The organism is Streptomyces sp. NPDC054975 (assembly GCF_053609105.1).
Genome location: NZ_JBSGWV010000024.1, coordinates 1 through 55896, shown reverse-complemented (window position 1 = coordinate 55896; position 55896 = coordinate 1). Strand labels below are relative to the sequence as shown.

The following is a 55896-nucleotide window of genomic DNA, read 5'->3' as shown; positions in this document are numbered from 1 at the left end:
GACAGCCCGGAGGCGTTCTACAGCTGCTCGGACGTCACCTTCGGCGCGGCGCCGACAGCGGCCTCGGCTCCCAGCGAGGCGAAGATCGCGGCGGGCGCGGACCGCTCCACGGTGAGCCACGCGGGCCACGGCGGCGACGAACACGCCCCGGCCCTCTCCTCGGACGCGGCCCGGACCTCCCCGTCCCCGCTCCCCCTGGCCCTCGGCGGGGCGGCCGCCCTGACCGCGTTCGGCGCGGGCAGCCTGCTCCTGACCCGGCGCCGGAACGCGGCGTGACAAGGGCTCGGCGTCAGGCGCCGGTCCGGCCCGTGGTGGAGCCGAAGCCGAGCCAGGTGTGACGGTTGCCCCACCAGCACCAGCCGACCTTGGGCGCGTCGCGCCGCTCGCGGCCGTCGCGCCCGGTGCCGTTGCTGATCCAGATCGCCGGGGTACGGGCGTCCAGGGAGCCGTTGGCCTTGCGGAGCCGGGAGCCGATGGTCATGAAGCAGCGGTTGCGCTCCAGGGCCTCCGGCTGCTGGATCACCCAGTGGATGCCCTCGGTGAGCACCAGCGGCGTCCGCTCGTCCTTGGTGAGCGCGGGCAGCGCCTCCTCCGGGCTCCAGTTGGACATGTGGTCGCCGCGGTCGAGCCCGGCGACCAGGTAGAGGGGGGCGTCGGGCAGCTCGATGTCGTACGGGGCGAAGTCGTCGACGTCGGGCATGTCGACGACGACGAACCCGGGCTTGTCCGCGCGCCGGAGCAGGGGCGCGAGCGCGGAGGCGGGCGCGCGGTCCGGGTGGACGGCGAGCAGGACGTCCGTCCGTCCACCTCCCGCCTCGTCGGCGAAGGCACGCAGTTCGTCGGCGGACAGGCCAGCGAGTTCGTGCACCCCGAGCGTGACGAGGTGCTCCGCCTGGGCGGAGAGCGGCGGCAGAGAGGGCATGGAGGATTCTCCTCGGTTCGCGTTCCGGAGCGGTGAGGGGGCAGCCCCGGTCCCCCCGTTCGGCCCCCAACTCATGATCAGCATAAGGATGTACGACGAGGAGTGGGGCGCCCCCGTGAAGGGGCCGCCCCACTCCTCGTACCCAAGTACCGCCGTGGCGCCGCTTCTTACGCCGCCGCGCTCACCGCCACCTGCGCCGGGGCCAGGGCGATCTCCAGGACCTGGCGCACGTCCGTCACCGGGTGGACCTCCAGCTTCTGAAGGATCTCGGCCGGGACGTCGTCCAGGTCGGCCTCGTTCCGCTTCGGGATCACGACGGTCGTGATGCCCGCCCGGTGCGCCGCGAGCAGCTTCTGCTTCAGGCCGCCGATCGGCAGGACCCGCCCGGTGAGCGAGACCTCACCGGTCATCGCCACGTCCGTCCGGACCAGCCGGCCGGAGAGCAGCGAGGCGAGGGCCGTCGTCATCGTGATGCCCGCGCTCGGGCCGTCCTTCGGCACCGCGCCCGCCGGGAAGTGGATGTGCACGCCCCGGTCCTTCAGACCGGTCACCGGCAGCTCCAGCTCCGCGCCGTGCGACCGCAGGAAGGAGAGCGCGATCTGCGCGGACTCCTTCATCACGTCGCCCAGCTGACCCGTCAGGGTCAGCCCCGCCGCGCCCGTCTCCGGGTCGGCGAGCGACGCCTCCACGAAGAGGACGTCACCGCCCGCTCCCGTGACGGCGAGACCGGTCGCCACGCCCGGTACGGACGTACGGCGCTCGGCCGGGTCCTGCGCGGACTCCGGGATGTGGTGCGGCCGCCCGATCAGCCCGCGCAGATCGTCGACGCCGACCGTGAACGGCAGCTCACGGTCGCCCAGTTCGTGCTGTGCCGCGACCTTCCGCAGCAGCCGCGCGATGGACCGCTCCAGGTTCCGTACGCCCGCCTCTCGGGTGTACTCGCCCGCCAGCTTCCGCAGCGACCCGTCCTCGAGAACCACCTCGCCGGGCTCCAGGCCCGCGCGCTCCAGCTGCCGGGGCAGCAGGTGGTCACGGGCGATGACGACCTTCTCGTCCTCCGTGTACCCGTCGAGCCGGACCAGCTCCATCCGGTCGAGCAGCGCCTCCGGGATGGCCTCCAGGACGTTCGCCGTCGCGAGGAACACGACGTCGGAGAGGTCGAGTTCGACCTCCAGGTAGTGGTCGCGGAAGGTGTGGTTCTGCGCCGGGTCCAGGACCTCCAGGAGCGCGGCCGCCGGGTCGCCCCGGAAGTCCGAGCCGACCTTGTCGATCTCGTCGAGGAGCACCACCGGGTTCATCGACCCGGCCTCCTTGATCGCCCGTACGATCCGGCCCGGCAGCGCGCCGACGTACGTACGCCGGTGGCCGCGGATCTCCGCCTCGTCCCGTACGCCGCCGAGCGCGACCCGGACGAACTTGCGCCCCATGGCGTGCGCGACGGACTCGCCCAGCGACGTCTTGCCGACACCGGGCGGGCCGACCAGGGCCAGGACCGCGCCTCCGCGCCGGCCGCCGACCACGCCGAGACCGCGCTCGGCGCGCCGCTTGCGCACCGCCAGGTACTCGGTGATCCGTTCCTTCACGTCCTCCAGGCCCGCGTGCTCGGCGTCGAGGACGGACTTGGCGCCCTGGATGTCGTACTGGTCCTCGGTGCGTTCGTTCCACGGCAGTTCGAGGACGGTGTCGAGCCAGGTGCGGATCCAGGATCCCTCCGGGGACTGGTCGCTGGACCGCTCCAGCTTCTCGACCTCCTTGAGGGCGGCCTCCCGCACCTTCTCCGGCAGGTCGGCGGCCTCCACGCGCGCCCGGTAGTCGTCGGACTCGTCGCCTTCCGCCTCGCCGTTGAGGTCGCGCAGCTCCTTGCGTACGGCGTCCAGCTGGCGCCGCAGCAGGAACTCGCGCTGCTGCTTGTCGACGCCCTCCTGGACGTCCTTCGCGATGGACTCGGCCACGTCCTGCTCGGCCAGGTGCTCGCGCAGCTGGGCGGTGGCGAGCTTGAGGCGGGCGACCGGGTCGGCGGTCTCCAGGAGTTCGACCTTCTGCTCGACGGTGAGGAAGGGCGAGTAGCCGGAGTTGTCGGCGAGCGCGGCGACGCCGTCGATCTGCTGGACGCGGTCCACCACCTGCCAGGCGCCGCGCTTCTTCAGCCAGCTGGTGGCCAGCGCCTTGTACTCCTTGACCAGCTCGGTCACCGAGCCGGGCAGCGGGTCGGGCACGGTCTCCTCGACGACGCTGCCCTCGACCCACAGGGCGGCGCCGGGTCCGGTCGTGCCCGCGCCGATCTTGACGCGGCCGAGGCCGCGGATCAGGGCGCCGGGGTCGCCGTCGGACAGCCGGCCCACCTGTTCGACGGTGCCGAGGACACCGGTCCCGGCGTACGTGCCGTCGACGCGGGGCACGAGCAGCACCTTGGGCTTGCCCGTACCCGAGCGGGCCGCGGCCTGGGCGGCCTCGACCGCTGCGCGTACGTCGTTGTCGGACAGGTCGAGCGGCACCACCATTCCGGGCAGCACGACCTCGTCGTCGAGCGGCAGCACGGGCAGAGTGAGCGGTGAGGACGTCGCAGCCATGATCTCCCCTTCGGCAGTCAAGTTGAGCTATGTGGACTCAATGCACATGAGCCTCCGGATGTTCCCCGAGGGCCGTTCGCTCTGAGCGATCACTCTGGCGCGGGGCGTCGCGCAGGACCTGTAATACCTCCATGGATATTGCGTCTATTACCTCCGCGTGGGTGGCGGGCTGGACGGTCTCGCGCGGAACGTCGCCCGCCGTGGTCGAGCCCTGGGGCTGGCGGATCGACGTCGGCCTGCCCACGCACGTCTTCCGGCACGTCCTGCCGGCGCCGGACGCGGTGTCCGTCGGAAAGCTCTGCGAGGCCATCGACGTACCGGGCGCGTGGCTGAAGATCATGGCGGGGCCGGAGGAGGCGGCGGAGTGGATCACCCCGGGGTGGACCGTTCCGGACGACCCCGGCTACATGATGAGCAAGGCCTTGGACCCGGGGGCGCGCCCGCCGGCGCCGGAGGGGTACGCGCGGACGACGGAGACCCGGGACGGGGTGATCCGGGTCCGGATCGTGGCCCCGGACGGCACCCTCGCCGCGCGCGGGCAGATCGCCCCGACGGGGGTGACGGCGGTCGCCGACCAGATCGAGACCGATCCCGGCCACCGCCGCCGCGGCCTCGGCGCGAACGTGATGCGCACCCTGGAGGCGGCCGCCGCCCAGGCGGGCGCGACCACGGGCATCCTCTCGGCCACCCGTGACGGCCTGGCCCTCTACGACAGCCTGGACTGGCGCTACGAGTGCCCCCTGACGGGGATCGTCCGGGACGCCCCGTAGCCCGGGCGCACCGGGTGGCCGCACGGCCCCGCATCGACGCCCCGCACGGCCCTGGTCAACCGGATCGGGTGAGGGCATGCTCGGGGCCATGGTGCGCAGAAGAACGGCATGGGCGGCGTCGGCGGTACTGGTCCCGTTGCTGGCGGTGGCCGGGTGCGGCGACCAGGACACCTCGTCGGCGCCGGTGGTGACCCAGGAGGGGACCGCGAAGCCGGCCCCGACCGGCACGGTACCCACCGCCGGGACCGTCCCGGCGCCACCGGTCCCCACAGGGGCCGACGGGACGGTGAAGAACGACCACGAGCCCGGCCCCCGCGAGGTCCTCGTCGAGGTGAACGTCAACGGCGGCCTGGCCGGCGTCCGCAACCAGCTGATCGTCCACCACGACGGCAGCTACACCACCCGCTCCGGCACGCAACCGCCGCGCACCGGCCGGATGACCCCCTCCGAAGTGGCCGAACTGCGCGCGGCGTTGGAGGACCCGGCCTACGCGAAGGTGCCCACACGCCCGACGGGCCGACCGGTGCCCGACGGCTTCCAGTACGTCCTCACCCACCGGTACCGCGTCGTGGTCGCCGGCGAGGGCGAACGCCCGCCGGCCCTCCAGCGCGTCTTCGAGGCCCTGCCCAACGGCGGCCCGCCGACGGCCCCCTGACCGAAGCGATCGGATCCCATGTCCATGATCTTGGATCCATGATCCTGGACATTGGATCCAAGATCCGATCTGCCCTGGGATCTGTCGGATCCCAGCATCGGATCCGGCATCCCGTTTGTCCCGGCCCTCCCCGCCCCGCGAGGATGGCCGCGACAGCCGTCTGCCGAGACCGGGAGTGTGAACATGTCCAGCCCCGTCATCCTCGACCGCCGCGACAGCCCGTACGGAGAAGTCGTACTGCGGCGGCGCGACGAGCATTTCGAGATCATCGCCAACGGTACGTTCCTGATGGACACCTCCGACGGACGTTCGGAGCGGCGGCTGATCGACGCGGCGATGGACGCCCTCGGCGGGCGCACGGGTGCCTCCGTCCTCATCGGCGGCCTCGGCGTCGGCTTCTCCCTCGCGCACGCCGCAGCGGACCCCCGCTGGTCCCGCATCGCCGTGGTCGAGCGCGAGCAGGCGATCATCGACTGGCACCGCGAAGGACCGCTCGCCGCGATCTCCGGGACGGCTCTGGCCGATCCGCGCAACGTGATTCTGCACACGGACCTGGTGACGTACGTCCACGACTCCCCCGACACGTACGACGCACTGTGCCTGGACATCGACAACGGACCCGACTGGACGGTCACCGACGGCAACCAAAGCCTGTACTCCGCCGAGGGGTTGGCGGCCTGCGCCAGGCGTCTGCATCCGGGCGGAGTTCTCGCCGTCTGGTCGGCCCAGCCGTCCGCCGTTTTCGAAGAGTCCTTGCGGAATGCCGGATTCAGCGGGGTACGGACCGAAGAGATCCCCGTTGCCCGGGGCGTCCCTGACGTGGTGCACCTCGGCATCAGGCCTGCGTAGCCGGGATGCTGTCCGTGCCTCTAGGCTGCTGGCCGACACCAGCGATGCGAGGCGGGGCAATGGAGCAGACACACACCACTCACCACGGTGCGGCGGCCACTCCGGGTGCGCAGCGGCGGGTGCTGGTCGTCGAGGACGACACGACGATCGTGGATGCGATCTCCGCCCGGCTCCGGGCGGAAGGATTCCTCGTCCAGACGGCGACGGACGGTCCGGCGGCGGTCGACGCCGCCGAGGCCTGGCAGCCGGACCTGATGGTGCTCGACGTGATGCTGCCCGGTTTCGACGGCCTGGAGGTCTGCCGCCGCGTCCAGGCGCAGCGCCCGGTGCCGGTCCTGATGCTGACCGCGCGGGACGACGAGACGGACATGCTGGTCGGACTCGGCGTCGGCGCCGACGACTACATGACCAAGCCGTTCTCCATGCGTGAGCTGGCCGCCCGGGTGCACGTCCTGCTGCGCCGGGTGGAGCGCGCCGCGCTCGCGGCCGTCACCCCGCGGAGCGGGATCCTGCGCCTCGGCGAGCTGGAGATCGACCACGCGCAGCGCCGGGTCCGCGTCCGCAACGACGACGTGCACCTGACGCCGACCGAGTTCGACCTGCTGGTCTGCCTGGCGAACACCCCGCGCGCGGTCCTCTCCCGCGAGCAGCTGCTCGCGGAGGTCTGGGACTGGGCGGACGCCTCCGGCACGCGGACGGTCGACAGCCACATCAAGGCGCTGCGCCGGAAGATCGGGGCCGAGCGGATCCGCACGGTCCACGGAGTCGGCTACGCACTGGAGACGCCGGCGTCATGAGCCGCCGGGGGCAGCGCCCCGAGTCCCGGAGGAGGCGCCGGATCGTGATCTCGATCAAGACCAAGCTGGGCACGCTGGTCGTCGGGGCGGTCCTGCTGACCTCGGGGCTCGCGCTCGTGGCGATCCGGACCTCCACGGAGTTCCGGTACATCACGATCTTCGCGATGATCGCGACCCTGCTGATCACGCAGTTCGTGGCGCAGTCGCTGACGGCGCCGCTGGACGAGATGAACACGGTGGCGGGGTCGATCTCGCGCGGGGACTTCAGCCGGCGGGTGCGCGGCGCGGACCGCCGTGACGAGCTGGGCGACCTGGCCTCGACGATCAACCGCATGGCGGACGACCTGGAGTCCGTCGACCGGCACCGCAAGGAACTGGTCGCGAACGTCTCGCACGAGCTGCGCACCCCCATCGCCGCCCTCCGGGCCGTCCTGGAGAACGTCGTGGACGGGGTCTCGCAGGCCGATCCGGAGACGATGCGTACGGCCCTGAAGCAGACCGAGCGGCTCGGCAGACTGGTGGAGACGCTCCTCGACCTGTCACGGCTCGACAACGGTGTCGTCACGCTCAAGGCACGACGCTTCGAGGTCTGGCCGTATCTCTCCGGGGTGCTGCGCGAGGCCAATCTCGCCGCGTCCCAGCGCGGTCTGTCCTCCACGTCCGGCCTGCACAACCGTACGGACGTCCATCTGCACCTGGACGTCTCGCCGCCCGAGCTGACCGCCCACGCGGACGCGGAGCGGCTGCACCAGGTGATGGCGAACCTGATCGACAACGCGGTGAAGCACTCGCCGCCGCACGGCCGGGTGACCGTGCGGGCCCGGCGCGGGGCGTGGCCGGACTCGCTGGCCCTGGAGGTCGAGGACGAGGGCCCGGGCATCCCGGAGGCGCTGCGGCACACGGTCTTCGAGCGGTTCAACCGGGGCCAGGTGCCGGCGCAGTCCGGCAAGGGCAGCGACGGCGGTACGGGCCTGGGGCTCGCGATCGCCCGCTGGGCGGTGGATCTGCACGGCGGCGAGATCGGAGTGGCCGAATCGTCACGTGGCTGCCGAATCCAGGTCACTCTTCCGGGCAGCCTTCCGGCACGGGATTGACGTAGGGTCGAACCGGAAGCACATGTTCTGCGTGTACATGGACAGGACACGATCAGGACGTGGTCAGGGATGCGTACCTCAGGGGCCGCAACCCGGGTCTCTCGTACCCGCGAGAGGGCAGAACCACGCTTGTTTCCCGCCATTCCCTGCCCTGAAACGCCGCGTCAAGTGTGACTTGCGCGACGTTGGTAGTGCCCGGCCTGCACCTGTCGGTCAGGGAGGCGTAGCCTTTATTTCCGCTGTCCATCACCTTGTGAAGCGGAAGAGGGCGGTTACCGCCGTGTCGTCTCAGTCCCCCAGTTCCCCGAGTACCTCCACCGGCCAAGACGGGCAGGGTCAGAACCCTGCGACCGCCTTCGGCGCCAATGAGTGGCTCGTCGACGAGATCTACCAGCAGTACCTCCAGGACCCGAATTCGGTCGACCGTGCCTGGTGGGACTTCTTCGCCGACTACAAGCCCGGCGCCACGGAGACCCCGGCCGCCGCGCCGCAGGTGAGCCCCGCACAGGCCGCACCTGCCGCGCCCGCCGCTCCGGCGCCCGCCAAGGCCGTCCCGGCCCCGGCCGCCGCCGCCCCGGCCCAGGCCGCTCCGGCGAAGCCCGCCGCCCAGGCCGCTCCGGCCCAGGCCGCCCCGGCTCAGGCGAAGCCCGCCGCCGCCCCGGCCGCCGCGAAGCCCGCCGCCGCGAAGCCCGCCCCCGCCGCCCCGGCGGCCGAGGCGCCCGCCGGCCCCGAGCTGCTCACGCTGCGCGGCCCCGCCGCCGCCGTCGCGAAGAACATGAACGCCTCGCTGGAGGTGCCGACGGCCACGTCCGTCCGCGCCGTCCCGGTGAAGCTGCTCTTCGACAACCGGATCGTGATCAACAACCACCTGAAGCGCGCCCGGGGCGGGAAGATCTCCTTCACGCACCTCATCGGGTACGCGATGGTGCAGGCGATCAAGGCCATGCCGTCGATGAACTACTCCTTCGCGGAGAAGGACGGCAAGCCGACGCTGGTCAAGCCGGAGCACGTGAACTTCGGCCTGGCGATCGACCTGGTGAAGCCGAACGGTGACCGCCAGCTCGTCGTCGCCGGCATCAAGAAGGCCGAGACGCTGAACTTCTTCGAGTTCTGGCAGGCCTACGAGGACATCGTCAAGCGCGCCCGCGTCGGCAAGCTGACGATGGAGGACTTCTCCGGCGTCACGGTCTCCCTGACCAACCCCGGCGGCCTCGGCACCGTCCACTCCGTGCCGCGTCTGATGCCCGGACAGTCCGTGATCATGGGCGTCGGCTCGATGGACTACCCGGCCGAGTTCCAGGGCACCTCCCAGGACACCCTGAACAAGCTGGGCATCTCCAAGGTCATGACGCTGACCTCGACGTACGACCACCGCGTCATCCAGGGCGCCGCCTCCGGCGAGTTCCTGCGCGTCGTCGCGAACTACCTCCTCGGCGAGGAGGGCTTCTACGACGACATCTTCAAGGCCCTGCGCATCCCCTACGAGCCGGTCCGCTGGCTCAAGGACATCGACGCCTCGCACGACGACGACGTCACCAAGGCCGCGCGCGTCTTCGAGCTGATCCACTCCTACCGGGTCCGCGGCCACGTCATGGCCGACACCGACCCGCTGGAGTACCGCCAGCGCAAGCACCCCGACCTGGACATCACCGAGCACGGCCTCACCCTGTGGGACCTGGAGCGGGAGTTCGCGGTCGGCGGCTTCGCCGGCAAGTCGATGATGAAGCTCCGCGACATCCTCGGCGTGCTGCGGGACTCGTACTGCCGCACCACCGGCGTCGAGTTCATGCACATCCAGGACCCCAAGCAGCGCAAGTGGATCCAGGACCGCGTCGAGCGCTCGCACTCCAAGCCGGAGCGCGAGGAGCAGCTGCGGATCCTGCGCCGCCTGAACGCGGCGGAGGCCTTCGAGACCTTCCTGCAGACCAAGTACGTCGGTCAGAAGCGGTTCTCCCTGGAGGGCGGCGAGTCCGTCATCCCGCTGCTCGACGCGGTCATCGACTCCGCCGCCGAGTCCCGTCTGGACGAGGTCGTCATCGGCATGGCCCACCGCGGCCGCCTGAACGTCCTCGCCAACATCGTGGGCAAGTCGTACGCGCAGATCTTCCGCGAGTTCGAGGGCAACCTCGACCCGAAGTCGATGCACGGCTCCGGCGACGTGAAGTACCACCTGGGCGCCGAGGGCACCTTCACGGGCCTGGACGGCGAGCAGATCAAGGTCTCGCTCACCGCCAACCCCTCGCACCTGGAGGCGGTCGACCCGGTCCTCGAGGGTGTCGTCCGCGCCAAGCAGGACGTCATCAACAAGGGCGGCACGGACTTCACCGTCCTGCCCGTCGCCCTCCACGGCGACGCGGCCTTCGCGGGCCAGGGTGTCGTCGCCGAGACCCTGAACATGTCGCAGCTGCGCGGCTACCGCACCGGCGGCACGGTCCACATCGTCATCAACAACCAGGTCGGCTTCACGGCGGCTCCCGAGTCGTCCCGCTCCTCCATGTACGCCACCGACGTGGCCCGCATGATCGAGGCGCCGATCTTCCACGTGAACGGCGACGACCCGGAGGCCGTGGTCCGCGTCGCGCGGCTCGCCTTCGAGTTCCGCCAGACGTTCAACAAGGACGTCGTGATCGACCTCATCTGCTACCGCCGCCGCGGTCACAACGAGGGCGACAACCCGCAGTTCACCAACCCGCAGATGTACAACCTGATCGACAAGAAGCGTTCGGTGCGCAAGCTGTACACCGAGTCGCTGATCGGTCGCGGCGACATCACCCTCGAAGAGGCGGAGCAGGCGCTCCAGGACTTCCAGGGCCAGCTGGAGAAGGTCTTCGCGGAGGTCCGCGAGGCCACCTCCGCCCCGGCCCCGGCGCACGTCCCGGACCCCCAGCCGGAGTTCCCGGTGCACGTCACCACGGCGGTCTCCCAGGAGATCGTCAAGCGGATCGCCGAGTCGCAGGTCAACATCCCGGAGCGGATCACGGTCCACCCGCGTCTGATGCCGCAGATGCAGCGCCGCGCGGCCTCGATCGACGACGGCACGATCGACTGGGGCTTCGGCGAGACCCTCGCCATCGGCTCGCTGCTCATGGAGGGCACCCCGGTCCGGCTGTCCGGCCAGGACTCCCGCCGTGGCACCTTCGGCCAGCGGCACGCGGTCCTGGTGGACCAGGAGACCGGCGAGGACTACACCCCGCTGCTCTACCTGGCCGAGGACCAGGCCCACTACAACGTCTACGACTCGCTGCTCAGCGAGTACGCGGCGATGGGCTTCGAGTACGGCTACTCGCTGGCCCGCCCGGACTCCCTGGTCATCTGGGAGGCCCAGTTCGGTGACTTCGTCAACGGCGCGCAGACCGTCGTCGACGAGTTCATCTCCTCGGCCGAGCAGAAGTGGGGCCAGACCTCCGGCGTCACGCTGCTCCTGCCGCACGGCTACGAGGGCCAGGGCCCGGACCACTCGTCCGCGCGCCCGGAGCGCTTCCTCCAGATGTGCGCCCAGGACAACATGACGGTCGCGATGCCGACCCTGCCGTCGAACTACTTCCACCTGCTGCGCTGGCAGGTCCACAACCCGCACCACAAGCCGCTGATCGTCTTCACCCCGAAGTCGATGCTGCGTCTGAAGGCGGCGGCGTCGAAGGTGGAGGAGTTCACCACCGGCGGCTTCCGCCCGGTGATCGGCGACGACAGCGTGAACGCCGCCGACGTCCGCAAGGTCGTCTTCTGCGCCGGCAAGGTCTACTACGACCTGGAGGCCGAGCGTCAGAAGCGCGGCGTCAAGGACACGGCGATCATCCGTCTGGAGCGCCTGTACCCGCTGCCGGGTGCCGAGCTCCAGGCCGAGATCGCCAAGTACCCGAACGCCGAGAAGTACCTGTGGGCGCAGGAGGAGCCAGCGAACCAGGGAGCGTGGCCGTTCATCGCGCTGAACCTGATCGACCACCTGGACCTGGCGGTCGGCGCCGACATCCCGCACGGCGAGCGCCTGCGCCGGATCTCGCGTCCGCACTCCTCGTCCCCGGCGGTCGGTTCGGCCAAGCGTCACCAGGCCGAGCAGCAGCAGCTGGTCAACGAGGTCTTCGACGCCTGACCCCGTCCGACCCGCCGCCCTGGCGGTACGTGTACGTCGAGAGGCCCGGCACCCCGAGAGGGGCGCCGGGCCTCCGGCGTTCGCGGGTCAGCCGAGGTAGGCCTCGAAGTCCCAGTACGGCCGGTTGCGCTGCCGTGCGGAGAGGGTGTGCGGGTGCTGGGCGCCGAGCGTCCGGGTGAGCGTCAGCAGGGCGTCCTCCTCGACCTTCCCGGCCTCCTCCACCTCGCGCAGCCCCCGCAGGTCGGCCGCGAGGGCGATCTGGCAGGAGAGCGTGAGGGGGTGGTCGGTGCCGAGGACGGTCCGCGCCCGCCGGAGCGTCTCCCGGCTCAGCTCGGTGGCGTCGCCGACCCGCCCGTTGAAGTTCCGCGCGGCGGCGGCGTTGAGCGCGCAGCCGAGCACCCAGGGGTGGTCGGACCCGAGCGAGGCGGTGAGCCCGGCGAGCGCGGACTCCAGCATGGCCATGGCGTCGGCGCGTTCACCGGATGCCTGCATGACGAGGCCGGTGTTGGCGAGCAGGCCCGTCGCGACGGGGTGGGCCGGGCCGAGCAGCGAGCGGTAGCCGGCCTCCGCCTCCTGGGTGAGTTCTCTGGCCTGGTCGAGATCTCCGTGCTCGCGCAGGTAGTTGGCGTAGTTGTTGATGAAGGCGAGCGTGACGTGGTGTCCGCGGCCGTGGACCTGCTCGATCTGGTCGAGGAGGCTGGCCATCTGGGCGCCGATGTCCTGCTGGCTGCTGCCCTCGCGCCTGCGGCAGAGCGCGAGTTGCGAGCGGGCCGCGAGGGTCTGCGGATGCTGGGCCCCGAGGACCTGGGCGTGCAGGCGGACGTTGGCCTCCTGCCGTACGAGCGCGTCGCGGTAGCGGCCGAGCAGGCGCAGGTCGTGGGCGAGGGCGTTGGCGGAGTTCAGGGTGTTGGCGTGCCGGGTGCGCAGGACCGTCTCACGGCGTGCGAGGGTCTCGGCGTCGAGGTCGTAGGCCTCCTGGTACCGGCCGAGAAGGCGCAGGCTCACCCCGAGGTTGTGCCGGGCGAGGAGGGTCATGAACTCGTTCTCGCCGAGCAGGCCCTGGGTCTCCGCGAGCAGTTGGCGCTGGAGTTCCTCGGCCTCCGTGTACTGGCCGAGGTAGCGCAGGTCGCTGACGTACGCGCTGCGCGCGATCAGTTCGGCGAGTTCGTTGCGGGGTGAGGCGGCCCGCAGTCGTTCGAACACGGCCGAGTCGAGGGCGTGCGCCTCGCGGAAGCGGCCGCTGGAGCGCAGGATGCTGCCCTCCTGGGTGATCAGGTCGAGCATGGGCTGGGCGAGCGGGTCCACGAACTCGCTCCAGCTCGCGCGGATCTGCTCGGCGAGCCGGGTGCCCGCCTTGAACTCGCCGCTGCGGTAGCAGTAGCGCAGACAGTTCAAGACGGCGGTCTGGACGCGGGGGTTGCGGCTTTCGAGCGCGCCGGAGGGCTCCAGGTGCGGGAGCAGTTCGGCGTACCGGGGCCAGTTCCGGCTGTCCATGGGGTTGCCGGGGTCGGCCTCGGCGACGAGGGTGCGGACGGCCTTGCGGTGGGCCTCGCGGTGCGGGCCGTCGGTGAGCCGGGAGACGATGTCGTGCACCAGCCGGTGCATGTGGATCGACTCCTGGTGCGGTTCCATGTCGGTGTTCATGGGGCCGCGGGTCTCGCGGGTGAGGACGGAGTAGTTCACCAGGGTGTCGAGCGCGCGGCTCCAGGCGGGCAGGTCGGTGGCCATCCACCGCAGGTCCTCGGGCAGGTCGGCCTGCGGGTAGGCGCGGACCAGGCCCAGCGGGATGCGGCCGGGGGCGAAGGAGGCACAGAGGCTGAGGATCTCGACGGCCTGCGGTTGGGAGCGGCGGAGCCGGTTGATCAGTATGGCCCAGGACGTGAGCGAGGCGTTGGGGAAGCCGTCGACGGTGTGGCTGTCGTCGACGGTGGACAGGCGGCCTTCGCGGACCATGCGGAGGTACTCGGGTGCTTCCATGCCGGACTCGCCCAGCCAGGCCGCGGCCTGGACGAGCGGCAGGGGGACGTCGCCGAACTCGGCGGCGACCTCGTCGGCCTCCATGGCGCTGATGTGCGGGGCCCGGCGCATGAGGTAGGCGGTGGACTCGGACCGTTCGAAGCCGGTGACTTCGAGGAGGTCGGTGTGGTCGCCCCAGCCGCGGTTGCGGGACGTGATGAGGACGTGTCCGGGGCCGTTCGGCAGCATGACGTTGACGCCCTCGATGTCGTCCCACCCGTCGAAGACGATCAGCCAGCGGCCGTGCGGGTCTCCGCGGCGCAGCGCTTCCCGTACGGCGCGGATGCGTTCGCCGGGCTCGCTGCCGACGGGGAGGCCCAGTTCGACGGCGAGTTCGGCGAAGCGGTCGCGCTGGATGTTGCGGTCGTCGGAGTTGACCCACCAGACGACGTCGTAGTCGGGGCTGAAGCGGTGGGCGTACTCGGCGGCGATCTGGGTCTTGCCGATGCCGGACATGCCGAGGAGCGCGCAGGCCGCGCTGCCGCGCTCGGCGTCCATCAGGCGTTCCTGGAGCTCGGCGAGCAGGTCGTCGCGGCCGGTGAAGCGGGGGTTGCGGCGCGGGATCTCGCCCCAGATCTCGGGAGGCGTGTCGGGGTAGCGGTTGCGTGCGCCGGGGGGAATCCGCCGCCCGGCGCGGCGCGGTTCGATCCCCAGTCTGGCGAGGAGCCGCGATTCGGCCTCCTCCTCGCCGACGCCCCAGAGGCTGACGGGCTCCAGGACGGCGGTGGCGGGGAGGAGCGGCTTGTTGGTGAGGTTGACCGCGGCGAACCGGTCGGCGTGGGCGGCGACGAATCCGCGGAGTGCGTCGTTCCATTCGCCGGCCGGGCGTGGCCCCAGTTCGAAGAACCAGTCGTTGAGGACGAGGAGGACCTGTCCGCGCGCGAGCAGCAGGTCGCTCAGGGAGTCCTCCAGCGGCACCTCGCGCGGCGGGTCCCAGCGGTGCGGGGTCGCGCGCACGCCGTTCAGCTCCAGGCGCTGACTGATCCAGGTGGCCCAGGGCCGGTGGTAGCCGGGGAAGACCACCAGGACATGCTCGGGTGTCGTGCCTCCGCGGTGTGCCGCCCCGCCTCCGCCCGACCGCGCCAGTTCCGCCATGTGTACGTCTCCCTGTCCGCTCACGCGCCACTCAGTGTCATAGCCCGCCTGCATAGTGTCACCGTACGGCCTTCGTGGTGGCACCCAGGCACGCATGGTGCCTGTGCATTTCGTTGCTGAACTCGCGCCCGGCAATGGTCAGTTCATCGGATTCAAGCAGGATCGAGAGCGCCTCGCCCACCTGATGGTGAACACGCTCGAACTGCCTCGCGGCCCGGGAGCGCCACGCGGCGGGTATGCCCGGGGTCACGGCCGCCCGGTGCCAGAGGTCGATCAGGGCGAGGTGGGCGTAGGCCCCCTGGAGGACTCCGGCGAGGGGGCGCGCGTCGGTCCGCCAGCCGACGCGGTGCACCTCCGGCGGGTTGTGCGCGCCCTGCGTGCGGTAGAGCGGTACGAGTTCGTGCACCGCGGCCAGTTTGGTGTGGTGGCTCTCGTGGACCGCGATCTCGGCCATCTCGCCGGGGCCGCGCGGCAGGGAGGCGAGAACGGCCCCGGGTGCGGCCCGCAGGGTGGCGCCGATCGAGCTCCCGCCCTCGTCGGCCGGCTCCAGGGGGACGAGGAGGCGCACGATCCTGCGCACTTCACCGGCCCGCCCGCGGTCGGTCGCCGTGAGGAGTTCCATCGCCGCGCGCCACCGGGCGGCCCAGAGGCTCCGCTCGGCCGCGTCGAGGGTGGCGGCGCCGCGCGGCGGCATGCCGATGCCTCCGGCGGGCACCCGGTAGGGGTCCAGGTCGTCGAGGATCGCGCCGCTTCCCGGCAGGCGGTACAGCGGCTTCCAGTCGAGGCCCGTCGCCTTCGGCATGCCGCCGCGCGGGGCGGGGAGCAGCAGGACCGGGCGCGCGGGAGCGGCCGACGGTGGCGCCCCAGGGCCCTCCGCCGTCTCCGAAGGCGCGGGCGTCAGCCGTGCCAGGTGGGACGAGGCGATCACGCTGACCTGTCGGGCCTCGGTCGGCAACATGCCGACGCCGGTGAGGTGGAGCCCTCCCCGAGTGGTCGGCACGGTCAGGTCGAGGGGGCAGCCGGCCCGCAGGGCGGCGGTCACGGCGAGGGAGTCGAGCCGGGCCAGATGCTCGTCGAACACAGGCCCGGGCGGTGCGGCGAGGGCGACGGCCAGCCAGGTCCCGGTCGTGGGGTAGTCGAGGACGTCCCGTACCGCGTCCGGGCGGCGGCGCTCGACCCGCTCCAGGAGCTGCCAGGAGGCCTGGAAGCGTTCGTACACGCCGGTGCCGTGCTCGGCACGGTGGCGCAGCACCCGGATCAGGAGAGCCTTGAGCAGCAGCATCCGGCGGGCGTGCAGCGTGGAACGGAGCAGGCCCGCGCCGTCGCCGGTCGGCCGGGTGCGGGCGAGTTGGGCCAGCGTGGCGGCCGGCAGGGGGCTGCTGGTCATCTCAGCCTCCCGGCCCACGATGCGGGCATCCGGCGCGTACGGTCGTCCCTCTCGCCCACGGGGGCGTGCGGCGCCCGGATCTGGCCGGATTCGGGTGCGTCGGGGTCAGACCTGGCAGATCAGGGCGGGTCTTCGTTCGAGAACCAGGACTCGCCCAGTTCCGCGACGCGCCCGAGGACGCGGTCCACCGCGGCCACGAGCTCGGGGTCGGCCATGTCGCGAAGGGTCCGCAGGTCCACGGCGGTGAGATCAGGCAGGTGCGGAGGCTGGTCGGCATTTCGGTCGACCTGGTCGACGCCGGTCGCCCACTCCGTGTGCTCGAACACCCTCGGCTCCTCCTCACCGGCGCCAGTCCCCCACGGTCGTAGCGGCGGAGCGGTTCTTCCCGACGCCAGGAAGACGGAAACCCGTTCGACTCAACTGCGCCCATTCACGCCCCCGTTATTCAGCCGATTCGTACGGCTGCTAGCCGCCCGTTTCGCTCCAGGTCCACCAGGGAGGTACCGTTCGCGCCCGTTCGTCCTCGGAGAGTCTCCTCGGGGGCCGGCCGGCGCCGGCGCTCACCTCGGCCAGCAGGTTCCTGGTCCGTTCCACGTCGTTCCAGTCCACCTCCACGAACGCGGCGTCGAGGCGTCGCCACTGTTCGGCGGCGGCCCGCAGCGCGGTCTCGGCGCGGCCCTTGCTCCCCATCAGGTGCAGCAGAGCCCCTTGGGCGTGCAGCGCGCGGGCGCCGGTGATCGTGCCCGGGCTGTCGCCGTGGGCCGACAGGGCGTCCTCCCAGGAGCGTTGGTAGGCCGCGAGCGCGTCGCCGTGGCCTCCGTCCCGGGTCACTCCGCTCAACTCCAGTCTCACCCGTCCCAGTTGCAGCCACACCTCGGAGCGCAGTCCGATGTCCCGAGTCGTGCGTGCGGCCTGCTCCAGGAGGTGGCGGCTCTCGAAGAGGTCGGGCAGGAATCCGGCCCGGTGGAAGCGCAGGGCCAGCACGCTGCCGATGAGGATGCCGGCCCGGGCGCGCTCCGGGGCGTCGGCCGGAAGGCTGGTGAAGGCCTCACGCAGCACGCCCTCCGCGCGGTCCACGGGGGCCTGCCCGGAGGTGGTCGCGGCGCGGCGCATCAGGGACTCCCCCCACGTCATCAGGATCCGGCCACGCTGTCCGCTGTCGGCGGGGGCGAGCAGGCTGGCCTCCTCGTACGCGGTGTCGGCCGCCGGCCCTTCACCCGCCGCGTCGTGGAGCCGGGCGCGCGCCGTCGTCCAGCGCAGCCGCAGGGCGACGCCGTCGCCGAGGAGCTCCCCCGCCCGATCCAGTACGGGCGTGATCTCGGCCGGGTCGGCGCCCGAGAGGTGCAGGGCGTCGGCGAGGTCGAGGAGCGCCGGGGCGCTCTCCCGGAGGGAGAGCGCGGTGGTGAGCTCGGTCGCCGCGGCGGCGCCGTCGCCGCGCGCGAGGAGCAGCCGCCCCCGCCGCAGATGCAGCGTGTGGTGGTGGGCCTCGGGCCAGTCCGGCACGTCGCCGAAGAGCGCGTCGAGGGCGTCGTCCAGGTGCCGGGGGTCGGCCGTGTGCCGCCACAACCCGTGGTGCGCGACTGCCTGTTCGAGCCGCGCCTCGGCCCACTCCGGGCCGCCCGGTTCGGCCAGGCCGCCGGCCCGCTCCAGCTCGGTCAGCGCGCGGTCCAGCAGCTCCCGACGGCGTTCGGTGCCCTGGACGGCGGCGGTGCCGGACTCCGCGTACAGCACGCGTCCGAGCAGGATCCCGGCCTCCACGGGGTGCTCGGGCAGCGCGGCCTCGGCCTGTCGGCGCGCGCGGACGAGCAGCGAGGAGTCGGACTGGCCGAGCCACTGCTCGAAGAGCCGTCGGGCGGCTGCCAGCGGGTCGGGGGTGATCAGGTCGGGGTGGTAGAAGCGGAGCACGCGCGCGGGGATACGGGCGAAGAGTTCGGGTTCCGTGCCGACCGGGCCGGTGGGCTCCTCGGTCCCGTCGACCGGGCCGGGCGCGGGCGTCCGGTCCTCGCCGGTGTCGTGGCCCGCGAGCCGGGCGGCCGCGAGCGCCGGGAAGTTGCGCATGCCCTGGCCGAAGTTGCGCTCCACGTACTCGGAGCAGTGCTTGAGCACGAGCGCGGCGGCGCCCCGGTCCAGGGAGCCGAGGAGGTGCTGCTGGACGCGCGGCGGATAGCTGAAGCACGGGTACGGGGAAGGGCCGGGCAGTTGCCGCAGGAGCCCGCTGAGCAGGACCTCGGCGAGCTCCATGGGGCCGGTGTCGGGCAGCATCGCGCGCTGGACGAGCTGCATGACGGGGAGCGCGAGCGGGGCGGCCGCGAGGTGGACGGCGAGCCGCAGCGCGCCCGGCGATGCGCCCGCGGTGAAGGCCCGCAGCAACTCCTCGTCGCTGCGCGGGGTGCGGGGACCGCTCGGGGCCGCGCCGGAGGGCCCTGGATGCGGGGTGCCGCGGGTCGCGCCGGGGGATGCCGGGTGGGGCGCGTCGGCGCTCCTCGGCGCCTCGGCGGCGATCGTCGCCGCCCAGCCGCGGACCGCGCCCGAGCCGTGGCCGGCGTGGAGCCGCGCCCAGGAGGCGAACGCCTCGGGGGTGGGCGTGAGCACGGGCACCGCGCGCGTGTCGGGGGCGGGCGGCTCCCAGGGCTCCTCGTCCGGCTGGAAGCCGGTGTGGCCGCCGGGGGACGAGGGGCGCAGTAACAGCCCCGGCTCCACCGACAGCGCGGTCCGGGGCCAGAGCCGTGGGGGCAGCGGCTGGACGAGGGCGAGCGGGGACTGCCGGGGCCACTGGTGGATCAGCCGCTGGGCGGCGCCGCGCTGCCACAGCGGGCCGACGCAGTCGCTGACGATCAGGGTGAGGCGGCGGCCGGTGGGGTCGTGGAGCTGGTCGCCGGGGCGCAGCCGGGGCCGGCCGTCGGATCCGGAGGTGGTGGTGACCAGCGGGGCGCCCTCCCCCGTGTCGTACAGGCGGTGCACCTGGACGTCGCGGAAGGCACCGGACTGCTGGCAGGCCTGGCGCAGTTCCTCGACCATGCGGGTCCAGACGACCATGGCGGGGCCGGTGTCCATGAGCAGCTGGATGTCGGGGCGGCGGCCCGCCGCCGGGCGCAGGACCGGGGTGAGGATGCCCGCCGCCGCGCTGCGTTCGGCGGTCGCCTCCTCGTCCAGGAGGCCTTCACCGGGCCGGAGCGGGAAGTGGGCGTAGTGGCGCAGGGGGCGAAGCGCCTTCTGCAGGCCGAGGAGGCCGGGCAGCGCGTTGGCGCCGGGCGCGCGGACGGGCAGGGCCCTGCTGCCCCTCGCCGTCCGTGCGCTGCCGGGAGTCACGCCGATGAACGGCCGGATGTCGACGGTGTCGGTGGCGCGGGCGGGCCGGTCCGTGTCGCCGTCGGGGCTGGTGGCACCTGCGGGGCCGGTGCCGTCGCCCGGCGCGCGGTCGCCGCCGCCACCCGTACTCGTACGGGAGGAACGGGCGTCGCCGCCGTCCCCCCGCTCACCGATGGCTGGATCTCGCCCCTCCTCCGCGGAGGCGGGGCGGTCCGGGTCCGCCCGGAGGACCCCGGGGATTCCCGCCGGGCCGTCACCGGCGTCGCCGCCCGCCGGGTCCGGGGCAGCCGCCGGGAGCCACTGGGCGAGCCAGACGGCGTCCGCGACCTCCTCGGCCGTGGGGTCCTGCCCACCGGCCCGCAGTCTGCGGGTGAGTTCTTCCAGATGCATCCGGTGCATCCGGCCATCACCTCGGCTGATCGAGCGGCTGCATGAGCATGTCCGCGATGCGTTCCCGGGTCACCCGCTCGGTGCGCGGGGCGTGCTGGGTCAGATAGATCGCGTTCAGGAGCTGGTCGGTGGCGATGACCTCGCCGGGTTCGCGGTTGAGGAAGCGGCTGACCAGCCCCTCCTCGCCGGCCGCCGCGTCGGGTCCGAGATGCGCCTCGATCATGGCGCCGAGCTGCTCCTCGCCCGGCGGCTCCAGCTCCAGGCGGATGCAGCGGCGCAGCAGGGCGGCGGGGAAGTCCCGTTCGCCGTTGGAGGTGAGCACGATGAAGGGGAAGGTGGAGCAGCGGATCCGGCCGCCCTGGACGGGCACCTTCCGCCCGTCGTCCGTGAGCACCTGGACCACCGGCTCGCGGTCGGCCAGCCGCTCCAGCTCCGGGATGGCGAACTCGCCCTCCTCCAGGGCGTTCAGCAGGTCGTTCGGCAGGTCCAGGTCGCTTTTGTCGAGCTCGTCGATGAGCAGGACCCGGGGCTGCTCGGAGGGGAGCAGCGCGGTGCCGAGCGGTCCGAGTCTGATGTACGAGCCGATGCCCGCCGGGGTCGCGGCGGGCACCGTCGAACCGGCCTGGGCGCGCTCCAGCTGGACGTCCTGGAGCCGGCCGATGGCGTCGTAGCGGTAGAGCCCGTCCTGGAGGGTCGACCGGGAGACGATCGGCCACCGAAGGACCCGGCCCAGGCCCAGTTCGTGGGCGACGGCGTGGGCGAGCGTGGACTTTCCGGTGCCGGGGTTGCCGGTGACCAGGAGCGGCCGGCGCAGGTAGAGCGCGGCGTTGACGGCGTCGGTCTCGGCGGGTCGGGGGTGGTGGTTCTGGACCAGGCGGCGGCGCACGCCGAGCCGTCGGTCGGAGCCGGCCAGGGTGTCGTCGGCGCCGCCGGTCGAGAAGTCCCGCCACGGCGGAGGAGCGGGCAACCGCCGTATCTCGTCGTGCGGGTGGCCGGCACCACGGTAGATCCGCCAATCGTTCACGATGAACTCCTCCTGGCTGCAGTGGTGTCGTGGACCGGCCCGTCGAACGTACCTCCCGACCGCACCCGCTGCCGATGCGCGAACCGGACCATTTGTCCGCGTGTCCGGCCGGTCACCACTCCTCCTCGCCGAGCATCGGCGGGCCCTGGAGGGGATCTTCGTGCGGCGGGCGGTCCGGGGGATCGAAGAGGACGGCGAGGTTCGCGGCCCAGGCGTGCTCGGACTCGGAAGGGACGAACGGGCCGCCGTCGCCGGCTTCACCGAAGGAGGGATCCGGGGCCAGGTCCGGACCCTGGTCCGCCCCCAGGCCCACGCCCGGTCCCAGGCCCAAGTCCGGTCCCGCGTCTGCGTCCAGGCCCAGATCCAGGTCCATGTCCAGGTCCAGGTCCGCGAAGGCCCGCTTGCGCAGGGAGATGACCGGCCCGTGCAGCCCCTCGGCCCGGCCCGCCTCGGCGAGCAGCCGGTCGGCCCGCTCGTGGAACTCGGCGCAGCGCGCGTGGTCGTGTTCATGGGCGCCGGTGCGCCACAGGGCGATGGGGTGGCCGGCGGCGAGCGCGGCGGCCATGGCCTTGAGCCCGTCGCCGCTGCCCACGGGGCCGCAGTACACCGGTACCGAACCGTCCTCGGCCTCCGAGAGCCGTACCCAGGTCTGCCGGGGCGACTCCCGGCGGATCCGGTGCGCCCCGTGCACGTCCCGCGCCGCCGCGAGCGCCTCGGCGCGCAGCGGTACGGCCCGCAGCGGGCCCACACCGGCCGTCCGCCACCGCATGTGCCACTCGGGCGCGGGCGGGCGGGCGTGGCGGCCCGCGTCCCGTATGACCACGATCCGGCGGTGGCCGAGGGGCAGCGAGCGTTCGTCGAAGAGCTCGTCGTCGGGCGAGAGGCGCCAGGTGTCGAGGGGTTCGTCGAAGAGCTCGCGCGGCAGCAGCGCCTCGACGGCGGCCAGGTGCTCGCCCCGGTCGCCGCGGGCCAGCGCGTCCGCGAGCGGCTCGCGCAGGGTGTCCCGGAGCCGCTCGCGCTCGACGCCCTCGTCGTCGCCGTGCAGTGGGGTGATGGTCCGCCCGTCGAAGAGCAGCTTCACCCGCCAGGGGAATTTCCGGCCGTAGGGCGGGGTGTCGATCTCGACCAGGACGTCGGCCCGCGCCCCGGGCTCCGGGGCGGCCGAACGTCCCTTGGAGGCACGCCCGTTCGTCAGGATGCCGGCGATGGTCTTGCGGGTGCCGAGCGGCATCTCCGCGGCCGCGTCGGTGACCCAGGCGGCCAGGACGCGGATCGCGGCGCTGTCCCCGTGCCGCTCCCTGACGTGCCGGGCGACCTTCGCCGCGTACACGAGCACGGCGTTCGGGCCGAGGTCGGTGGCCGACTCCTGGTTCGGCTCGTGGAGTTCGTGGAGGAGGCCGACGCCCTCGCGCCAGGTCTGCGGGGCGACTTCGAGAACGGGCCGCAGGTCGTGGCCGACCGTGAGCCGCCGGGCCTCGTCGACGAGGTGCAGCACCTCCCCGGGCCCGGTGGGCGGGGGGAGTTCGGCGAGCCGCCCGTACAGATGGATACGGCGTCCGGGGTCGAGGCCCTGGGCGGTGGGCGGCCGGTGGTGGAGCTGCGCCCTGGTCCAGTCGGCCTCGCCGGAGACGGAGCGGTACCGGGCGAGGTGGTGCCGGTCGTGGTCCCGCATGACCTCGGAGAGCACCTCGCCGCCCCGCTCGCGGTGGAGCCTGCGCAGGGAGGCGATGGGGACGGCGGCGCCCTCGTCCGCGCCGCGACCCTTGTTGAGCCCGATGACGACCGCGCGGTTCAGGTCGACGACAGGTCCGCCGGAGAGCCCCTCGACGGGCTGCGTGCCGCTCAGCAGGAGGGCTTCGCCGTCGACGCCGTGGACCGTGCCGACGGCGTCCCGGATCGCGAGCCGGCCGGTCACCCGGGACCAGCCGTACAGCGCGACCGGGATGGGCTGGGCGATGACGGGCGGGCGCTCACTGAGCCGTACGCAGCTCGCGTCCCGGGCGTCGGGGACGCGGACGAGCGCGAGGTCCGGGAAGTCCCAGCGGTCCAGCTGCACTTCGGGCGCGGCGGGGCGCGGGCTGGCGAGGACGACCTCGCCGGTCGTCACTCCGCCGTCCCAGACGATGCCGACGGCCCGCTCGCCTTTCCACACCGCGCTTCCCCCCTTTGCCACGACGTGGGCGCAGGTCAGCACCCAGCCGGGGGCGATGAAGAAGCCGGTGCCCCAGTACCGGTCGCCGTGCGGGTCATACCCGTCACCGGGAGCCGCGATGCGTACCAGTGCAGGGCGCACGAGGGTTTCGAAGGCGCTCATACGGCGCCATCGGCCGCCGGCTGGTGCGGCGACCGCGCGTCGGGCACCGGCGCGGGGCCCTGTTCCGTTCCATGGGCAGGGCCTGGTTCCGTACCGGATGCCTGGCCCGGTTCCGTACCGGACACGGCTCCCGATTCCGTACCGGACGCGGGGCCCGGTTCGGTCCAGGTGAGGGAGACCGCGATCGAGGCCGTGCCGCCGCCCTCCGCGAGGACGCTGATCACCTTGCCGGCCTGGGCGGTCAGTTCGATGCCGAAGCTGACGGACACCTCGACCGGCGCCTGCGGGTCGAGCCCGCCCCGCAGGGAGCCGACGACCCCGCGCACGACGTCGGTGAGCCCCTCCGCCATGGAGATCACCCGGTCGCCGATGCCGGTGTCCGTGAAGCCGCCGCCCCGGCGGAGTTCCTCCGGCTCGCTGACGCGGGCCCAGACGGGTGTGCCGTCGTCCAGTCGTATCCGAGCGATCCCGTGCGTCACAGCGGCCCCCCGCTCCCCGAAACGATGATGAAGAAGGCTAGTCCCTGCCGCTGACGAGCGCGATAGGCCGTGCGGACCACGGCCTATCCTGATCGCATGTACTTCACTGACCGTGGCATCGAGGAACTGGAGAAGCGGCGCGGCGAGGAGGAGGTCTCCTTCGAGTGGCTCGCCGAGCAGCTGCGGACGTTCGTCGACCTCAACCCCGACTTCGAGGTGCCCGTCGAGCGCCTCGCGACCTGGCTGGCCCGCCTCGACGACGAGGACGAGGACGAGTAGCACGCCCTCCCCGCCGGTGACCCCCTTCGGGGGTCACGGACCGCGCAGGTTGTCGTGGACGAGCCCCAGCGTGCCGTGTACGACGAGCAGCGCCCCGGCCGCCGTCCAGCCTCCGCTGCGGCGTCCGATGCCCCAGGCGAGCAGCGGCAACCCCGCCCCGAGTTGGGCCGCGCCGAGCAGCCGGGCCCTGGGACCACGCAGGTACGGGCCGAAGGGGCCGCCCTCCACCGCGACGAGTTCGGCGCGCACGGCGTCGCGCCAGCCCGACCATTCGAGCTGTTCCGCCCCCTGTGCCAGGGCGACCGAGCGGAGCCGGTCGGCGCTCTCGCCGGGGATGAGGCCCGTGGGCAGGACGAGGCCGACGCGGGTGAGGACGGCGGTCAGGCCGACGAGCCGGGCGTACGCGTCGGCGTCGCCGTCGGCCCGGGTGAGCGGCTCCAGTGCCTGGACGTCGAGAACGGGGTCGAGGGCGAGCCGGGCCGCGAAGGTGCGCATGGCCTCGTCCTCGCCGACCGGGGTGCCGTCCGCCAGCCAGGTGTAGCCGACGGTACGGCGGAATCCGGCCGCGAGGATGAAGCCCGCCCGGTCCGCGTCCCACCAGAGCGCGAGGACGGGCCAGGTGGCCGCGGAGACGGCCAGCGCGGTGGCCCAGCCGGTGACGACCCGCTCGACGGGCTCGCCGCCGTGGAGCCAGGGCTTCCCCTCCGGGACGACGACGCTCCATTCGGATCCGGCCGGGGCGAGGAGCAGTTGTTCGCGCAGCAGCTGGGCCGGTGGGCGGACCGCCGCGGGCTCGGCGCGGCAGAGCAGCAGCGCCCCCGCGGGGCGGGATCCGGATGTCGCGTTCATGGGGCCTTACGCTAGGCCAATTTGTCCTGTTACGAGAGCGAATGCCCACCCATGCCCCCTCCCGGCGGGGGTTGACTTCCCCGTTCCGCGATATATCGTGTCTACCGAGAGACGCGATATGTTGCGTCACCGAACGGGAGGTCAGCACGATGACAGAGTGGTCCGTGACCGAGCCGACGAAACTCACGCTGACCGAGCCCGTCACCTGCCTCCAGGTCCGCGTCGTCAACGGCACGGTGAACGTGGTGGGGACCGACGAGAGCGCCGCCCGCCTGGAGATCTCCGAGATCAAGGGCCCGCCGCTGACGGTGACCCAGGAGGGCTCGACCCTGACCGTCACCTATGACGACCTGCACTGGCAGGGCTTCCTCAAGTGGTTCGACCGCCACGGCCTGCGCCGCCGGGCCGTGGTCTCGGTGGCCGTCCCCGCCGGCACCGACGTCGAGGTGGGCGTCGCCGGGGCCGGCGCGGTGATCTCCGGCATCAAGGGGCGTACGGACGTCCGGGGCATCACGGGCGACACCACCCTCGTCGGGCTCTCCGGCCCCGTCCGCGCGGAGAGCGTCTCCGGCTCCTTCGAGGCCCACACCGTCACGGGCGCGCTGCGGGTCAGCACCGTGACCGGCGATCTGACCGTCATCGACGGTTCGGGCTCCTCCGTGAAGGCCGACACGGTCAGCGGGGACATGGTGATCGACCTCGACGCCGGCGAGCCGGCGGGCCCGCCCGCCGACATCCGCCTGACCAGCGTCTCCGGTGAGATCGCGCTGCGTCTTCCGCACCCGGCGGACGCCGAGGTCGACGCCAGCACCACGAGCGGCTCCGTCTCCAACGCCTTCGAGGACCTGCGGGTGGCCGGGCAGTGGGGCACGAAGAGCATCACCGGCACGCTCGGCGACGGCCGCGGCGCGCTCAAGGCCACGACGGTCTCCGGCTCGATCGCCCTGCTGCGCCGCCCGGACCCGGTCGCCACCGACGACGTCGACGGCTCCCCCACGACCCCCGCCACGCCCTCCGGAAAGGTGCTGTGACATGCCGCCCGTCTTCGCCCACGGCCGCCTGCGTCTCTATCTGCTCAAGCTCCTCGACGAGGCGCCCCGCCACGGCTACGAGGTGATCCGCCTTCTGGAGGAGCGGTTCCAGGGCCTGTACGCACCCTCGGCCGGCACGGTCTACCCCCGGCTCGCCAAGCTGGAGGCCGAGGGGCTGGTCACGCACGCCACCGAGGGCGGCCGCAAGGTGTACTCGCTCACCGACGCGGGCCGCGCGGAGCTGGCCGGCCGCGTCGGCGAACTGGACGACCTGGAGCAGGAGATCCGCGAGTCGGTCTCCGAGCTCGCCGCCGAGATCCGCGACGACGTGCGCGGGGCGGCGGGCAAGCTCCGCAGCGAGATGCGTGCGGCGGCGAGCGAGACCCGGCAGAAGGGCTCCTCGTTCGCCGACGCCAAGGACGAGCTGCGCCGCGCCAAGCAGGAGTGGAGGGAGCAGACCCGCCAGGCCCGTGAGGAGGCCCAGTCGGCGCGCCGGCAGGCCAAGGAGTTCCAGCGGATCGCCAAGCAGGTACAGGACCAGGTCCAGGACCGCTTCGCGCGGGGCGACTGGCCGACGGGCGTCTGGGAGGGCATCTCGGACATCACCGCCCAGCTGGGCGGTCTCGTCACGGGCACGACGCACCCGAAGGCCGCGGGCCGCGCCACCCCCGCCCCGGAGGAGGCCGCCCCGGAGTGGGCCCCGACGGTCGAGTCCACCGGCGACCCGGCCCGCGACCTGGACCGGCTCCTGGACCGGTTCCGCGACCACATCCGGGACTCCGCCAGGGACCACGGCGTGACGGCGTCCCAGCTGACCGAGGCCCGCCGCCATCTGTCGACGGCGGCGGACCACATCACGTCCCTCCTCCGCCCGGAGCGCAAGGACGCCTAGGGCCGGGCCCAGGGGGCTGCCCAGGGCCCGACCTCGGGCGCGATCCGGGTGGCGGTCACCGTCACCCGGGCGCCCGGCGCCGCGAGGACCCAGGCCGAGCCGCCGCCCTTGCCCACCCGGTGCACGATCGCCTTCCCCCGGGCCGTCACCTGCCAGGCGCCCGGGGGAAGGGAGAGCTCGGTGACCCGGGAGCCCCGGCGGGAGGCCGTGTACTCCAGGCGGTAGACGCCCGCCCCGGAGTCGTACGCGGCGGAGCCGACCGTGCCCGCGACCGCCTCCGCGTAGGGCTCGGCGGTCAGCTCCTTGTTCGTACGGAAGGCCCCGGCGCCGTCCACCGCGCAGTACCCGCCGCCGTAGCACCACACATAGCCGGCCCACCCGCTGCCGTACCGGCCGAGGGAGGCCATCGCCTCGCGGTAGAAGCGGTTCATGTTCGGCAGGGAGTTGTTGAGCGGCCCCCACTCCCCCACGACGACCGGGACCTTGTACTCCTTCGGGTACTGGGTCACGGCCTGCTCGTACGTCTCGATCCAGCCGGCCGCCGGGTCGTAGTCGGCGCCCGCCTCCATGGCGGTGTTGTAGAAGTGCGGGGCGTAGACGACCTTCGGGTCGTCGATCCTGCCGAGGCCCGTCGGCACGCCCTCGCCGACGATCGGGGTGGGCTCGACGAAGACCCAGGTGTCCCGGTCGACCGTACGGACCGCGTCCGCGAGCCGGTTGTACATCGGGGTCAGCTGCTCGCGCTCGATCCGCCGGGCGGCCGTCGGCAGGTCCTCGCCCTCGCGCAGCTCGCCCATGGGCTCGTTGATCAGGTCGTAGCCGAGGACGGCCGGGTGGTCCTCGAAGCGGTCGGCGAGCACCTTCCACATCGCGGCCTGGGCCCGCCGCAGGTCCTCGTCCTCGTAGAGGTGGGTGAAGGCGCGCTGCACGGCCGGTTCGAAGTACTCGGCGAACCAGTCGTCCGGGTGCGGGGTGAAGGGCAGTCCGTCGGTCCTGGTCGCCCAGGCGGGCACGCCCCGGTGGCCGAAGGCGGGTCCGAAGACGTCCTGGTGGGCGTCGATGAGCACATGGACGTCGTGCTTCTCCGCCCAGTCCAGGATGCGTTCGATCTTCCGCAGATAGCTCTGGCTGTACCGGCCGCGCTCCGGCTCCAGGTCGTCCCAGAAGACCAGCAGCCGGGCGAAGTTGAAGCCCTTCGCGCGCATGTCCCGGAAGTGGCGCTCGGTGACGGCGGAGAGGGCCTGCGCACCTCGGTTCGCCTTGTCCTCGACGTTCCAGCCGCGCAGGGTCAGGGCACGGCCGCGGTCGTCGGTGAGGACGGGTATGCCGGCGGGGCTCCCGGCGTGCGCGGCGCCGGTCGGGACGAGGAGCGCGGCGACAACGGCGCCTACGGCAAGGGTCGTTCGCAGCTTCCGCAACGTGGGCAATGTTCGAAACAAGGGAACCTCCGGCACGACGGTGTGATCGCAGTGCCGGAGATCCCATCAGCAGAACTGACGATCCATCAAGAGGTCGTCAGGACGACCTTCCCGAAGAGGTCGCCCGAAGCCATCTTCTCGAAGCCCTCGCGCGCCCGGTCCAGCGGCAGCACCTCGTCGATCACCGGCCGCAGGCCCGTGGTGGCGCAGAACGCCAGCAGGTCCTCCAGCTCGTCCTTCGAGCCCATGGTCGAGCCGACCACCTTGAGCTCCAGGAAGAAGATCCGCTTGAGCTCGGCGTGCGCGGGGCTGTCGCCGCTCGTGGCGCCCGAGATCACCAGGGTGCCGCCGGGGCGCAGCGACTTCACCGAATGCGACCACGTGGCGGCGCCGACGGTCTCGATGACGGCGTCCACCCGCTTCGGCAGCCGTGCGCCCGGCTCGTACGCCTCGACGGCGCCCAGCTCGACGGCCCGCTTCCGCTTGGCCTCGTCCCGGCTGGTGGCGAAGACGCGCAGACCGGCGGCGGCGCCGAGGGCGATGGCGGCGGTGGCGACTCCGCCGCCCGCGCCCTGGACCAGGACCGAGTCGCCGGGGCGCACCCCCGCGTTGGTGAAGAGCATGCGGTACGCGGTGAGCCAGGCGGTCGGGAGGCAGGAGGCCTCCTCGAAGGAGAGCTCCTTGGGCTTGGGGAGCACGTTCCAGGTGGGCACGGTGACGCGCTCGGCGAAGGTGCCCTGGTACCGCTCGGTCAGGATCGAGCGCGGCTCGTCGGGGCCGACCCCGTGACCGGTCTGGCCGATGACCGAGTGGAGGACGACCTCGTTCCCGTGCTCGTCGATGCCTGCGGCGTCGCAGCCGAGGATCATCGGCAGCCTCTCCTCGGGCAGCCCGACCCCGCGCAGCGACCAGAGGTCGTGGTGGTTGAGCGAGGCGGCCCTGACGGTGACGGTGGTCCACCCGGGGCGCACCTCGGGCTCGGGCCGCTCGCCCAGCTCAAGGCCGTTCAGCGGCTGGTCAGGGTCGATGCGGGCGGCATAGGCAGCGAACATGGCCCTGAGCGTAGGGTCCCCCACCGGCGCGACGGAACCACGCACGCCTGTGACACACGCATCAGGGCGGGGCTCCACGCGCGCGTGTAACGGTGAAGGGCCCCGCTCCTGCTGGAGCGGGGCCCTTCACACGTACCGGACGCCTCAGCGGCGCGCCACACCTTCGGCGCGGGCGGCGTCGGCGACCGCGGCGGCGACGGCCGGGGCGACACGCTCGTCGAACGGCGACGGGATCACGCAGTCGGCGGCGAGCTGGTCGCCCACCACATCCGCGATGGCGTTCGCCGCGGCGATCTTCATGCCCTCGGTGATCCGGGAGGCCCGGACCTGGAGGGCGCCCGCGAAGATGCCGGGGAAGGCGAGCACGTTGTTGATCTGGTTCGGGTAGTCCGAGCGGCCGGTCGCCACGACGGCCGCGTACTTGTGCGCGACGTCGGGGTGGACCTCGGGGTTCGGGTTGGCCATGGCGAACACGAACGCGTTAGGCGCCATGGACGCGACCGCGGCCTCGGGGACCGTACCGCCGGAGACGCCGATGAAGACGTCCGCCCCGGCCAGGGCGGTCTCCAGGGAGCCGACGAGGCCGGCCTTGTTGGTGATCTCGGCGAGCTCGCGCTTGACCGGGTTCAGGTCGTCGCGGTCGCGGCTGACGATGCCCTTGCGGTCCGTGACGGCGACGTCACCGAGCCCCGCCTCCAGGAGGAACTTGGCGATGGCGACCCCGGCAGCGCCGGCGCCGGAGATGACCGCGCGCAGCTCGCCGAGGCCACGGCCGGTCAGCTTCGCCGCGTTGCGGAGCGCGGCGAGGGTGACGACGGCGGTGCCGTGCTGGTCGTCGTGGAAGACGGGGATGTCCAGGCGCTCCTGGAGCTTGCGCTCGATCTCGAAGCACCGCGGCGCCGAGATGTCCTCCAGGTTCACTCCACCGAAGGAGGGAGCGAGCCGGACGACGGTCTCCACGATCTCGTCGGTGTCGGTGGTGGCGAGCGCGATCGGCACCGCGTCCACGCCGCCGAACTGCTTGAAGAGGATCGCTTTCCCCTCCATGACCGGAAGCGAGGCCTCCGGGCCGATGTCGCCGAGTCCGAGCACCGCCGTACCGTCGGTCACGACCGCGACGACCTGGGACTTCCAGGTGTAGTCGTGGACCAGCTCCGGCTGCTCGGCAATCGCGGTGCACACCTTGGCGACGCCGGGCGTGTACGCGAGGGACAGGTCGTCCTTGTCGCGCAGCGGCACCGTGGCCGAGATGGCCATCTTGCCGCCGCGGTGCAGCGCGAAGGCCGGATCGAAGGGCTCCTGAGCCCCGTCCGTACCGCTCTCGCTGCGAGGATTGACGATCTCCGCTGCCATTGGGTTGACCCCTTAAGTCTTCTTCATTTGAGGGTGGCCACTCCTTGTTGAGGAGGGGTGGGCGGGTCCCGCGGTCGCCGTGTCTGGCAACCGCGCGGGCGCGCCGCACAACGCGCCCTGAGCCCCGGATGAGGGGTGTAAGGATCCTTCTTACCGGACGTACATCACCGTAGACGAGTCCATTACGGAGCGGTGATGCGGCTCATACGGCCGCAATGGCACCTTGCGCGGAGCGGGCGCGTCGCCCCATGTCCGGACAAGTTCTCGTGTAGACCGGATGGTGGCCTTCGCGCCGTCCGGATGGCGAGATCAACCGGAGATTTTCCGGTCTCGGGGAGCATTCCCCGGAAGAGGTCCGGCCCGTATTCACCGGCCCTCCGAGATTCGGGGATCACCCGTTACCCGATTTTGACATGCGTGGCCGTCTGAATGACGCGGTCCGAATGGCAAGATGCGCGTAATCACACGAGGTCGCGACACCCGAAGGTGCGTGCGCGCGGCCTATGGCAACTCCCCACCCGCCGGAGGAACCCGACCATGACCGCACGCTCCACGCGCCGTACGACCGCCAAGACCCGCACCTCCCGTCTTGCCGCGGTCGCCGCCATCGCGGTCGCCGGCTCCATGCTGCTGACCGCCTGCGGCGACCAGACCGAGGGCGGCTCCGCCGGCGACGCCACGAAGCCCGCCGGCTCGTCCGCCCCCCTCTTCTCCAAGCTGCCCGCCGACATCCAGAAGGCCGGTGTCATCAAGGTCGGCACGGACGCGTCCTACGCCCCCATGGAGTTCACCGAGGGCGGCAAGATCGTCGGTGTGGACCCGGACATCGCCGAGGCGCTCTCCAAGCAGCTCGGGGTGAAGTTCCAGTTCACCTCGGGCACCTTCGACGGCCTGATCACCTCGCTGGAGACCGGCCGCCAGGACCTGATCATGTCCTCGATGACGGACAACAAGAAGCGTCAGGAGGGGCTGGACGACTCGGGCAAGAAGATCGGCAAGGGCATCGACTTCGTCGACTACTTCAGCTCCGGCGTCTCGCTCCTCGTCAAGAAGGGCAACCCGCAGGGCGTCAACTCCCTCGACGACCTGTGCGGCAAGACGGTCGCCGTCCAGCGCGGCACGATCTACGAGGACACCTTCAAGGCGCAGGCCACGAAGTGCGGCTCGAACAAGCTCACGATCCAGGCGTTCGACACGGACGCCGAGGCCCAGACCCGCGTCAAGGCCGGCGGCGCCGTCGCCGACCTGAACGACTACCCGGTCGCCGCGTACATCGCGAAGACCTCGGGCGGCGGCAACGACTTCGAGGTCGTCGGCAGCCAGAGCGACGTCGGCCTCTTCGGCATCGGCGTCTCGAAGGAGAAGACCCAGCTGCGTGACGCCGTCAAGGAAGCCCTTGACGCCATCATCAAGGACGGCTCGTACGAGAAGGTCCTGGAGAAGTGGGACGTCAAGGACAGCGCCGTCAAGCAGGCCACGATCAACGCCGGCAAGTGACCTCCGCGCTCCTCTGAAGGGCAGTCGTTGTGACTGACAAGATCGACAAGGGTCCGGCCGCCGCACCGGCCGGACCCGGCGCCTCGGGTGTTCCGTACGAGGCGATCAAGGCAATTCCCGTGAGGCACGTCGGACGCTGGATCAGTGCCATCGTCGTCGTCGTGCTCCTCGGCTGGCTCGTCTACGCCTTCTCCCAGGGCAACGTCATCTGGGACACGGTGTGGGACAAGCTGTTCGACACCTCGGTCCTCGAGGGCCTGTGGAACACGGTCGTCATCAGCGTCGCGTCCATGGCGCTGGGCCTCGTGCTCGGCGTCCTGTTCGCGGTGATGCGGCTCTCGAAGAACCCGGTGACCGGCGCGGTCGCCTGGCTCTACATCTGGTTCTTCCGCGGCACGCCGGTCTACGTCCAGCTGCTCGTCTGGTTCAACCTGTCGCTGATCTTCGAGTACATCAACCTCGGGCCGATCTACAAGAACGAGACCGTGGACGTCATGACGCCGTTCATGGTCGCGCTCCTGGGTCTCGGCCTCAACGAGGGCGCGTACATGGCGGAGATCGTCCGGGCCGGCATCCAGTCGGTCGACGAGGGCCAGACCGAGGCCGCGCACGCGCTCGGCATGTCGCAGACGAAGACCATGCGCAGGGTCGTCCTTCCGCAGGCGATGCGGGTGATCGTGCCGCCCACGGGCAACGAGTTCATCAACATGCTGAAGACCTCGTCGCTGGTCTCGGCGGTGCAGTACACCGAGCTCCTGCGGGCCTCGTCGAACATCGGCAGCACGGCCGGCGCCGTGATGGAGATGCTGTTCGTGGCCTCCATCTGGTACCTCGCCCTGACCAGCGTGTTCAGCGTCGGCCAGTACTACCTGGAGCGGCACTTCGCCCGTGGTTCGCTGCGGAGCCTGCCGCCGACACCGTGGCAGCGGGTCCGCGCCAACCTCAACATGTTCAAGCGTTCGGAGGTGGCCAAGTGACCGCCATGGTCAAGGCCGAGGGCGTCCACAAGTCCTACGGAGCCGCCCACATCCTCCGGGGCATCGACCTCGAGGTCGCACCCCGCGAGGTCTTCTGCCTGGTCGGCCCGTCCGGCTCCGGCAAGTCCACGTTCCTGCGGTGCATCAACCACCTGGAGCGGGTCGACGGCGGACGGCTCTCCGTCGACGGCCAGCTGGTGGGCTACCGCCAGAAGGGCGACAAGCTCTACGAGCTGAAGGACAGCGAGGTCGCGGCCCAGCGCCGGGACATCGGCATGGTCTTCCAGCGCTTCAACCTGTTCCCGCACATGACGGCCCTGGCCAATGTCATGGAGGCGCCGATCCAGGTGAAGGGCGAGACGAGGGCGGTGGCCCGGGAGCGGGCCGAGCGGCTGCTCGACCGGGTCGGCCTGGCCGACAAGGCCGGGAACTACCCCTCGCAGCTCTCCGGCGGCCAGCAGCAGCGCGTGGCCATCGCCCGCGCGCTGGCGATGGAGCCGAAGCTGATGCTCTTCGACGAGCCGACGTCGGCGCTCGACCCGGAGCTGGTCGGTGACGTCCTCGACGTCATGCGCGACCTGGCCGAGTCCGGCATGACGATGATCGTCGTGACGCACGAGATGGGCTTCGCCCGCGAGGTCGGCGACTCGCTCGTCTTCATGGACGGCGGTGTGGTGGTCGAGTCGGGTCACCCGCGTGACGTCCTGGGCAATCCGCAGCACGACCGGACGAAGGCGTTCCTGTCCAAGGTGCTGTAAGAGCCGGTACGGCGAAGGGGCGGTACGGAGATCGATCCGTACCGCCCCTTCCGCATGACGGAGGCCTACTTCAGGGCGAGCAGGAGCGTGTCGGAGGGCGAGGCCCAGACGGGGCGGGCCTCGTCGAATCCGGCGGCGCGAAGGATCTCGGCGTGGCGGCGGGCGGAGGGCGTGTCGCCGTCGGCGTGCTCACCGTAGATCTCGAAGCGGCGGGCGGTCGGCTCGGCGAGGACGGGGTCCTGGGCGGCCACGGCCCACCATTCGGCCCAGTCGAGGGCCCCGGCGGCCTTGGCGCGGTCCATGGCGGCGTGCCGGTGGGCGCGCTCGGCGGCGTTGATCCGGGGAGTGGTCTCGTCGATCATGTGGTCGGCGTTCATGAAGACGCCGCCGTCCCGGACGAGGCCGGCGAGCTGCCCGTAGAGCGCGGTGAGCGGCTCGGTGTGCAGCCAGTGGAGCGCGGTGGCGGTGAGCACCGCGTCGAAGGAGCCGGACGGCAGGGCCTCGGTCCAGCGGGGGTCCTTGAGGTCGGCGGTCACGAAGGTGACGCGCTCGTCGCCGGCGAAGTACCCCTCGGCGATGGCGAGCAGGGCGGGGTCGAGGTCGACGCCGACGCCGGTCGCCTTCGGGAACCGCTTGAGGAGCCGATCCGTAATACTCCCTGTACCGCACGCCAGGTCGAGGACGCGGGGCTCCGGCCCCACCACGGCCTCGACCATGTCGAGCATCACGCGGAACCGCTCCTCGCGGTCCGGCATGTACCACTCCTGCTGGCGGTCCCAGCTCTCCTGCCAGGCCGCCCAGTCGGTTCCGATAGTAGCCGCGTCCGTCATGCCCTGCCTCCACCTTCTTCGTAATACCCTCGAAGGGGAACCGTCCATTACCCCCTCCGGACCCGACCCTAGACCTCCGCCGTAAGGACTACAAGTGGAACTGGCCTATTACTCGGATTACGCCGTACGTCTGGTCAACACCGAGGAGCCGGCCCGCGGCAAGGACTCCCTGACGTCGGTCGAGGCGGTCCGTGAGCTCTTCGGCGCGTCCTCCCAGATGGCCCGGCGGGCGACGGACGCCGATGTGACGCGCTTCCGTTCGGTACGCGCCAGGCTGCGGGCGGTCTTCACCGCGGCGGACGAGGGCGAGCACACCCAGGCGGTGGACCTGCTGAACTCACTGCTCCTGGAGTTCCCGGTCAGCCCGCAGATCTCGGGCCATGACTTCCTGGACGACGAGGGGCACCCGCGCTGGCACATGCACCTCGCCGACCACCCCTCGAACGCGACGGCGGGCTACGCGGCGATCGCGGCGATGGGACTCGCCTTCCACCTCACGGAGTTCGGCGCCGACCGGCTCGGCCTCTGCCAGGCGCCGCCGTGCCGGAACGCCTACCTGGACACCTCGACCAACCGCTCCCGCCGCTACTGCTCGGACCGCTGCGCGACCCGGGCCAACGTGGCGGCCTACCGGGCCCGCAAGCGCCTGGAGGCGGAACGGTCGGAGGAGACGGGCCTGACGGCGGAGAACAGCCAGGAGAGCACGACACCGGCCGACCGCTGACGCCCGGGGGTGACGGGCCGGTACCGGGCCCGTACGCGGCCGAGCACCAGCTCGGCCGGGACGACCCCGAAGACACGACTGTCGCCCTCGGCGTCCGGATTGTCCCCGAGCACCCACCACCCCCCGACCTGTCGCTCGATCAGCCGCTTGACGATGAGGAGATCCTGCTGGAGCGGGTGACGCAGCACGGCCACGCTCCCGGGCCGCAGCCGTCCCCCGTAGTGCACGAGGAGCTGGTCTCCGTGGAGCAGCGTGGGCACCATCGACACCCCCGTCACCTCGGCGATCCCGAACACGGGCCCGGCCACCCGCCCCGGCTCCCGCCCCGCGTCCACCATCCGACACCTCCCGATCCGATCTGATCCGATCGTCCACGAGTCCCATGGTGACCCTGGACTTTTGTCCTAAGCCCCTGGGGGCGCTCGCGAAAACCGCCTTCTCGGGGAGTAATCTCCCACCTGAGAAGACGATCACGAGGAAGGACAGCTGCATGCTCTCCCGCCTGTTTGCCCCCAAGGTGAAGGTCAGCGCCCACTGCGACCTCCCCTGCGGTGTGTACGACCCGGCCCAGGCCCGCATCGAGGCCGAGTCGGTCAAGGCCGTCCAGGAGAAGTACCAGGCCAACGAGGACGCGCACTTCCGCGCGCGCGCCACGGTCATCAAGGAACAGCGTGCGGAGCTCGCGAAGCACCACATCTCCGTGCTGTGGAGCGACTACTTCAAGCCCCCGCACTTCGAGAAGTACCCCGAGCTGCACACGCTCATCAACGACACCCTGAAGGCCCTCTCGGCCGCGAAGGCCTCGACGGACCCGAAGACGGGCGAGAAGGCGCTGGAGCTCATCGCCGAGGTCGACCGCATCTTCTGGGAGACGAAGAAGGCCTGACCTTCCTCCCTCCCGGCGTCACCCGAAGGGCCCGACCGGCAACCCCGGTCGGGCCCTTCGGCGTGTGGCCGAAGCGTGCCGGGACTCAGGTGACCGTGAGGGAGTAGCGGAGTTTCTGCTTCGACGTGGCGCCCAGGCGGTCGTAGAAGCGGATCGCGCCCTCGTTCCACGTCGGGGTCTGCCACTGGATCTCCGTCAGGCCCAGGGACTGGGCCTCCGCGCGCAGGGCGGCCATGAAGAGGGGGCCGAGGCCCTGGCCGCGTTCCGTCGCCGAGAGGTAGAGGCAGTCCATGTGGAGGTACTCGGCGCCGTCCCAGGTGGAGAGCTCCGGGGCGCACGTGGCGTAGCCGACCAGGCGGCCGTCCGGGATCTCCGCCACCAGGCAGCGCAGCCGGGAGCGTTCGCCGAAGAGCAGGGCCGCCAGGCGGGTCGCCAGGCCCGGGGCCGGGGGTGAGGCCTTCTCGTACGCCGCGTGTTCGGCGGCCAGTTCGGCCACCCGGTCGAGGTCCTCCGGGCGGGCGTGGCGGATGCGGGCCGCGGCGGCGGTCAACGGAGGGCGCCTTCGACGACGTCGGCCGACCACGCCTCGACGCGCTCGGCCGGCGTTCCCCGGCCGTCCAGGACGTGTCGGACGAACGCGTCCCGTTCGTGCGCCAGCACCGCCGCCTCCCAGACGCAGGGGGCCAGGCCCTGGCGGCCCGGGCGCAGTTCCTCCGGGCGGCCCGCCGGGCCCGTCCAGAGGGCCAGATCCGACATGTAGCCCTCGATCCAGCTGTGGACGAGGACGTAGTCCCCGTCGGCGCCCGCGTGCAGGATCACCACCGCGAGCCCCAGCGCGCCCCCGTGCCGCCCCAGCGCCAGTTGGTCCGCCGCGATCCGCAGGGCGGGCGCGAGCTCCGGCTCGCCGACCGTGCGGCCGGGCGCCTCGATCGCGTACACCTTCGCGAGCTGCCCGCCGGCCTCCCGCGTCCCCCACGCCCGCGCCGTCCGGGTGTGGTGCCCCTCCGCCAGCGCCTTCAGCGCCGTCTCGTCGACCAGCGCCGCCAGTTCCGTACGATCCGTCATACCGTCATCATGCCCGGCCCCACCGACATCCCGTTCCGGTGCAGCCACTGCCGGTACGGCGCCGCCCGCAGCGCCGCCTCCCAGTAGGCGGCCACCAGGTCGTCGTAGAGCGGGTCGAGCGCGGCCCCCTCGCGCGCGTAGAGCAGCAGACGCACCGCCAGGGGGTCGTCCCGTAAGGGCCGGATCGCCATGTCCTCGCGCGGCAACGATGTCGGCTGGCACGGCGCCACGGCCTCGCCGAGGACGATCAGGGACGCCGCCGTGTGGTAGTCGCCGTGCAGCAGCGGCGGGTCGATGCCCGCCTGGCTCAGGACGCGCCGCAGCCCGTCCCACTCGCCGTCCACCGTCGGGTCGACCATCCAGCGGTCCTCGGCGAGGTCGGTCAAATCCACCACCGCTCGTTTCGCCGCCGGGTGGTCCGGGGCCATCGAGACGAACTGCGGCTCCCGTTCGACCAGGACCCGCGCCTGGAGGCCGTCCGGCACGCGCAGCGGGCACCCCTCGACCTCGTGGACGAAGGCCACGTCCAGCTGGCCCGTCGCGACCGACCGCACCAGGGCGTTGGCGGAGACGTCCATGTGGAGGGCGATGTCGGTGCCCGGGAGCCCCTGGCGCAGTCGGCGCAGCCAGCCCGGCAGGGCCCTGCTCGCCGTCGACCCGACCCGCAGCCGGGGCCCGCCGGAGCGGGCCGCCTCGGCCCTGGTCTCGGTGATCAGCGTCGCCATCTGGTCGACCAACGGCCGGGCCCGGCTGAGCACCGAGCGGCCGAACGGGGTGGGCCGGCAGCCGGTGCGGCCGCGCGAGAACAGCTCCGCGCCCAGGGAGTTCTCGATCCGGCGCAGCTGTGTCGTCAACGAGGGCTGGCTCATGCCCAGTTGCCGCGCCGCCTTGTGCAGACTGCCCGCCTCCGCGATGGCGCAGAGCGCGCGCAGATGCCTCACCTCCAGCTCCATGCCCAGAGGGTAGGACGGCGTCGGGGGCCGCACCAGACACCCAAGTCGCACCAATTCCCTGTGATTGCAGGGAAGTTCAGACAGACTGAACGACGGCTCGACGGATCGCGAGTGATGCCTTTGTGCTATCGCCTGCTGCCATCATCCGTACGCGCCCCGGCTCCCCCGACACTCTCTCCAACCGACCCAGGAGGAGCCCCCCATGCGACACCCCAAGGTCCTCACCGCCTCCCTCGCCGCGACCCTCGGCCTCGGCCTCGCCGCCGCGCTCGGCGCCGCCCCGGTGGCCGCCGCCGCCCCGTCCTCGGCGAACGCGACCACGACCGCCGGATACGCCGCCTACGCCGGATCCGCCGAGGACGCCAAGGCCACCAAGGCGTTCCACGAGGCCGTCATGAGGTCCGTGGCGAAGAAGCGGGCCGCCAACCCCGGCGCGGCCGCCGTCACGGTCGTCTACAGCGCCGCCAACGCCCCGAGCTTCCGCACCCAGATCGCCCGGAGCACCCAGATATGGAACAGCTCGGTCGTCAACGTACGGCTGGTGGAGGGCAGCAGCCCTGACTTCCGCTACTACGAGGGCAATGACTCGCGCGGCTCGTACGCCAGCACCGACGGCCACGGCAACGGCTACATCTTCCTCGACTACCGCCAGAACCAGCAGTACAACTCCACCCGTGTCACCGCCCACGAGACCGGGCACGTCCTCGGTCTCCCCGACCACTACTCGGGCCCGTGCAGCGAGCTGATGTCCGGCGGCGGCCCGGGCACCTCCTGCCAGAACGCCCAGCCCAACGCCCAGGAGCGGGCGCGCGTCGACCAGCTGTGGCGCTACGGCCTCGCCTCGGCGGCCAAGAACTTCTAGCCCGTACGGGACACCCGGCGGGGCGGGCGGTCACGGCCGTCCGCCCCGCCTCACGCGGGGGCGGGGGGCCGCCGGACGCCACGGTGCCGGGCCGCCCGCACGCCCTCCGCGCCGGGCCGGCCGAACGCCACGGCGTGCGGGAGCCGCCCCGCGCCGCCTCAGGCCGTCTGGAGCAGGCGGCGGCCGAACGTCGCGCCGGCCGGGAGCTGGCGCCTCACCCGGTCGAGCGCGTCCTCGAAGTCGCCACCGGCGATGCCCGATTCGAAGGCCGCCCCGCCGTAGTGCAGCGTCAGGCTCAGGTCCGCCCGCTCGCCGAGCGTCAGCAGACAGCTGAGGGTGGCCTGCTGGGTGACACCGTCCAGGACGACGGGAAGCGGCAGATCCCATTCCAGGACGCACCCGGTGAGGGCCTCGCCGCCCTTCTCCGCCGCGCGCAGGGCGGCGAAGCTCGCGCCCGTGTACGCGACTCCCCTGATGCGGGCGGACACCTGCTGTCCGTCCACCGTGATCGCGATCGCTTCCGCGCCGCTGCGGTCCCGGTACCAGCCGGTCCAGACTTCTGTCGACTCCGATGACATGCGCGGACTGTAGCGGTCGGAACGCTTCCTTCGCGCGGCCTGGTCACCCTGTGGCCGGACTTCTCCCGATCTCGCCGTTCTTGCCGGTCACGTGCGGGGGAGCGGCTTCCGTGCCGCCTTCGGGAGCGCGCTCCGGTGCGGCGGCCGCACCCCCTTCCACGGGCGCCGCCGAGGTCTCCTCCGGGCCGTCGCCGTTCCCGTCGGTGTCCTCATGCCGGACGTACCGCGTACACCGCGGATTCCGGCACGGCTGCACTTCCCACTCCGGCACCCAGGCCCCGAGGACCTTGTGCCGCTTCGCGACGATACCGACGGGGCGTCCGCAGGCCGGGCACGTGGGCGTGGCCTGCGGATCCCGTACCGTACGCGGGGTCTCGCTGCCCATACCTCCCAGGGTAGGGCGCGCCTGTGGTCACCGCTTCCTGGTGTACGTCCGGACGAGCACCCCGTTGTCGAAGGTGCGCACCTCGCCCAGTTCGAAGTCGCGGGGCGCGAAGTCGGCGCCGAACATCGGCATGCCGGAGCCGTAGACCTGCGGGTACGTCTTGATGATCAGCTCGTCGATCTCGTCGACCAGCGCACCCGCGATCTGGGAACCGCCGCAGAGCCAGATGCCGAGCGGGCTGTCCTCGGCCTTGAGTTCGCGGACCCTGCCGACGAGGTCGTCGGCGATCAGCTCGACGTTCGGGTCGGGCGACTCGGTGAGCGAGCGGGTCGCGACGATCTCCCGCAGGTGGGCGTAGGGGCTGGTGACGCCGATGTCCAGGGCGAGCTTGTACGAGTTCAGGCCCTGGACGACGGTGTCGAAGTGCTTGTGGTCGGCGTCGATGCCGAGCGGGACGCGCCCCTGGGTGGGGATCGTCTCCGGGTACTCGCCGGCCAGGAACTCCATGTACGTCCCGCTCGTGAACGCGAACATGGACGAGGCGTCCCCCTGGGGGTCACCGATGAAGCCGTCGATGGAGCAGGCGATGAAATAGGTGAGCTTGCGCAAACCGGTCCTTTTCGTCTTCAGGTGTGGGCTGCGGTCGCAACCACGACGGCTATAGTGCTTCACCTGTAGTGGTTACGCAAGAGCTATCTTCCGACGAGAAGTGGAATCAGGAGGTCCGGTGGCCAGGAACCCGGAACGCCGTACGGCCCTGCTCGACGCGGCGATCGAGGTGCTCGCGGACGAAGGTGCCCGTGGGCTCACCTTCCGGGCGGTCGACGCCCGGGCGGGTGTCCCCACGGGCACCTCGTCCAACTACTTCAGCGACCGGGACCTGCTGCTGTCCCAGGTCGCCGACCGCATCTTCGTCCGGATGACCCCGGACCCTGGTTCCGTGGCCACGGCCCTGCGGCCGGAGCCCAGCCGGGAGCTCGTCGTCGAGCTGATGCGCTGGCTCGCCCGGCGGTTGGCCGCCGAACGCACCTGCTATCTGGGCCTCTTCGAGCTCAGGCTGGAGGCCACGCGCCGACCCGAGCTGCGCACGCAGCTCACCAAGGTGCTGCGGTCCGATCTGGACTTCAACATCCGCACGCACATCGAGTCCGGAATGCCGGGCGACGCGGACACGGTGCGGCTGCTCTACTTCTCCCTCACGGGGCTGCTCTTCGACCACTTCACCGTGCCCGGCCTGCACGGGGACCGCGAGCTGGACGACCTCATCGAGACCGTGGTCAGCCGCATCGTGCCGGAGACCTGAGCGGTCACCGCGTCCGGCGCGTCACGAACTCCGCCAGGGCCAGCAGGTCTCCGGCCGCCGCCGGATCCGGTACCGCCCGGGACAGGTGCTGCACCGCGCGGGCCATCCGGTCGGCCGCCTGGGTCTGCGCCCAGTCGCGGCCGCCCGCCCGCTCGACCGCGTCCGCCGCCGCCCGTACGGCCGCCGCGTCGAGTTCCTTACGGGCGTACAGCTCGGCCAGCTCCTGCGCCGCCGCCGTGCCCGAGGCGAGCGCCGCCACCACCGGCAGCGACTTCTTGTGGGCGGCGAGGTCCGCGCCCGCCGGCTTGCCCGTGCGCCCGGGGTCGCCCCAGATGCCCATCAGGTCGTCGATGAGCTGGAAGGCGAGCCCGGCCTCCCGGCCGAACGCGTCCATCGCCGCGACCTCCTCCTCGCCCGCGCCCGCGTACAGCGCGCCGAGGGCGCAGGCACAGCCGAGCAGGGCGCCCGTCTTGGCGGTGGCCATCGCCGTGCACTCCTCCAGGGTCACCTCGCGCGCGCCACGGTGCTCGAAGGCGCAGTCCGCCTGCTGGCCGGCGCAGAGCTCGATGACACAGGCGGCGAGCCGGGCCGAGGCGGCGGCCGAGGCAGGGTGGCCGTCCTCGGCGAGCAGCCGGAGCGCCAGCGCGAACATGGCGTCACCCGCGATCAGCGCGTCGGGGATGCCGAACACCGTCCAGGCCGTCGGCCGGTGCCGGCGGGTCGGGTCCTCGTCCACGATGTCGTCGTGGAGCAGCGTGAAGTTGTGCGCGAGCTCCACGGCGGCGGCGGCCCGCACGGCGGGCGCCGGGTCACCGCCGAGCGCGCGGGTGGCGGCGAGCACCAGGGCGGGCCGGATCGCCTTGCCCGTCTGCCCGGAGGCCGGCGAGCCGTCGGCCTGCTCCCAGCCGAAGTGGTACATCGCCACGCGCCGTATGGAGCCTGGCAACGACTCGATGGTCGAGCGCAGTTGAGGATGGACGACTACGCGTGTCTGGTCGAGGAGCGCCACGGCGCCCTGGGTGTCGCCCACGGCGTCCGGCCGAGTCATGGTCACACTTCCCCCTCATTCGTGAGTCGCTTGGCGTGCGGCGTGGTGGCGGGGGGCTCGTCGGCGCGGCCCCCCGCCACGGTCACCGGGGCCGGCGCGTCAGCGCCAGCGGCTGACCTCCACGTTCTCCAGGACTCCGAGCGCGTCGGGCACGAGGATCGCGGCCGAGTAGTAGGCCGTCACCAGGTAGGAGATGATCGCCTGCTCGTCGATGCCCATGAAGCGCACGGAGAGGCTGGGCTCGATCTCGTCCGGAAGGCCCGTCTGGTGAAGCCCGATCACGCCCTGGTCGGCCTCGCCCGTACGCATGCAGATGATGGACGTGGTCCGGGCGTCCGAGATCGGGATCTTGTTGCTCGGGAAGATCGGGACACCGCGCCAGGTCGGGATGCGGTTCCCGTTGATCTCGATGGACTCCGGGACGAGACCCCGCCGGTTGCACTCGCGGCCGAAGGCGGCGATCGCGCGCGGGTGGGCGATGAACATCTTCGAGCCCCGGCGCCGGGAGAGCAGCTCGTCCATGTCGTCGGGGCTGGGCACGCCGTCGTGGGGCTGGAGGCGCTGGCCGTAGTCGCAGTTGGAGAGCAGGCCGAACTCGCGGTTGTTGATCAGCTCGTGCTCCTGGCGCTCGCGCAGCGCCTCGACCGTGAGCCGCAACTGCTGCTCGGTCTGGTTCATCGGCTGGTTGTAGAGGTCGGCGACGCGGCTGTGGACCTTCAGGACCGTCTGCGCGACCGACAGTTCGTACTCGCGCGGCGAGGCGTCGTAGTCCACGTACGTGTGCGGGACGACCGCCTCGCCGACGTGGCCGGCGGAGAGGTCGATCGCGGCCTCGCCGAACTTGTTGGTGCGCTGGTGGGGCAGGGCGGCGACGCTCGCGAGGTGCTCTGCGAGCGAGGTGGCCCGCTCGGCGAGGTTGCGCACGTCGTCGTGGGTGAGTTCGAGGACGGTGCAGGCGGTGGCCGCGCGGGCGGTCCACTCCCACGTGGCGTCCGGGTGGGTCAGCGCGCTGTCACCGAAGTGCGCGCCGTCGGCCAGGACTCCGAGGACCGCCTCGTCGCCGTACGGTCCCTCGCCGATCTGCTCGACCTTGCCGTGCGCCAGGAGGTGGACGCGGTCGGTGGGCGCGCCCGCGGCGGCGATCACCTCTCCGGCCGCGTACTCGCGCTGGCGGCAACGGGAGGCGAGTTCGGTGAGGGCCTCCTCGTCGTCGTAGCCGCGCAGCGCGGGGAGTTCGCCGAGCTCCGCGGGGATGACCGCGACGCGCTCGCCGGTCTGGACGAAGGTGACGCGGCCGTCGCCCACGGAGTAGCTGAGCCTCCGGTTCACCCGGTAGGTGCCGCCCTGGACCTGCACCCACGGCAGCATCCGCAGCAGCCACCGTGAGGTGATCTCCTGCATCTGCGGCGCGGACTTGGTCGTGGTCGCCAGGTTCCGCGCGGCGGCGGTACCGAGACTCTGCTGCGGCGTCGCCTGATCCGCGCGGACCTCGTCGCCAACCGAACCAACGGACATGGAACTCCCTCTCGATGTGAATGACCTGCGAGAGGAAGCCTTTCAGCACGGAGAGTGCGGGCGCCATTACACAAATGAGTGGGAGTGATCGGCTTCCGACTGGGCATGCCACTCACTTTCCGCTCGAACAACCCCGCCTCGCCCGCCTCATGGCGCGGTGTCCGGATCGGCTCGCACAGGGCCCGAACAGATGGCTCGCGGGAAAGCCCTCCGGTACTCCGGTACTCCGGCACCGTCCCGGTTCCGCTTTATCCGAAGGAGTCGGCCATGGCCCCACCCATGTCCGCGAGCAGGTTCCTCGACGCGCTGCGCGACGAAGGCCTCTCGGTCGTCGAGGTCGGCGACTGGCGCACCCACAACCGCAACCACAAAGGCCCTTGGGGGCCCGTCCACGGCGTGATGATCCACCACACCGTCACCCGGGGCACCGCGAACACCGTCGCGCTCTGCCGGGACGGCCACAGCACCCTGCCCGGGCCGCTCTGTCACGGCGTGATCGCCAAGAACGGCACGGTCCACCTGGTCGGCTACGGCCGCGCCAACCACGCGGGGGCCGGCGACGACGACGTCCTGCGGGCCGTCATCGCCGAGCAGGGCCTGCCGCCCGACAACGAGGTGACGACGGACGGCAACCGGTACTTCTACGGCTTCGAGTGCGAGAACCTCGGGAACGGCTCCGACCCCTGGCCGAAGGTGCAGCTGGAGGCCATCGAGAAGGCCGCGGCGGCGGTGTGCCGGGTGCACGGCTGGAACCAGCGCTCGGTGCTCGGCCACCTGGAGTGGCAGCCGGGCAAGGTGGATCCGCGCGGCTTCACCATGGCCTCGATGCGGGAGCGGATCGCGGAACGCCTTCGGTAGACAATGGCCGGGTGAACGCGTTCGACCTCTCCCGCCTGCGGCCCCGGCTCCCGTCCCCTCTGGAGCCGGTCGAGGACGAACGGTTCACCCGCCACGGTCTGCGGCTGCTGCTCAAGCGCGAGGACCTGATCCATCCGGACCTGCCCGGCAACAAGTGGCGCAAGCTCGCGCTCAACCTGCGCGCGGCCGGCGGCCGCCCGGTGCTGACCTTCGGCGGCGCGTACTCCAACCACCTGCGGGCGACGGCCGCCGCCGGCCGGCTGCTCGACTTCGACACGATCGGCGTCGTACGGGGCCAGGAGCTGGCCGACCGGCCCCTGAACCCGTCGCTGGCGCGGTGCGCGGCGGACGGGATGCGACTGGTCTTCGTGGACCGTGCCACGTACCGGGCGAAGTCGGATCCGCAGGTGCTGGCCGGACTGCTCGCCCGGTCCCCTTCGGGGACGTACGTCGTCCCCGAAGGCGGCAGCAACGCCCTCGCCGTCGAGGGCTGCGTGGAGCTCGGCCGCGAGCTGCGCGGGGCCGCGGACGTGGTCGCCGTCGCCTGCGGCACCGGGGGCACGCTCGCGGGCCTGGCGGCCGGTCTGGGACCCGGGCGGCGTGCGCTCGGCGTCCCGGTCCTCAAGGGCGGTTTCCTGGGCGAGGAGGTACGGGCGCTGCAGCGCGCCGCGTTCGGCGGCCCGCGGGGCGACTGGAGCCTCGACGAGCGCTTCCACGGCGGCGGTTACGCCCGTACGAACCCGGCGCTCGACGCGTTCGCCGAGGACTTCGAGGCGCGGCATGGACTCGCCATCGAGCGACTGTATGTCGCCAAAATGCTCTACGGACTTGTCGCCCTCGCCGAGGAAGGCGCGTTCCCCCGGGGGACGAGCATCGCGGCGGTCGTCACCGGGGCGCCGGATTGACCGCCACGCGCGCGTGGCGGTCACGGTCCGAGCGGTCGCGCGCCGGACGTCAGCCCTCCTCGCGGTAGGCCGCGGCCTCCTCCAGGTCCAGCCGGCGCAGCAGTGTGCGCAGCATCTCGTCGTCGATCCGGCGCTCGTCCCTCAGCCGTACGAACACCTCGCGCTCGGCCTCGATCATCTCGCGGGCGAGCCGGCGGTAGGTGTCGTCGGCGGTCTCTCCGGTGACCGCGTTGACCGAACCGAGGCGCTCCCACACGGCGTTGCGGCGCCGTTCCAGGACCGTGCGGAGCCGGTCGGAGAGCGGCTGCGGCAGGGCGTTGCGCTCGTCGGCGAGGAGGGCGTCCAGGCGCTCCTCGGCCGCCCGGGACGCCTCGCTCTGGGCCTGCGCCTCGGCCAGGGTCTCCTGATAGGTGTCGCGGGCGGGGAGCTTCAGGAGCCGGATCAGTGGGGGCAGGGTGAGCCCCTGGACGACGAGGGTCCCGATCACGGTGGTGAAGGTGAGGAAGAGGACGAGGTTGCGGGCGGGGAACTCCACCCCGTCCGTCATCACCGGGATGGAGAAGGCGATGGCGAGGGAGACGACGCCGCGCATGCCGGCCCAGCCGACGATCAGCGGCGCCCGCCAGTCCACTCCGGGCTCCCGTTCCCTGATCCGTTCCGACAGCCACCGCGGCAGGAAGGTGGCGGGGTAGACCCAGACGAACCGGACGACGACCACGGCCGCGAAGACCCCCAGGGCGTAACCGGCCGCCTCGGCAATCCCGTACCGCCCGAGGCCCTCGACGACGTACGGCAGCTGGAGGCCGATGAGGGCGAAGACGGCGGACTCCAGGACGAAGGCGACCATCTTCCACACGGCCTCCTCCTGGAGGCGGGTCGCGAAGTCCACCTGCCAGTTGCGGTGTCCGAGGAAGAGGCCGACGACGACCACCGCGAGGACCCCGGAGGCGCCGACCTGTTCCGCCGCCGCGTAGGCGATGAAGGGGATCAGCAGGGAGAGGGTGTTCTGCAGCAGGGCCTCGCCGAGGTGTCGGCGGAGCCAGTGGATGGGCGCCATCAGGACGAGGCCGACGCCGATCCCGCCGACCGCCGCGAGCGCGAACTCGCCGACGCCGCCCGCCCAGCTGATGCCCTCGCCGACGGCGGCGGCGAGAGCGACCTTGAAGGCGGTGATGGCGGTGGCGTCGTTCACCAGGGACTCGCCCTGGAGGATGGTGGTGATCCGGTTCGGCAGCCCCAGCTTGCGGGCGATCGCCGTCGCCGCGACGGCGTCCGGCGGCGCGACGACCGCGCCGAGCACGAGCGCCGCCGTGAGCGGCAGGTCCGGGACGAGGACGTACGCGAGCCAGCCGACGGCGACGGTGGCGAAGAGGACGTACCCGACCGAGAGCAGGGCCACGGGCCGGACGTTGGCCCGCAGGTCGAGGTACGAGGAGTCCACCGCCGCCGTGTAGAGGAGCGGGGGCAGGATGAGCGGCAGGACGATGTGCGGGTCGAGGGTGTAGTCCGGGACCCCCGGCACGTACGCGGCGGCGAGGCCGACGGCCACCAGAAGAAGGGGCGCCGGTACGGGCGTCCTGCGGGCCAGGCCCGCCACGGCGGCGCTCGCCGCCACCAGCCCCACCAACTGCAGTGCGTCCATTCCTCGGCCCCGTCCCCGGCTCGGTCCACCACGTAACCTGGCCATCATGAGCGAGTGCCCGCACGTTGCCGAAATGCCGCGCCCCGAACCGGCGCCGCTGACCGACACCTGTCCCGAGTGCCTGGCCGACGGCACCCACCCCGTCCAGCTGCGGCTCTGCCTCACCTGTGGCCATGTGGGCTGCTGCGACTCCTCGTCGGGACGGCACGCGACCGGGCACTTCTCGACCACCGGCCACCCGGTGATGCGGACCTTCGAGCCGAACGAGCGCTGGCGGTGGTGTTTCGTGGACGGTTCGATCGTCTGAGGGCTGGGTACGACACCCCGGCAATCGGCTGTCCGTCGCTCACAATTGGGCCCCGCAGACCTCTAGCCACTGTCCGTACTCATGGCCTTACCATGAGTGACAGGCGGGGGCGAGGTCCCGAACAGGGCCCACGGCGACACGGCAGCATGGATCGCGATAGCGTCACGGCGGATTGCGCAACCGACTGCGCACCGCCCGGTTCGGGGGGCTTTCTCCCCCCGGGCCCCGAATGAGCTTGTGCCACCTTGGAGGTGAGGGTGTCCCAGATCGCAGGCGAGCCCGGGTCCCAGGACTTCGTGGAAGTCCGGCTGCCCGCTGCGGGTGCCTACCTGTCCGTGCTGCGTACGGCCACGGCCGGTCTCGCGGCGCGCTTGGACTTCACCCTCGACGAGATCGAGGACTTGCGGATCGCGGTCGACGAGGCGTGCGCCATCCTGCTCCAGCAGGCCGTACCGGGCTCCGTCCTCAGCTGTGTCTTCCGGCTGGTCGACGACTCGCTGGACGTCACGGTCTCCGCCCCCACCACGGACGGCCGCGCTCCGGAGCGGGACACCTTCGCCTGGACGGTGCTCTCCGCGCTGGCCGGGAAGGTCGAGTCCTCCGTGGCGGACGACAAGACCGTCTCCATCAGCCTGTACAAACAGCGCGGCGCGGGGCCAGGCCCGGCGTGAGGAGCGGGGACGCGACGGCCGGCATCCCTGAGCAGCAGGCGCGGCCGCATCCGGAGGTCGAGGTCGAGGTCGCTACGGAGCAGGCGGTCCAGATGAGCGAGCACGAGCAGCACAACGAGGTCCCGAAGGACGCCGAGCCGCAGAAGGCCAAGGCCGTGCCCGAGGTTTTGGACGCCCCGCAGGAGGCTCCGGATCCGCACGACCGGAGCGGGGCACGCGCGCTCTTCATCGAGCTGCGGGCGCTCCCCGAGGGCTCTCCGGCCAAGGCGGAGCTGCGCAACCAGCTGGTGCGGATGCACCTGCCGCTGGTCGAGCACCTGGCGCGGCGGTTCCGCAACCGGGGCGAGCCGCTGGACGACCTGACGCAGGTCGCGACGATCGGTCTGATCAAGTCGGTGGACCGCTTCGACCCGGAGCGGGGCGTCGAGTTCTCGACGTACGCGACACCGACGGTGGTCGGCGAGATCAAGCGGCACTTCCGGGACAAGGGCTGGGCGGTGCGCGTGCCGCGCCGGCTCCAGGAGCTGCGGCTCTCGCTGACGACGGCGACGGCGGAGCTGTCCCAGCTGCACGGCCGCTCACCGACGGTGCACGAGCTGGCGGAGCGGCTCGGGATCTCCGAGGAGGAGGTCCTGGAGGGCCTGGAGTCGGCGAACGCCTACTCGACGCTCTCCCTGGACGTGCCGGACACGGACGACGAGTCCCCGGCGGTCGCGGACACCCTCGGCGCGGAGGACGAGGCCCTGGAGGGCGTCGAGTACCGGGAGTCGCTCAAGCCGCTCCTGGAGGACCTGCCGCCCCGGGAGAAGCGGATCCTGCTGCTTCGCTTCTTCGGCAACATGACCCAGTCGCAGATCGCGCAGGAGGTCGGCATCTCGCAGATGCACGTCTCCCGGCTGCTGGCCCGCACGCTGGCCCAGCTGCGGGAGAAGCTCCTCGTCGAGGAGTAGGAGGTCGAGGAGCAGGAAGCAGGACGGTTACGTACGTCACGCCTCGCCGCGGCGGCCGATGCCCAGGGCCTCGGTCGTCGCGGGGTTCACGAGGAGCACCAGGCCGGTGACGGCGAGGGCGGCGAGGGCGATGCCGCCGGGGATCAGGGCGCTGTTCGCCTGGAGGAGCTGCCAGGCGACCGGCAGGGCCAGGATCTGCGTGATGATCGCCGGCCCCCGGCTCCAGCTCCGGCGCAGCAGCAGGCCGCGCGCGGCGGCGCCCGGGATGAGGCCGAGCGCGATCAGGGTCGCCCCGCCCATGACCGCCTGCGACAGGCCGTCGGGGTCTCCGGTGAGCGCGGTGACGAGGACGTACACGCCCCCGATCATCAGCGCGAGGGCCTCGATTCCGGCCACCGCGGCCGCCGCGGTCAACCGGACAGGGCGGGGGGTCTGCTCCGTACTGCTCATACCCGGCAGGGTAGCCGGGACCGCGGGGCGACCCTCGGACCAGGGCCGTCCGGCAGGTGGCCACGAGTGGGAACGAGTACCGCCGGGTAGGTACCCTGGCGGCCATGCGCGCACTTCTCGTGGTCAATCCGGCAGCCACCACCACCAGTGCTCGCACCCGTGACGTCCTCATCCACGCCCTCGCGAGCGAGATGAAGCTGGAGGCCGTCACCACCGAGTACCGGGGCCACGCCCGCGACCTCGGCCGCCGGGCCGCCGAGTCCCGGGACGTGGAGCTGGTCGTCGCCCTCGGTGGCGACGGGACGGTGAACGAGGTCGTCAACGGACTGCTGCACGGCGGTCCGGATCCGGACCGGCTGCCCGGTCTCGCGATCGTGCCCGGCGGCTCCACCAATGTCTTCGCCCGCGCGCTCGGACTGCCCAACGACGCGGTCGAGGCGACGGGCGCGCTGCTCGACGCGCTCCGTGAGCGCCGTGCACGGACGGTGAGCCTCGGGCTGGCGTCCGGCACGCCGGGGACCGAGGACGAGGGTGTCCCGTCCCGCTGGTTCACCTTCTGCGCCGGCTTCGGTTTCGACGCCAGTGTCATCGGGCGGGTCGAACAGCAGAGGGAACGCGGCAAGAGATCCACGCACGCCCTGTACCTCCGCCAGGTGTTCCGCCAGTTCCTGGAGGAGCCGAACCGCCGGCGCGGGACGATCACCCTGGAGCGCCCCGGCGAGGACCCGGTCGAGGAGCTGGTCCTCTCCATAATCTGCAACACCTCCCCCTGGACCTACCTGGGCAATCGTCCGGTGTACGCGTCCCCGGAGGCATCCTTCGAGACCGCCCTCGACGTCCTCGGACTGAGCCGTCTCTCGGCCCCGGCGGTGGCCCGGTACGCCACCCAGCTGCTCACTTCGAGCCCCGAGCGCGGCCCGCACGGCAAGCACGCCCTGTCTCTGCACGATCTGACGGACTTCACCTTGCATTCGAAGGTTCCGCTCCCGTTGCAGATGGACGGAGACCACCTGGGACTGCGTACGAGCGTGACGTTCACAGGCGTTCGCCGTGCACTGCGTGTGATTGTGTGAGTGGAAGGGCCGAAAGTCCTTTCACTCGAACGTTTAGGCTGCCATCCACCCCTTAGAAGTACGGCTGTGACCTAGCCGACACCGAGGAATCAAAAAAAACTTTCCGGAAGGGGTTGTATCCGCCCCTGGGGTTTGGGAGTCTCTTCTTGGCGATCGGGACGGCCCGCAAGACCGGCCTCCACTGAGAGTCAGAACCCCTCCTCAATCCAAGGACCACGTCAGTCCATCTGACAGTCGGCCCTTCCCTTGCGGGGGGATTCGTGAAAGCGTTCACATTCACAAGCAACCCGCACGTAACCAAGAGAGGTAGCAGCCATGGACTGGCGTCACAACGCCGTTTGTCGTGAGGAAGACCCCGAGCTGTTCTTCCCCATCGGCAACACCGGTCCTGCGCTGCTGCAGATCGAGGAAGCCAAGGCCGTCTGCCGCCGCTGCCCCGTCATGGAGCAGTGCCTGCAGTGGGCGCTCGAGTCCGGCCAGGACTCCGGCGTCTGGGGTGGCCTCAGCGAGGACGAGCGCCGCGCCATGAAGCGCCGCGCCGCTCGCAACCGGGCGCGCAACGCCAGCGCCTGAACACCCTGACAAGCCTGAGGCAAGCGGCGCGTACATCGCGTACGCAATCACCGCCCCCGAGCCGCAGCGCGCAGCAGTAACCCACAGCATTCGAGCCCCGGACCGATCTCCTTCGGTCCGGGGCTCGCTGCTGCGTGCCTGTCACTCGCTCACTTCTGCGGCTGTACAGGGATGTCGAGGACGACCCTGGTGCCGCGCTCCGCGCCCGGCTGCATGTCGAAGGTGCCGCCCAACTCCCCCTCCACCAGCGTCCGTACGATCTGCAGGCCGAGGTTTCCGGCGCGCTGCGGGTCGAAGCCCTCGGGCAGACCGCGACCGTCGTCCTTGACCGTGATGAGCAGCCGCGCGTCGGCGCGGGGTTCCCCGCGGACCGCCGTGACCTCGACCGTGCCGTGCTCCCCCGGCGCGAAGGCGTGCTCCAGGGCGTTCTGGAGGATCTCGGTGAGGACCATGGAGAGCGGGGTGGCGACCTCGGCGTCGAGGATGCCGAAGCGGCCGTTGCGCCGGCAGGTCACCTTGCCCGGAGAGATCTCGGCGACCATCGCGATCACCCGGTCGGCGATCTCGTCGAACTCCACCCGCTCGTCCAGGTTCTGGGAGAGCGTCTCGTGCACGATGGCGATCGAACCGACCCTGCGTACGGCCTCGTTGAGGGCCTCGCGGGCGCTCCTTCCACCTGCGGCGGCAGTGTCCATCCGGCGGGCCTGCAGGCGCAGCAGCGCGGCCACGGTCTGGAGGTTGTTCTTCACCCGGTGGTGGATCTCCCGGATGGTGGCGTCCTTGGTGATCAACTCGCGCTCGCGGCGTCGCAGTTCGGTGACGTCACGGAGCAGGACGAGCGAACCGATGCGGGTGCCCTTGGGCTTGAGCGGGATCGCGCGCAGCTGGATCACACCCCCGTTGCCCTCGACCTCCGCCTCGCGCGGGGCGTAGCCGGAGGCCAGTTTGACCAGGGCCTCGTCGACCGGGCCGCGGGAGGGGGCGAGTTCGGCGGTGATCTGACCGAGGTGCTGGCCGACGAGGTCGGCGGCGAGGCCGAGCCGGTGGTACGCGGAGAGGGCGTTGGGCGAGGCGTACTGGACGATGCCGTCGGCGTCGAGGCGGATCAGCCCGTCACCGGCGCGCGGCGAGGAGTCCATGTCGACGGCCTCCCCAGGGAAGGGGAACGTACCGGCGGCGATCATCTGCGCCAGGTCGGAGGCGGACTGGAGGTAGGTGAGCTCCAGCCGGGAGGGGGTCCGCACGGTGAGCAGGTTGGTGTTGCGGGCGATGACGCCGAGGACGCGGCCCTCACGGCGCACGGGGATGGACTCGACCCGTACGGGAACCTCCTCGCGCCACTCCGGGTCGCCCTCGCGCACGATCCGGCCCTCGTCGAGGGCGGCGTCGAGCAGCGGGCGACGGCCGCGCGGGACCAGGTGGCCGACCATGTCGTCCTGGTACGAGGTCGGGCCGGTGTTGGGCCGCATCTGGGCGACGGAGACGTAGCGGGTGCCGTCCAGGGTGGGGACCCAGAGGACGAGGTCGGCGAAGGAGAGGTCGGAGAGCAGCTGCCACTCCGAGACCAGCAGGTGCAGCCACTCGAGGTCGGACTCACTCAGAGCGGTGTGCTGGCGGACGAGGTCGTTCATGGAGGGCACAGATGCGAGCGTACCTGCGGAATCGACAGGCGATGAACCTGGATCTCGCGGCGTTCGTGTTGGAGGATGGGCCGGGAACGGGGCCTTGCACATGGATGGACAGACGAGAATGGTCTAGTCCACAATGGCTGGGTAGTGCCCTGTGAAAGACCTCCGCCCTCCCCGCACAGGAGGGCGGACGAGGTGATCGACGCTCTCTGCCCTGACTGCGTCGAGACCTCCGCATACGGCCGTGGACCGCACATCCTCGGCCGGGTAGCTCCGGGCTGCGGTGCCGGACGGGTTGAGGGTCCCGTCGGGCGCCGTAGCCCGCGGGTGTTTCCGGGGGCCTGCCGGCCCGCGGACCTGCGGCCCGGGCCCTTCAGCCCGCGGCGGGAACCGACGGCCAGGACCGCATCGCCGCCTCCGCGACCGCCTCCAGCTCCTCCTTCGTCGCCCCGTCGCGCGCCTGCTGGGACATGCCCTGGAGAACCGCGCCGTAGAGCCGGGCCAGGGTGCCGGCGTCCGTGTCGGCGGGCAGTTCGCCCGTGTCGAGGGCCCGGCGGATCCGCTCCTCGAACGCGGCCAGATTGCGGGCGCGCCGCTCGCGCAGGGCCTGCTCGACCTCGGCGTTCGAGCAGTTGGTCGCGGCGGAGATCATCAGGCAGCCGCGAGGGTGGGACGGATCGGTGAAGAGGCCCGCCGCCTCCCGGAGCATCCGGCCGAGCGCGCCGCGGGCCGTCGGCTCCTCCGCGAGGGCCCTGCCGCCGTACGCGCCGTAACTCACCGCGTACGCCTCCACGACCTCCTCGAACAGGGCCTTCTTGTCGCCGAAGGCGGCGTAGAGGCTCGGGGCGCTGATGCCCATGGCGCGGGTGAGGTCCGCGACGGAGGTGGTCTCGTACCCGTGCTCCCAGAACGCCATCGTGGCCTGCTCCAGAGCCGTGAGGCGGTCGAAGGAGCGGGGGCGGCCGCGCTGTCCTGTCGTCATGACGCCAATTCTATAGCGAGCACTACGGAAGTGGTGTTACGGTCAATTCTGTAACGACCACTACGGAAGTGAGGGGGGCGTCCCATGGGTGCGCTCACGGGCAGGACGGCGCTGGTCACGGGCGGCAGCCGGGGGATCGGGCGGGGCATCGCCGAGCGGCTGGGCCGGGACGGCGCGCGGGTCGCGGTGCACTACGGATCCAACGAGGCGGCCGCGAAGGAGACCGTCTCGGTGATCGAGGCGGCGGGCGGCGCGGCCTTCGCGATCGGCCAGGAGCTCGGGACGGAGGGCGACGCGGCGGCGCTCTGGGAGCGGTTCGACGAGCAGACGGGCGGGGACGGGCTCGACATCCTCGTCAACAACGCGGGGATCGCGGCCTCGAAGCCGTTCGCGACGATCGACGAGGCGGAGTACGACCGGATCTTCGCGGTGAACACGAAGGCGCCTTTCTTCCTCGCGCAGCAGGGCGCGGAGCGGCTGCGCGACGGCGGCCGGATCATCAACGTCTCCACCGGCCTGAGCCACGCCGCCCTGATGCCCGAGCTGATCGCGTACGCGATGTCCAAGAGCGCCCTGGACACCTTCACGCGCTATCTGTCCAAGGTGCTGGGCGGCCGGGGCATCACGGTCAACGCCGTGGCGCCCGGGATCGTGGACACGGACATCAACGCGCACTGGCTGCGCGGCGACGACGAGGCGTGGGCGGGCGCGGCGGCGCTCTCGACGCTCGGGAGGGTCGGCGCGCCCGACGACATAGCCGATGTGGTGGCCTTCCTGGCCTCGCACGACGGGCGCTGGGTGACGGGACAGTGGATCGACGCGACCGGGGGTTCGATCGCCTGACCGGGGCGGGGGTTCAGGTGGCTGCGGGGGCCGTCCCGTTCGACGATGGGGAGGGCACCGCCTGCCGACCGGAAGGGCCTGAGCGGACGGGCTCCGCTCTGCTAGATTGGGCTTTGATTGGTCTATACCACCAGGCCCTCACCAGCCCCTCACCAGATCGGCAGGCACAGCGTGGAAGTTGTCATCGTCCCGGACGCCAGGGCAGGCGGAGAGCTGATCGCGGACGGCATCGCCGGCCTCCTGCGCCGCAAGCCCGACGCTCTGCTCGGCGTTGCCACCGGCTCTACTCCGCTGCCCATCTACGAGGCCCTGATCGCCCAGGTCATGGCCGGTTCCGTGGACGCCTCGCGCGCCCGGATCGCTCAGCTCGACGAGTACGTCGGTCTGCCCACCGGGCACCCGGAGTCCTACCGCTCCACGGTGCTGCGTCAGGTCGTCGAGCCGCTCGGGCTCTCGCCGGACGCCTTCATGGGCCCGGACGGCTCGGCAGAGGACGTCCAGGCGGCCTGCGAGGCCTACGACCTGGCCCTGCGCGAGGCGGGCGGGGTCGACCTGCAGATCCTCGGCATCGGGACCGACGGGCACATCGGCTTCAACGAGCCGTGCTCCTCGCTGGCCTCCCGGACGCGGATCAAGACGCTCACCGAGCAGACCCGCGTCGACAACGCGCGCTTCTTCGACAACGACATCGAGCAGGTGCCGCACCACGTCATCACCCAGGGCATCGGCACCATCCTGGAGGCCCGGCACCTGGTGCTCCTGGCCACCGGCGAGGGCAAGGCCGACGCCGTGGCCCAGACCGTCGAGGGTCCGGTCGCCGCGGTCGTGCCGGCCTCCGCGCTGCAGCTGCACCCGCACGCCACGGTCGTGGTGGACGAGGCCGCCGCCTCCAAGCTGAAGCTCGCGGACTACTTCCGCCACACCTTCGCCAACAAGCCCGCCTGGCAGGGCATCTAGCGTCCCGGTACGGAAAGAGGGGCCCGGCACCTGGTTCAGGC

At 71.8% G+C, this 55896-nt stretch carries 53 protein-coding genes (1 of these 53 only partly in view); 26 read left to right on the top strand and 27 right to left on the bottom strand.

Annotated features, from left to right (window positions below; translation table 11 throughout):
* Positions 1-276, top strand: the end of a protein-coding gene (locus tag ACWF79_RS21565; protein ID WP_453729730.1) for a lytic polysaccharide monooxygenase auxiliary activity family 9 protein. It extends 582 nt beyond the left edge of the window; only the last 276 of its 858 coding nucleotides appear in the window; the start codon falls outside the window, past its left edge; the stop codon is at positions 274-276.
* Between the two features lie 13 nt (positions 277-289).
* On the opposite strand, the gene ACWF79_RS21560 is transcribed toward ACWF79_RS21565, so the two are convergent.
* Together ACWF79_RS21560 and lon are read right to left on the bottom strand one after the other, a co-directional pair.
* Positions 290-922, bottom strand: a complete 633-nt coding sequence (locus tag ACWF79_RS21560; RefSeq protein ID WP_453729729.1) for a DUF5701 family protein — start codon at positions 920-922, stop codon at positions 290-292.
* A 167-nt stretch (positions 923-1089) separates the two neighbouring features.
* Entirely contained in the window at positions 1090-3492 is a 2403-nt protein-coding gene (lon, locus tag ACWF79_RS21555; protein WP_453729728.1) for an endopeptidase La, read from the bottom strand.
* Between the two features lie 131 nt (positions 3493-3623).
* Between lon and ACWF79_RS21550 the strand changes: the two genes are divergently transcribed.
* The 6 genes from ACWF79_RS21550 (at position 3624) to ACWF79_RS21525 (ending at position 11747) form a co-directional block, all read left to right on the top strand.
* Positions 3624-4262, top strand: coding sequence for a GNAT family N-acetyltransferase (locus ACWF79_RS21550; protein WP_453729727.1), 639 nt, complete (start codon positions 3624-3626; stop codon positions 4260-4262).
* A gap of 88 nt (positions 4263-4350) precedes the next feature.
* On the top strand, positions 4351-4917 hold the full coding sequence (locus ACWF79_RS21545; protein WP_453729726.1) for a hypothetical protein: 567 nt from the start codon (positions 4351-4353) through the stop codon (positions 4915-4917).
* Between the two features lie 183 nt (positions 4918-5100).
* Positions 5101-5766 carry a spermidine synthase gene (locus tag ACWF79_RS21540; RefSeq protein WP_453729725.1) on the top strand — a complete coding sequence of 222 codons (666 nt, stop codon included), beginning with the start codon at positions 5101-5103 and terminating at the stop codon, positions 5764-5766.
* Positions 5767-5825: 59 nt separating this feature from the next.
* Complete coding sequence (locus tag ACWF79_RS21535; protein WP_315891128.1) at positions 5826-6563, top strand: response regulator transcription factor; 738 nt, start codon at positions 5826-5828, stop codon at positions 6561-6563.
* A complete protein-coding gene (locus ACWF79_RS21530) occupies positions 6560-7657 on the top strand; it encodes a HAMP domain-containing sensor histidine kinase (protein ID WP_453729724.1) in 1098 nt (365 codons plus the stop codon). The genes ACWF79_RS21535 and ACWF79_RS21530 overlap by 4 nt, the downstream gene beginning before the upstream one ends.
* Before the next feature lie 280 nt (positions 7658-7937).
* Positions 7938-11747 carry a multifunctional oxoglutarate decarboxylase/oxoglutarate dehydrogenase thiamine pyrophosphate-binding subunit/dihydrolipoyllysine-residue succinyltransferase subunit gene (locus tag ACWF79_RS21525; protein WP_453729723.1) on the top strand — a complete coding sequence of 1270 codons (3810 nt, stop codon included), beginning with the start codon at positions 7938-7940 and terminating at the stop codon, positions 11745-11747.
* An 87-nt stretch (positions 11748-11834) separates the two neighbouring features.
* On the opposite strand, the gene fxsT is transcribed toward ACWF79_RS21525, so the two are convergent.
* From fxsT to ACWF79_RS21490, 7 genes are all read right to left on the bottom strand, one after another.
* Positions 11835-14858 (bottom strand): FxSxx-COOH system tetratricopeptide repeat protein, encoded by a 3024-nt coding sequence (fxsT, locus tag ACWF79_RS21520; RefSeq protein ID WP_453729722.1) that lies wholly within the window; start codon positions 14856-14858, stop codon positions 11835-11837.
* A 58-nt stretch (positions 14859-14916) separates the two neighbouring features.
* Positions 14917-16245 (bottom strand): aKG-HExxH-type peptide beta-hydroxylase, encoded by a 1329-nt coding sequence (locus tag ACWF79_RS21515; RefSeq protein ID WP_453729721.1) that lies wholly within the window; start codon positions 16243-16245, stop codon positions 14917-14919.
* Between the two features lie 119 nt (positions 16246-16364).
* Positions 16365-16571, bottom strand: a complete 207-nt coding sequence (locus ACWF79_RS21510; protein WP_453729720.1) for a hypothetical protein — start codon at positions 16569-16571, stop codon at positions 16365-16367.
* A gap of 139 nt (positions 16572-16710) precedes the next feature.
* Positions 16711-19953, bottom strand: coding sequence for an SAV_2336 N-terminal domain-related protein (locus ACWF79_RS21505; protein WP_453729719.1), 3243 nt, complete (start codon positions 19951-19953; stop codon positions 16711-16713).
* Between the two features lie 7 nt (positions 19954-19960).
* Positions 19961-20968: an AAA family ATPase gene (locus ACWF79_RS21500; RefSeq protein WP_361436596.1), complete on the bottom strand. Its 1008-nt coding sequence runs from the start codon at positions 20966-20968 to the stop codon at positions 19961-19963.
* A gap of 112 nt (positions 20969-21080) precedes the next feature.
* Positions 21081-23282: a VMAP-C domain-containing protein gene (locus ACWF79_RS21495; protein ID WP_453729718.1), complete on the bottom strand. Its 2202-nt coding sequence runs from the start codon at positions 23280-23282 to the stop codon at positions 21081-21083.
* Positions 23279-23761 carry a CU044_2847 family protein gene (locus tag ACWF79_RS21490; protein ID WP_453729717.1) on the bottom strand — a complete coding sequence of 161 codons (483 nt, stop codon included), beginning with the start codon at positions 23759-23761 and terminating at the stop codon, positions 23279-23281. The genes ACWF79_RS21495 and ACWF79_RS21490 overlap by 4 nt, the downstream gene beginning before the upstream one ends.
* Before the next feature lie 96 nt (positions 23762-23857).
* On the opposite strand from ACWF79_RS21490, the gene ACWF79_RS21485 reads away from it, so the two are divergent.
* Positions 23858-24040: a DUF6104 family protein gene (locus ACWF79_RS21485; RefSeq protein ID WP_037695221.1), complete on the top strand. Its 183-nt coding sequence runs from the start codon at positions 23858-23860 to the stop codon at positions 24038-24040.
* Positions 24041-24073: 33 nt separating this feature from the next.
* On the opposite strand, the gene ACWF79_RS21480 is transcribed toward ACWF79_RS21485, so the two are convergent.
* On the bottom strand, positions 24074-24889 hold the full coding sequence (locus tag ACWF79_RS21480; protein WP_453729716.1) for a hypothetical protein: 816 nt from the start codon (positions 24887-24889) through the stop codon (positions 24074-24076).
* A gap of 149 nt (positions 24890-25038) precedes the next feature.
* Here ACWF79_RS21480 and ACWF79_RS21475 point away from each other — a divergent pair, with 149 nt between their 5' ends.
* Both ACWF79_RS21475 and ACWF79_RS21470 read left to right on the top strand, forming a co-directional pair.
* Positions 25039-25920, top strand: coding sequence for a DUF4097 family beta strand repeat-containing protein (locus ACWF79_RS21475; RefSeq protein ID WP_453729715.1), 882 nt, complete (start codon positions 25039-25041; stop codon positions 25918-25920).
* Between the two features lies 1 nt (position 25921).
* Positions 25922-26812: a helix-turn-helix transcriptional regulator gene (locus ACWF79_RS21470; protein WP_453729714.1), complete on the top strand. Its 891-nt coding sequence runs from the start codon at positions 25922-25924 to the stop codon at positions 26810-26812.
* Here ACWF79_RS21470 and ACWF79_RS21465 read toward each other — a convergent pair.
* The 3 genes from ACWF79_RS21465 to ACWF79_RS21455 form a co-directional block, all read right to left on the bottom strand.
* Positions 26809-28230, bottom strand: a complete 1422-nt coding sequence (locus ACWF79_RS21465) for a cellulase family glycosylhydrolase (RefSeq protein WP_453729713.1) — start codon at positions 28228-28230, stop codon at positions 26809-26811. The two genes, ACWF79_RS21470 and ACWF79_RS21465, sit on opposite strands and share 4 nt — an antisense overlap.
* An 86-nt stretch (positions 28231-28316) precedes the next feature.
* Complete coding sequence (locus ACWF79_RS21460; RefSeq protein ID WP_453729712.1) at positions 28317-29282, bottom strand: zinc-binding dehydrogenase; 966 nt, start codon at positions 29280-29282, stop codon at positions 28317-28319.
* Positions 29283-29426: 144 nt separating this feature from the next.
* Positions 29427-30635, bottom strand: coding sequence for an NAD(P)-dependent malic enzyme (locus ACWF79_RS21455; protein ID WP_453729711.1), 1209 nt, complete (start codon positions 30633-30635; stop codon positions 29427-29429).
* A gap of 537 nt (positions 30636-31172) precedes the next feature.
* On the opposite strand from ACWF79_RS21455, the gene ACWF79_RS21450 reads away from it, so the two are divergent.
* From ACWF79_RS21450 to ACWF79_RS21440, 3 genes are read left to right on the top strand one after another with little or no spacing between them, the layout of a single operon-like run.
* Positions 31173-32132 carry an ABC transporter substrate-binding protein gene (locus ACWF79_RS21450; RefSeq protein ID WP_453729710.1) on the top strand — a complete coding sequence of 320 codons (960 nt, stop codon included), beginning with the start codon at positions 31173-31175 and terminating at the stop codon, positions 32130-32132.
* Positions 32133-32161: 29 nt separating this feature from the next.
* On the top strand, positions 32162-33109 hold the full coding sequence (locus ACWF79_RS21445) for an amino acid ABC transporter permease (RefSeq protein WP_453729709.1): 948 nt from the start codon (positions 32162-32164) through the stop codon (positions 33107-33109).
* Positions 33110-33114: 5 nt separating this feature from the next.
* A complete protein-coding gene (locus ACWF79_RS21440) occupies positions 33115-33867 on the top strand; it encodes an amino acid ABC transporter ATP-binding protein (protein WP_453729761.1) in 753 nt (250 codons plus the stop codon).
* Between the two features lie 65 nt (positions 33868-33932).
* Here the strand turns inward: ACWF79_RS21440 and ACWF79_RS21435 are convergent, their stop codons facing one another.
* On the bottom strand, positions 33933-34697 hold the full coding sequence (locus ACWF79_RS21435) for a class I SAM-dependent methyltransferase (protein ID WP_453729708.1): 765 nt from the start codon (positions 34695-34697) through the stop codon (positions 33933-33935).
* A gap of 94 nt (positions 34698-34791) precedes the next feature.
* Here ACWF79_RS21435 and ACWF79_RS21430 point away from each other — a divergent pair, with 94 nt between their 5' ends.
* Positions 34792-35421 (top strand): CGNR zinc finger domain-containing protein, encoded by a 630-nt coding sequence (locus tag ACWF79_RS21430; RefSeq protein WP_453729707.1) that lies wholly within the window; start codon positions 34792-34794, stop codon positions 35419-35421.
* Here ACWF79_RS21430 and sodX read toward each other — a convergent pair.
* Positions 35325-35759, bottom strand: a complete 435-nt coding sequence (gene sodX / locus ACWF79_RS21425) for a nickel-type superoxide dismutase maturation protease (protein WP_453729706.1) — start codon at positions 35757-35759, stop codon at positions 35325-35327. The genes ACWF79_RS21430 and sodX overlap by 97 nt on opposite strands.
* Before the next feature lie 152 nt (positions 35760-35911).
* Between sodX and sodN the strand changes: the two genes are divergently transcribed.
* Positions 35912-36307, top strand: a complete 396-nt coding sequence (gene sodN / locus ACWF79_RS21420; RefSeq protein WP_361850540.1) for a superoxide dismutase, Ni — start codon at positions 35912-35914, stop codon at positions 36305-36307.
* Positions 36308-36392: 85 nt separating this feature from the next.
* Here sodN and ACWF79_RS21415 read toward each other — a convergent pair whose 3' ends face one another.
* The 3 genes from ACWF79_RS21415 to ACWF79_RS21405 are packed head-to-tail and all read right to left on the bottom strand — an operon-like array spanning position 36393 to position 38325.
* Entirely contained in the window at positions 36393-36857 is a 465-nt protein-coding gene (locus ACWF79_RS21415) for an N-acetyltransferase family protein (protein ID WP_453729705.1), read from the bottom strand.
* A complete protein-coding gene (locus tag ACWF79_RS21410; protein ID WP_453729704.1) occupies positions 36854-37372 on the bottom strand; it encodes a hypothetical protein in 519 nt (172 codons plus the stop codon). The genes ACWF79_RS21415 and ACWF79_RS21410 overlap by 4 nt, the downstream gene beginning before the upstream one ends.
* Positions 37369-38325 carry a LysR family transcriptional regulator gene (locus tag ACWF79_RS21405; RefSeq protein WP_453729703.1) on the bottom strand — a complete coding sequence of 319 codons (957 nt, stop codon included), beginning with the start codon at positions 38323-38325 and terminating at the stop codon, positions 37369-37371. The genes ACWF79_RS21410 and ACWF79_RS21405 overlap by 4 nt, the downstream gene beginning before the upstream one ends.
* A 202-nt stretch (positions 38326-38527) precedes the next feature.
* Between ACWF79_RS21405 and snpA the strand changes: the two genes are divergently transcribed.
* Positions 38528-39187 (top strand): snapalysin, encoded by a 660-nt coding sequence (gene snpA / locus ACWF79_RS21400; RefSeq protein ID WP_453729702.1) that lies wholly within the window; start codon positions 38528-38530, stop codon positions 39185-39187.
* A 158-nt stretch (positions 39188-39345) separates the two neighbouring features.
* Here the strand turns inward: snpA and ACWF79_RS21395 are convergent, their stop codons facing one another.
* Genes ACWF79_RS21395 through ACWF79_RS21385 form a run of 3 tightly spaced genes read right to left on the bottom strand, consistent with a single transcriptional unit; the run spans position 39346 to position 40759 of the window.
* The gene (locus ACWF79_RS21395; protein WP_453729701.1) at positions 39346-39765 is read right to left on the bottom strand and encodes a DUF6304 family protein; all 420 of its coding nucleotides are present in this window, start codon (positions 39763-39765) and stop codon (positions 39346-39348) included.
* A 43-nt stretch (positions 39766-39808) separates the two neighbouring features.
* Positions 39809-40150 carry a hypothetical protein gene (locus ACWF79_RS21390; protein ID WP_453729700.1) on the bottom strand — a complete coding sequence of 114 codons (342 nt, stop codon included), beginning with the start codon at positions 40148-40150 and terminating at the stop codon, positions 39809-39811.
* Positions 40151-40177: 27 nt separating this feature from the next.
* Positions 40178-40759 (bottom strand): dihydrofolate reductase family protein, encoded by a 582-nt coding sequence (locus ACWF79_RS21385; RefSeq protein WP_453729699.1) that lies wholly within the window; start codon positions 40757-40759, stop codon positions 40178-40180.
* Between the two features lie 118 nt (positions 40760-40877).
* Between ACWF79_RS21385 and ACWF79_RS21380 the strand changes: the two genes are divergently transcribed.
* Positions 40878-41453 (top strand): TetR/AcrR family transcriptional regulator, encoded by a 576-nt coding sequence (locus tag ACWF79_RS21380; RefSeq protein ID WP_453729698.1) that lies wholly within the window; start codon positions 40878-40880, stop codon positions 41451-41453.
* Positions 41454-41457: 4 nt separating this feature from the next.
* Here the strand turns inward: ACWF79_RS21380 and ACWF79_RS21375 are convergent, their stop codons facing one another.
* A complete protein-coding gene (locus ACWF79_RS21375) occupies positions 41458-42501 on the bottom strand; it encodes a family 2 encapsulin nanocompartment cargo protein polyprenyl transferase (RefSeq protein WP_453729760.1) in 1044 nt (347 codons plus the stop codon).
* Between the two features lie 99 nt (positions 42502-42600).
* Positions 42601-44016 carry a family 2B encapsulin nanocompartment shell protein gene (locus ACWF79_RS21370; RefSeq protein ID WP_453729697.1) on the bottom strand — a complete coding sequence of 472 codons (1416 nt, stop codon included), beginning with the start codon at positions 44014-44016 and terminating at the stop codon, positions 42601-42603.
* Positions 44017-44283: 267 nt separating this feature from the next.
* On the opposite strand from ACWF79_RS21370, the gene ACWF79_RS21365 reads away from it, so the two are divergent.
* Positions 44284-44874: an N-acetylmuramoyl-L-alanine amidase gene (locus ACWF79_RS21365; RefSeq protein ID WP_453729696.1), complete on the top strand. Its 591-nt coding sequence runs from the start codon at positions 44284-44286 to the stop codon at positions 44872-44874.
* 11 nt (positions 44875-44885) lie between these two features.
* Positions 44886-45779, top strand: a complete 894-nt coding sequence (locus ACWF79_RS21360) for a 1-aminocyclopropane-1-carboxylate deaminase/D-cysteine desulfhydrase (RefSeq protein WP_453729695.1) — start codon at positions 44886-44888, stop codon at positions 45777-45779.
* 49 nt (positions 45780-45828) lie between these two features.
* On the opposite strand, the gene ACWF79_RS21355 is transcribed toward ACWF79_RS21360, so the two are convergent.
* The gene (locus tag ACWF79_RS21355) at positions 45829-47421 is read right to left on the bottom strand and encodes a Na+/H+ antiporter (RefSeq protein WP_453729694.1); all 1593 of its coding nucleotides are present in this window, start codon (positions 47419-47421) and stop codon (positions 45829-45831) included.
* A 46-nt stretch (positions 47422-47467) separates the two neighbouring features.
* On the opposite strand from ACWF79_RS21355, the gene ACWF79_RS21350 reads away from it, so the two are divergent.
* The 3 genes from ACWF79_RS21350 to ACWF79_RS21340 all read left to right on the top strand — a co-directional run bounded on the left by ACWF79_RS21350 (position 47468) and on the right by ACWF79_RS21340 (position 49349).
* Positions 47468-47728 (top strand): UBP-type zinc finger domain-containing protein, encoded by a 261-nt coding sequence (locus ACWF79_RS21350; protein WP_453729693.1) that lies wholly within the window; start codon positions 47468-47470, stop codon positions 47726-47728.
* Positions 47729-47985: 257 nt separating this feature from the next.
* The gene (locus ACWF79_RS21345; RefSeq protein ID WP_361436509.1) at positions 47986-48399 is read left to right on the top strand and encodes an ATP-binding protein; all 414 of its coding nucleotides are present in this window, start codon (positions 47986-47988) and stop codon (positions 48397-48399) included.
* Positions 48396-49349 carry an RNA polymerase sigma factor SigF gene (locus ACWF79_RS21340; protein WP_453729692.1) on the top strand — a complete coding sequence of 318 codons (954 nt, stop codon included), beginning with the start codon at positions 48396-48398 and terminating at the stop codon, positions 49347-49349. The genes ACWF79_RS21345 and ACWF79_RS21340 overlap by 4 nt, the downstream gene beginning before the upstream one ends.
* Before the next feature lie 36 nt (positions 49350-49385).
* Here the strand turns inward: ACWF79_RS21340 and ACWF79_RS21335 are convergent, their stop codons facing one another.
* The gene (locus ACWF79_RS21335; protein ID WP_453729691.1) at positions 49386-49799 is read right to left on the bottom strand and encodes a hypothetical protein; all 414 of its coding nucleotides are present in this window, start codon (positions 49797-49799) and stop codon (positions 49386-49388) included.
* 104 nt (positions 49800-49903) lie between these two features.
* Between ACWF79_RS21335 and ACWF79_RS21330 the strand changes: the two genes are divergently transcribed.
* Both ACWF79_RS21330 and ACWF79_RS21325 read left to right on the top strand, forming a co-directional pair.
* Positions 49904-50872 (top strand): diacylglycerol/lipid kinase family protein, encoded by a 969-nt coding sequence (locus ACWF79_RS21330; protein ID WP_453729690.1) that lies wholly within the window; start codon positions 49904-49906, stop codon positions 50870-50872.
* A 315-nt stretch (positions 50873-51187) separates the two neighbouring features.
* Complete coding sequence (locus tag ACWF79_RS21325; RefSeq protein ID WP_003953983.1) at positions 51188-51445, top strand: WhiB family transcriptional regulator; 258 nt, start codon at positions 51188-51190, stop codon at positions 51443-51445.
* Positions 51446-51594: 149 nt separating this feature from the next.
* Here ACWF79_RS21325 and ACWF79_RS21320 read toward each other — a convergent pair whose 3' ends face one another.
* Positions 51595-53076 carry a PAS domain-containing sensor histidine kinase gene (locus ACWF79_RS21320; protein WP_453729759.1) on the bottom strand — a complete coding sequence of 494 codons (1482 nt, stop codon included), beginning with the start codon at positions 53074-53076 and terminating at the stop codon, positions 51595-51597.
* 370 nt (positions 53077-53446) lie between these two features.
* Positions 53447-54055 (bottom strand): TetR/AcrR family transcriptional regulator, encoded by a 609-nt coding sequence (locus tag ACWF79_RS21315; protein ID WP_453729689.1) that lies wholly within the window; start codon positions 54053-54055, stop codon positions 53447-53449.
* Between the two features lie 84 nt (positions 54056-54139).
* On the opposite strand from ACWF79_RS21315, the gene ACWF79_RS21310 reads away from it, so the two are divergent.
* Both ACWF79_RS21310 and nagB read left to right on the top strand, forming a co-directional pair.
* Positions 54140-54898 (top strand): SDR family oxidoreductase, encoded by a 759-nt coding sequence (locus ACWF79_RS21310; RefSeq protein ID WP_453729688.1) that lies wholly within the window; start codon positions 54140-54142, stop codon positions 54896-54898.
* 171 nt (positions 54899-55069) lie between these two features.
* Positions 55070-55855: a glucosamine-6-phosphate deaminase gene (gene nagB, locus ACWF79_RS21305; protein ID WP_453729687.1), complete on the top strand. Its 786-nt coding sequence runs from the start codon at positions 55070-55072 to the stop codon at positions 55853-55855.
* The last annotated feature ends 41 nt before the right edge of the window (positions 55856-55896 follow it).

Coding starts and splice junctions, on each gene's coding strand:
- ACWF79_RS21560 (WP_453729729.1), bottom strand. CDS start 922: ATGCCCTCTCTGCCGCCGCTCTCCGCCCAGGCGGAGCACCTCGTCACG.
- lon (WP_453729728.1), bottom strand. CDS start 3,492: ATGGCTGCGACGTCCTCACCGCTCACTCTGCCCGTGCTGCCGCTCGAC.
- ACWF79_RS21550 (WP_453729727.1), top strand. CDS start 3,624: ATGGATATTGCGTCTATTACCTCCGCGTGGGTGGCGGGCTGGACGGTC.
- ACWF79_RS21545 (WP_453729726.1), top strand. CDS start 4,351: ATGGTGCGCAGAAGAACGGCATGGGCGGCGTCGGCGGTACTGGTCCCG.
- ACWF79_RS21540 (WP_453729725.1), top strand. CDS start 5,101: ATGTCCAGCCCCGTCATCCTCGACCGCCGCGACAGCCCGTACGGAGAA.
- ACWF79_RS21535 (WP_315891128.1), top strand. CDS start 5,826: ATGGAGCAGACACACACCACTCACCACGGTGCGGCGGCCACTCCGGGT.
- ACWF79_RS21530 (WP_453729724.1), top strand. CDS start 6,560: ATGAGCCGCCGGGGGCAGCGCCCCGAGTCCCGGAGGAGGCGCCGGATC.
- fxsT (WP_453729722.1), bottom strand. CDS start 14,858: ATGGCGGAACTGGCGCGGTCGGGCGGAGGCGGGGCGGCACACCGCGGA.
- ACWF79_RS21515 (WP_453729721.1), bottom strand. CDS start 16,245: ATGACCAGCAGCCCCCTGCCGGCCGCCACGCTGGCCCAACTCGCCCGC.
- ACWF79_RS21505 (WP_453729719.1), bottom strand. CDS start 19,953: ATGCACCGGATGCATCTGGAAGAACTCACCCGCAGACTGCGGGCCGGT.
- ACWF79_RS21495 (WP_453729718.1), bottom strand. CDS start 23,282: ATGAGCGCCTTCGAAACCCTCGTGCGCCCTGCACTGGTACGCATCGCG.
- ACWF79_RS21485 (WP_037695221.1), top strand. CDS start 23,858: ATGTACTTCACTGACCGTGGCATCGAGGAACTGGAGAAGCGGCGCGGC.
- ACWF79_RS21480 (WP_453729716.1), bottom strand. CDS start 24,889: ATGAACGCGACATCCGGATCCCGCCCCGCGGGGGCGCTGCTGCTCTGC.
- ACWF79_RS21475 (WP_453729715.1), top strand. CDS start 25,039: ATGACAGAGTGGTCCGTGACCGAGCCGACGAAACTCACGCTGACCGAG.
- ACWF79_RS21470 (WP_453729714.1), top strand. CDS start 25,922: ATGCCGCCCGTCTTCGCCCACGGCCGCCTGCGTCTCTATCTGCTCAAG.
- ACWF79_RS21460 (WP_453729712.1), bottom strand. CDS start 29,282: ATGTTCGCTGCCTATGCCGCCCGCATCGACCCTGACCAGCCGCTGAAC.
- ACWF79_RS21455 (WP_453729711.1), bottom strand. CDS start 30,635: ATGGCAGCGGAGATCGTCAATCCTCGCAGCGAGAGCGGTACGGACGGG.
- ACWF79_RS21450 (WP_453729710.1), top strand. CDS start 31,173: ATGACCGCACGCTCCACGCGCCGTACGACCGCCAAGACCCGCACCTCC.
- ACWF79_RS21440 (WP_453729761.1), top strand. CDS start 33,115: ATGGTCAAGGCCGAGGGCGTCCACAAGTCCTACGGAGCCGCCCACATC.
- ACWF79_RS21435 (WP_453729708.1), bottom strand. CDS start 34,697: ATGACGGACGCGGCTACTATCGGAACCGACTGGGCGGCCTGGCAGGAG.
- sodX (WP_453729706.1), bottom strand. CDS start 35,759: ATGGTGGACGCGGGGCGGGAGCCGGGGCGGGTGGCCGGGCCCGTGTTC.
- sodN (WP_361850540.1), top strand. CDS start 35,912: ATGCTCTCCCGCCTGTTTGCCCCCAAGGTGAAGGTCAGCGCCCACTGC.
- ACWF79_RS21410 (WP_453729704.1), bottom strand. CDS start 37,372: ATGACGGATCGTACGGAACTGGCGGCGCTGGTCGACGAGACGGCGCTG.
- ACWF79_RS21405 (WP_453729703.1), bottom strand. CDS start 38,325: ATGGAGCTGGAGGTGAGGCATCTGCGCGCGCTCTGCGCCATCGCGGAG.
- snpA (WP_453729702.1), top strand. CDS start 38,528: ATGCGACACCCCAAGGTCCTCACCGCCTCCCTCGCCGCGACCCTCGGC.
- ACWF79_RS21395 (WP_453729701.1), bottom strand. CDS start 39,765: ATGTCATCGGAGTCGACAGAAGTCTGGACCGGCTGGTACCGGGACCGC.
- ACWF79_RS21390 (WP_453729700.1), bottom strand. CDS start 40,150: ATGGGCAGCGAGACCCCGCGTACGGTACGGGATCCGCAGGCCACGCCC.
- ACWF79_RS21375 (WP_453729760.1), bottom strand. CDS start 42,501: ATGACTCGGCCGGACGCCGTGGGCGACACCCAGGGCGCCGTGGCGCTC.
- ACWF79_RS21370 (WP_453729697.1), bottom strand. CDS start 44,016: ATGTCCGTTGGTTCGGTTGGCGACGAGGTCCGCGCGGATCAGGCGACG.
- ACWF79_RS21365 (WP_453729696.1), top strand. CDS start 44,284: ATGGCCCCACCCATGTCCGCGAGCAGGTTCCTCGACGCGCTGCGCGAC.
- ACWF79_RS21355 (WP_453729694.1), bottom strand. CDS start 47,421: ATGGACGCACTGCAGTTGGTGGGGCTGGTGGCGGCGAGCGCCGCCGTG.
- ACWF79_RS21350 (WP_453729693.1), top strand. CDS start 47,468: ATGAGCGAGTGCCCGCACGTTGCCGAAATGCCGCGCCCCGAACCGGCG.
- ACWF79_RS21335 (WP_453729691.1), bottom strand. CDS start 49,799: ATGAGCAGTACGGAGCAGACCCCCCGCCCTGTCCGGTTGACCGCGGCG.
- ACWF79_RS21330 (WP_453729690.1), top strand. CDS start 49,904: ATGCGCGCACTTCTCGTGGTCAATCCGGCAGCCACCACCACCAGTGCT.
- ACWF79_RS21325 (WP_003953983.1), top strand. CDS start 51,188: ATGGACTGGCGTCACAACGCCGTTTGTCGTGAGGAAGACCCCGAGCTG.
- ACWF79_RS21320 (WP_453729759.1), bottom strand. CDS start 53,076: ATGAACGACCTCGTCCGCCAGCACACCGCTCTGAGTGAGTCCGACCTC.
- ACWF79_RS21315 (WP_453729689.1), bottom strand. CDS start 54,055: ATGACGACAGGACAGCGCGGCCGCCCCCGCTCCTTCGACCGCCTCACG.
- ACWF79_RS21310 (WP_453729688.1), top strand. CDS start 54,140: ATGGGTGCGCTCACGGGCAGGACGGCGCTGGTCACGGGCGGCAGCCGG.